This window comes from Plastoroseomonas hellenica (assembly GCF_018129085.1).
GTDB lineage: Bacteria > Pseudomonadota > Alphaproteobacteria > Acetobacterales > Acetobacteraceae > Plastoroseomonas > Plastoroseomonas hellenica.
This window is the reverse complement of sequence record NZ_JAAGBB010000019.1, coordinates 1-54,927: the sequence shown is the minus strand read 5'-3', so window position 1 is coordinate 54,927 and position 54,927 is coordinate 1. Positions and strand designations below refer to the sequence as shown.

Sequence of the window (54,927 nt, the reverse complement as noted above, 5' to 3'; positions counted from 1 at the left end):
CCATCAGCACCTGTGGATCCTCGGTGGCGCGGGCGATTCCGACCAAGTCATCGAGCTGCGTCGGCAACCGGTTGCGCAGCATGGTCAGCAGGTGGGTCTGGGTGATGAGCAGGATGGTGTGCCCGTCCCGCGGCTTGCTGGCGGCATAGGCGAGCGCCGCCGTGCCGCTGCCCGCGGTGCGGTTCACGACCGTCAGTTCCACGCCGAATTCGGCCGGCGCTTGCACCATCATCATGCGCGCGGTGATGTCGGTGCCGCCGCCGGCGCCGGAATGGGTCACCACCTCGATCGTGCGGGCGGGGAAGCGCTCCTGCGCGCGCAGGATGCCGGGGGCGGCGAGCAGCCCGAGGCTAGCGCCCGCGAGCAATGCGCGGCGCCCTGCGCCGCGGGGGATCTGGTGTCGGTCGTGCATGTCCTGGCTCTCCTCCGGTCGCCGCCTGTGGCGGTCCTTGGTCGTTCTCCACGGCCGGCGTGCTGGCGGCGAAGCGCCGCTTGCCGTTGCGGATATGGGTCTCTCCGACGCGGCGCGCTGCATCGGGGTCGCGGGATCGCAGCGCCGCGAGCATCGCCGCATGCTCGCGGTTGCTCTCGCGCATGTTCTCGGGTGCGACCAGTGCGCGGCGGCGGAACAGGTGCAGCTCATTGCCGAGGTCGGCATAGATCCGCTGTGCCCGCGGGCCGGCGCCGGCTTCCAGCAGCGCCGCGTGGAAATCGAGGTTGAGCCCGTAATAGCGCTGCGCGTCATCGGCCGTCGCGGCTTCCGCCATGGCGCCGGTCAGCGCCTTGAGCCGCGCGAGCGCGCCGGGCGGTGGGTTGGCGGCGATCGTGGCGCAGGCCTCCCCGGTGATCAGCGCGCGCAGGTCATAGAGCTCCAGCGCTTCCGCCGCGCTCACCTTGCGGACATAGGAGCCCTGGTTGATCACGGTGACGACCAGGCCGGACCGCTCGAGCCCGCGGATCGCCTCCCGCACCGGGCCGCGCGAGATGCCGAGGCGATCGGCCAGGGCCTGCTCGTTGATGCGGCTGCCGGCGGGGATCTCGCCGCCCAGGATCAGGCGCTCGATCTCCCGCCCCGCCACGGAGGCGAGGGAGTGGGTGCGCAGGATCTCGAGCGTGGAGGCTTCCGGTGGCGCCATGGCGGAACTGAAGCCGTTCGATCGTCGATCGTCAACAGTTTGCAGCGGCAATGGTTTGCGTCCCAGGAACCGGGCCCTAGGATCATTCCCGCTCCAAGAGGCCAATCATGACGACGTCCAAGCAAGAACAACGCCTGCAGCGACGCTACCTGTCGCTCGACGACTTCGAGGCGGCCGCGCGTCGCCGCCTGCCGCGCATCCTCTACGGCTATATCAGCGGTGGCGTGGAGACCGACGCCTCGCTCCGCGACAACAGAGACGCCTTTGCCGAATGGGGTTTCCTGCCGCGGGTGCTGAAGGATGTCGCACAGCGCAGCACCGCGACATCGCTGTTCGGGCAGGCGCATGCCCTGCCCTTCGGCATCGCGCCGATGGGTGCCAGCGCCATGAGCGGCTATCGCGCCGATCTGGTCTATGCGCGGGCGGCGAAGGAGCTCGGCATGCCGATGATCCTGAGCGGCGCTTCGCTGATCCGGCTGGAGGAGGTGCAGGCGGTCGGCGCCGCGTCCTGGTACCAGGCCTATCTGCCGGGCGATCCCGCAAAGATCGGGGCCCTGGTCGATCGCGTCGCGCGCGCCGGCTACGACACCTTCGTGCTGACCGTCGACGTGCAGGTGCCGGGCAACCGGGAGAACAATTTCCGCAACGGCTACCGCCTGCCGCTGCGGCCGGGGCCGCGCCTCGCCTGGCAGGGCCTGACCCATCCGCGCTGGCTGTTCGGCACCGGGCTGCGCACCCTGCTGCGCCATGGCGTGCCGCATTTCGAGAACATGGAGGCGACGCGCTCCGGCCCCGTGCTCTCGGCGCGCGGCAATCCCGCCGACTGGACCCGCGCGGACCTCACCTGGGCGCATGTCGCTGAGATCCGGGCGCGCTGGCAGGGCCGCTTCCTGCTGAAGGGCATCCTGGCGGCCGAGGATGCCCACATCGCGCGCGAGCACGGCGTCGACGGCGTCATCGTCTCCAACCATGGCGGGCGGCAGCTCGACGGCACCATCTCTCCGTTGCGGGCGCTGCCGGGGGTGGCGGCGGCGGCCGGCGACATGACGGTGATCTATGATGGCGGCATCCGGCGCGGTTCCGACCTGCTCAAGGCCTATGCTTTCGGCGCGCAATTCGTGTTCCTGGCGCGCCCCTTCCTCTATGCCGCGGCGGCCGAGGGCCTGGCCGGCGTGCGGCATGCCGCACGTCTGCTGCAGGCCGAGATCATGCGCAACATGGCCATGCTCGGCATCGTCAGGCCGGCCGAGATGACGCCGGCGCTGCTGATGCGCCTCGGGGGCCGTGACCCCGATCGCGCTTCCTTCGGCGCCGATCCTGTTCTAGTCGAGGGCGCCCGTGCGCCAGTGCGCGCGTATCCCTGAGGTTCATGCCATGTCCGATACGCTTCCCGACCGCCTCTCCAACGATCCCGCCAGCCCCTATTTCAACGAGGCGCTGCTGGCGCGCGGGGTCGGCATCCGCTTCAAGGGTCAGGAGAAGACCAATGTCGAGGAATACTGCGTCTCCGAAGGCTGGGTCCGCGTCAGCCTCGGCAAGGCGGTGGACCGGCGCGGCCGGCCGATGACCATGAAGCTGCAGGGCACGGTGGAGCCCTACCTTCGCGACCCGGGGACTGACTGATCGGCGCCGTTGTAGCCGCGCCCCGGTTGATGCAGGCTCGCAGCGCGATCAACCCGGCGGCGTCAGGGCAACGGAACGGCAGCGATGCGGCTCAGCTTCGACAGGCTGGCGAGCCTTCCGGCTGAATGGGCGCCAGGCATGCCGGTGGAGATCGAGGGCTGGCTGTACCGCTTCGGCCCCGAGGCGGCGGATGACTACCTGGCCCTGGTCGATGCGCCGCCCTGCTGCCTGGGCTGCCTGCCGCGCGAGGCCGAGCGGCGCATCGAGGTCTTCGCCGCCGGCGCCATCGCGGCCGGGCCCGGCCGCGTGCGGCTGGCGGGCACGCTGCACGAGCTGACCGATGACCCCGCGGGCTGGCGCTTCCAACTCCGCGAAGCCCGCGCCGTCGGTGCCCCGGGCGCGCCGCGCGGGGTGTTCGCGGGGCGTCGCGCGCTGATGGCGGCGCCGCTGCTATGCATGGCACTCGGCACCACCGGCGGCTGCGCGCAAACCACGCCGGCAGCGACGGATGCCGCGGCGCGGGACGCCCTGGCCGGCATCCCGACGGTGGACATCCATTCCCATGCCGGCCGGGTGATCGGCATCCAGCGCGTCGCGGAGCGCGCAGCCTTCACGCCGGTCGCGGGCCCGATGCGGGAGGGCGGCATGGCGGTGCTCTGCCTCGCGACCGTGCCCGATGCGCCGACGCATCAGGTCACCTCCGATGGCCGCATCCGTCCCTTCGGCGATCCCGCACCCGGCGAGCTCTACGCCTATGGCCAGACCTCCTTCCAGCGCATCCATGACCTGGCGCGCGAGCAGGGCTTGCGGATCATCGCAGACGCTGCGGCGCTGGCCGCCGCGCGCGGCGACCGCCCGTCGATCATCGTCAGCGCGGAGGGTGCCGATTTCCTGGAAGGCCAGATCGCGCGCGTCGCCGAGGCGCATGCGCGCTGGACGCTGCGCCACCTCCAGCTCACGCACTATCGCGTCAACGAGCTCGGCGACATTCAGACCGAGCCGCCGGTGCATGGCGGCCTGACGGCTTTCGGCGCCGAGGTCATCCGGCAGTGCAACCGGCTCGGCATCGTGGTCGACGTCGCGCACGGCACCTACGACCTGGTCCGGCAGGCGGCGGCGGTGACGACCAAGCCGCTGGTGCTGTCGCACACCTCGCTCACCAATGCGCCCGGGCCGCGCAGCCGGCAGATCTCGCGCGACCACGCGCGGATCATCGCCGGCACCGGCGGCGTCATCGGCATCTGGCCGCCGACCACCATCTTCGCGGACATGACCGCCTTCGCCGGCGGGATCGCACGCATGGTCGATGCGGCCGGCATCGACCATGTGGCGCTCGGCAGCGACATGGGTGGCCTGGTCGGCGGATCCGCCTTCGGCAGCTACCGGGCGCTGCCGACGCTGTCGGCGGCGCTGCTGGCGCGTGGCTTCCAGGCCACCGAGGTCCGCAAGCTGCTGGCCGAGAATTACCTGCGTGTCTTCACGCAGAGTCTTGCCTGATACCCGGCGGAGAAAGTCGTGACTTTCGGAGCCGGACAGCGCGCAGGGTTGGTGTGGCGGCTGCGCGCCAGACCAAAGACTCGCGCAGGGTTGGTGTGGCGGCTGCGCGCCCAAACAAAGACTCTCACTCGACCGCGAGCAGCTCCACCTCGAAGATCAATGTGGCATTGGGCGGGATGACGCCGCCGGCGCCGCGCGCGCCGTAGCCGAGCTCCGGCGGGATCACCAGGGTGCGTTCACCGCCGACCCGCATGCCGGCCACGCCCTGGTCCCAGCCCTGGATCACATAGCCGGCGCCGAGCTCGAAGCTGAACGGCTGGCCCCGATCCAGGGAGCTGTCGAACTTCATGCCCTTGTTGTCCGGCGAGAACTCGTCGAACAGCCAGCCGGTGTAGTGGACGGAAACCTGCCGCCCGGCGGTCGCTTCCTCGCCGGTGCCCAGCTTCGTATCGGTCATGATCGTCCTCCTCGAATGAAGGGGGCCGTTATGCACGCCAAGCGCCGCGATGGTCGAGGCTTGCCGAGTGCCGCGCCGCGCGGGACAGTCCGTACGCCAGTCGCAAGGAAACGGAGCGCCCCATGAAGCTCGCCTATTCGCCCGCCAGCCCCTATGTCCGCAAGGTCACCGCCTGCGCGATCGCGCGCGGCCTCGACGCCAAGATCGAGCGCTGGAAGGTGGCGACCACCGATCCGGCGCTGCCGCCGCTGAACCCGCTGTCGAAGGTGCCGACGCTGGTCACCGATGAAGGTGCGATGCTCTACGACAGCCCGGTGATCTGCGAATACCTCGACAGCCTGGGCGACGCGCCGAAGCTGTTCCCGGCTGCGGGCGCCGCCCGCTGGACGGCGCTGCGCCGCCAGGCGCTCGGCGACGGCATCATGGATGCGAGCCAGCCACGCCGGCGCGAGATCGCGCTGCCGCAGGACGAGGGCCGCGTCAGCTACATCGCGCTGCAGCGCGGCAAGGTGGAAGCCGCGCTGAACACGCTGGAGGCGGAGGCCGGCACACTCGACGGGCTGGCGACGATCGGCGAGATCACCATCGCCTGCGCGCTCGGCTATCTCGACTTCCGCTACGCCAATGAGCCCTGGCGGCCGGGCCGCCCCGAGCTCGAGGCCTGGTACGCCAAGGCCTCGGCGCTGCCGCCGATGGCGCTCACCGTGCCGGTGGGCTGAGTCTTCTTAGCCCTCAGACGCCGGGCGCGCGGCTTGGCTTCCGCGCCGTCGGGGCGGCATTGGTGGCGGCTGATGGTCGCGCGCGGGGCCGCATTCGCGGCCCCGGAGCATTCGTCCTCCGGAGCCTCGGCGAAGGAGGATCGGCTTCGCCTCGCTCCGCGGACACCGGGGGCGGCCTGCGGCCGCATGGCCCCGCCTTCTGTGCGCGGCACGAGCAGATTGCTCGTGCCACTGGTATCAGGACTCGCGCCCCATCAGCGCGAGCCCTTCGGCGACCGAGACGAACTCGCCGCCGGTGACGATGCGGGCGGCGCCGAAGCGCCGTTCGAATAAGGCCCGCACCGCCGGCACGAGGGAGGTGCCGCCGGTGAGGAAGACGCGGTCGATTTGCGCCGTGGGCAGGGCGGCATCCTCCAGCGCGGCATCGACCGCAGCGCCGATGCGCGCGAGCTCCGGCGCGATCCAGGCTTCGAAATCGCTGCGCCGCACTTCGGCGTCGATGCTGAAATCGGCGTGCTGGAACCGGAGCTGCGCGCGATCCTCCCGCGACAGCTCGGCCTTCACGCCGGAAACGGCGCGGTACATCGCATAGCCCGCCTCATCCTCGATCAGCCGGATCAGGTGGCGCAGCCGCTCCGGCTCGGCCGCGGTGCGCGCCACCTCCGCGATGTCGCGCAAGGTGCGGGGTGCCCGCATCAGCGACAGCAGGTGCCAGCGCGCGAAGCTGGTGAACCAGCCGACCGGGATTGGCAGCGCCTTGCCCCCCATGACCGTGTAGCTGCCGCCTTTGCCGAGCAGCGGCAGCACCAGCCGGTCGATGATGCGGTAGTCGAAGGCGTCGCCCGCGATGCCGACCCCGGCATGGCCGAGGGCCGCGACCCGGCGCGGCGGACCGGGATCGAAGCGGAGGACGGAGAAATCGCTGGTGCCGCCGCCGAAATCGCCGACCAGCACGGTCGCCGGCGCATCCAGCCCTTCGGCGAAGCGATGCCCGGCCGCTGCCGGCTCGAGCCCCGCCTCGACATCAGAAAAGCCGGCGCTGGCGAAGGCGGCGCGCAGGCGGCTTTCGCCGAGCGCGTCATCGGGCGCATCGCCCACGAAGCGCACCGGTCGGCCGACGACGATCCGCGCCCCCGCCAGACCGGTCGCGAAGGGCGCCAGCAATTCGCGCAGGAACAGGCCGATCAGGGCCTCCAGGCTCCAGCTCCGGCCGAAGATCCGGGTCTCGGAGAAACTGCGCTGCGCCAGGTAGCTCTTCATCGACATGATGAGCCGGCTGTCGAGCGGGTCTTCCAGATAGGCCTCGATCGCGTCGGGACCGGCGGCGTGCCGCAAGGTCCCGCCGGCCCCGCTCCAGAAGGCAAGGACCGAGCGGAATACCTCCCCGGTCGGACGGGTCAGGGCCGTGACGGCGCCGGTCGCATCCAGCGCCGCCACCACGCTGTTGGTGGTGCCGAAGTCGATACCGATGACAGGGCGCATGGGGGAGGAAGCCGCCGGACCGAGGGAGGGCGCGCTTTGAACGCCGTCGGCGCGGCTTTGGCAAGCCACCCGCCCGATCAGCCCGATCAGGAGATGGTGTCCACCGCCGGGTCGTTCGCGGCCGAGCGCAGGATATGGTCCCTGACCGCCGCCGCCAGCGCCCCGGCATCCCGGGCGTGGATCGCATCCAGGATCCGGCGATGCGACTCCACGCTGCGCCTGAGGGCGGCGGTGGAAGGCCAAAGCGCCACCGGCCAGAGCCGGGCGCGGTCGCGCATCTCCGTCACCAGCTCGCCCAGTGCCCGGTTCGGGGTGTGGCCATAGAGCCCGTCATGGAAAGCGACATTGGTGGCGCTCTGCTCGGCCCTCGTGCCCTCGGCGGCCGCCCGCTCGAAGGCGGCGGCGAGCCGCTCCAGCGCCTCGAGCGCCGCGGCATCGATCCGGGGCAGCGCGGTCACCGCCGCTTCCACCTCCAGCAGGGCCCGGATGTCCAGGAGCTGGCGCAGCCGCTCCCGGTCATGCTCGGCCACCCGGAAGCCGCGATTCGGCACATGCTCCACCGTCCCGCGGAGCGCGAGCTCGGCGAGCGCGGTCCGCACCTCGAAGCGATTGGCGCCAAGGCGCTGCTCCAGGTCGATCTGCCGCAGCCATTCGCCGGCGCGATACCCGCCGCCGCGGATGATCATCGCGAGCTCCAGCGCCAGGGGCCGCTTTTCGCGGGACGCAATCTTCATGGGCGATTCTTATCGAGAAAACGCCTTGCGGCGTCCGGGAATTGGCGCCAATTATTGCGCCAATCTGTTGGAGCGGCGCAAGCTGCTTCGCGCCGCTGTGAAAACGGCCATCCGCGATGATGGCGGCAAGGGAGGAACGAAGAGCATGACCATCATCCGGCGCCGTTCGGTGCTGACCCTGCCGCTGGCCGGCGCCCTGGGCGCGGCCATCCCCCCTGCCCTGTCGCGCCCGGCGATCGCGCAGGGCGCGCAGCCTTCCGCGCAGGGTGCGCCGGCCGGCTACCCCGCCGGCTACAACGAGATCGTGGCCGCGGCGCAGCGCGAAGGGTCCCTGCTGATCTATTCCATCATGTCGCCGGAGAACTGGCGCCCGGTGATCCAGGGCTTCAACCAGCGCTATCCGGGCATCCGCGTCGAGACGCTGGACCTGCCCAATACCCGCGACGTCTTCGAGCGCTACCTGGCGGAGCGCAGCACCAACAGCCGCACCGGCGACCTGCTGGCAACCGCCGAGCCCGCCGGCTGGATCCAGCTCCATCGCCGCGGCGAGGTGCTGGACTACAAATCACCCGAGGACGATGCCTGGCCGGCCTGGGCGAAGCCGCTGCCGGGCGTCTACACCTGCTCCTCCGACCCGCTGGTCTTCATCTACAACAAGATGCTGGTGCCGGACGCGCAGGCGCCCCGCAGCTTCGCCCAGTTCGTCGAGCGCGCGGTCGCCAACCAGCGGAGCTGGCGCGGCAAGATCACCAGCTACGGCGTGCACAACAGCGGCCTCGGCTATTCCGGCAACTACGCCTTCGCGCGCAAGCATGGCGACCAGGCCTGGCAATGGTTCCAGCAATTGGCGGAGCTGCAGCCACGCTGGGAGCGGTCCGGCGGCCCGATGACGGAGAAGGTGACCTCCGGCGAATACGTCATGGGCTGGTTCGTCTCCGCGATCACCTTCTGGCCGCGCCTCAATGATCCGGCGCGCGCCCGGGTGCTCGGCTGGAACTTCATCGGCGATGGGCAGCCGGTCGTGGTGCGCGGCGTCGCGGTGCCGAAGGGTGCCCGCAACGCCAATGCGGCGAAGCTGATGCTGGACTACATCGCCTCCGCCGATGGCCAGCGTGCCTTCGGCCGCGGCGGCCTGACGCCGGCGCGCCCGGACGTGATGCCCGGCGAGGGCATCCGCCACACCTTCAGCTCCATCACCCAGGAGATCGGCGGCGAGCAGAATATGTGCTTCATCGACTACGACCCGAAGATGATCGAGGACTACCAGTCCTTCTCGGACCGCTGGAAGAGCGTCTACGGCGTGCGTTGACGCGATGAGCACCACCACCTCGGAGACCGGGGCGCCAGCCGCCCCGGCCCGCTTCCCGCGCGAAACCCCGATCCAATACGCGACCACGCTGCTGGTCGTCGTGCTGGTGGCGGCACCTTTGCTGCCGGTGCTGTACCAGTCGCTGCTGGACGGCGCGCTCTACGATCACGACGCGCGGCTGACGCTCGGGAACTTCGTGCGCCTGGCGCAGAACGAGGGCTTCCCACGCATCCTGTGGAATACCTTCCTGCTGGCTGGGCTGACCACGGTGGTGGCGCAGCTCTTCGGCACGCTGGCGGCGATCCTGTTCGGTCGCACCGACCTGCCGGGTGCCCGGGTGCTGGGGGAGCTGTTCCTCTGGCCGCTCTATCTCTCGGCGCTGGTGCTCTCCTTCGGCTGGTACACGATCTACGGGCCGGCGGGCTATGTGACGCTGTTCTGGCAATCGCTGTTCGGCGATGCGCCCTGGAACCTCTATTCGCTCGGCGGCATGGCTGTCATCGCCGGCGTGTCGCAGGCGCCGCTCGCTTATCTCTATTGCCTCTCTTCCGCCGGCATGACCGATCCGACGCTCGAGGAAGCGGCAAGGGTCTCCGGCGCCGGCACCTTCCGCACGCTCTGGCGCGTGACCCTGCCGCTGATGATGCCGGCCATCGCCTACAGCGCGGTGCTGAACTTCACCATCGGGCTGGAACTGCTCTCGGTGCCGCTGATCTTCGGCGAACCCGCCGGCATCAATGTGCTGACCACCTTCCTGTTCAACATCAGCGCCACCTCCCCCCGCCCCGACCACGGCCTGGCGGCGACGGCGGCTGCGCTGATGCTGATCGTGATCTGCTTCCTGGTCTGGCTGCAGGGTCGGCTGCTCGGCAATACCAGGCGCTTCGTGACGCTCGGCGGCAAGGCGACGCGGCCGCGTCCCTTCCGGCTGGGCGGGCTGCGCTGGCCACTGTTTGCCGCGGCGCTGGTCTATGTGGTGATGACCGGGGTGGCGCCGATCGCCATGCTGATCCTGCGCGCCTTCACCTCCTTCCTCTCGCCCATGATCCCGCTGGCCGACGTGCTGACGCTCGACAACTTCGCGGCGCTGCTGAACGAGCCGGTCTATGCGCGGGCGGTGACGAATTCCTTCCTCGTCAGCCTGGTCGGCGCCGCGCTGGCGACCGCGCTGATCGGCATGGTCGCGCTGATCGTCCATCGCTCGGAATTCCGCTTTCGCGGCCCGCTGCACTACGTGGCGCTGTTCCCGCGTGCGGTCCCGGGCGTGGTCGCGGGCATCGGCTTCTTCTACGCCTTCGCCCTGATTCCCGGCATCGGCGGTATCCGCAACTCGATCTGGATCCTGGTGATCGCCTTCACCATGCGCTTCATCCCGGCCGGCCTCGGCGCCGTCGCGCCGATGCTGCTGCAGGTGAGCCCCGACCTCGACCGCGCCGCGCGCGTGCAGGGCGCGGATTGGTGGACCACCACGCGGCGCATCATGATGCCGCTGATGCGGCCGGCGCTGGTCGCCTGCTACACGATCCTCTTCATCTCCTTCTTCAAGGAATACTCTACCGCGATCTTCCTCTTCGCGCCGGGCAGCGAGGTGATCGGCACCGCGCTGCTGCAGACCTGGGTCCAGGGCGAAGTGGGTGTGGTCGCGGGCCTTGCCGCCATCCAGGTGGCCGTCATCGCGGTCTGCATCACCACGGCCCGCGCCATCTTCGGGGTGAAGCTCCATGGCTGATCTGCTGATCGAAGGGCTGGTCAAGCGCTTCGGCGACGTCCGCGCCGTCGACAATGTCTCGATCCATGTCGCGGACGGGGAATTCGTGACCCTGCTCGGTCCTTCCGGCTGCGGCAAATCCACGACGCTCGCCGCCGTCGCCGGGCTCGACCGGCCGGACGAGGGCCGCATCATCGTCGGCGGCAAGACCTATTTCGATGGCGCGCGCGGCACCTACCTGCCGCCGGAGGCGCGCGGTTGCGGCCTGGTCTTCCAGTCCTATGCGCTCTGGCCGCACATGACGGTGTTCGACAACGTCGTCTTCCCGCTGACGCTTCGCAAGGTGAATGCCGCCGAGCGCAAGCGCCGCGTCGCCGAGGTGCTGGCGCTGGTGGAGATGGAGCGCTTCGCCGACCGCTACCCGCACATGCTCTCGGGCGGGCAGCAACAGCGGGTCGCGCTGGCCCGCACCCTGGTCTACCAGCCGGCGATCCTGCTGCTGGACGAGCCGCTGTCCAACCTCGATGCCAAGCTCCGCGACCGGGCGCGGGTCTGGCTCGCGGAGCTGCGCACCCGGCTCGGCCTCACGACCATCTACGTCACCCACGACCAGATCGAGGCGCTGTCGCTCTCCGACCGCATCGTGGTGATGAATGGCGGCCGCATCGCCCAGCTCGGCACGCCGCAGGACATCTATGAGCGGCCGGCCGATCCCTTCGTCGCCGACTTCATCGGCACCACCAACTTCCTGCCCGCCAAGGTCGCCGAGCCCGGGGTCGGCACCGCGCTGCTCGAGCTCGGCAACGGACAGCGGATCGAAGTGGCGGCGGAGCGTGCCCAGACCCAGGGCGCCCGCGTCACCATCGCCTTCCGGCCCGAGCAGATGCGCGTCGCGACCGCCGGCGAGGTGACGAATGGCGAAGGATCGGTGGTCGACGCGCGCGTGCTGACGCGGTCCTATGTCGGTGGCCGCTGGCAGGTGGGCCTCGATCTCGGCGGCGGCCCGCTGCGCCTCGAGACCGAGACGCCGCCGGCCGGCGACGCGGTTCGGCTCTGGTTGCCGCGCCATGGCGGCATCGTGTTCCGGGAGAGTGGTCATGTCGCAGCCTGACGCACCGGCACTGCCGCGTGCGGATTATACGCCGGGCGTCCGCGGCCCCCTCACGGGCCTGCGCGTCGTCGATCTCTCCCGCCTGGTCGCCGGCAACCTGCTGACCCAGCATCTGGTCGATTTCGGTGCCGACGTGATCAAGGTGGAGCCGCGCGAGGGCGACACGCTGCGGCACTGGCGCATCAAGGGCGTGGAGACGACCTGGAAGATCCATAGCCGCGGCAAGCGCAGCCTCTGCATGGAATTCCGCCATCCGGGCGCCGTCGATCTGATCCGCCGCCTGATCCCGGGGGCCGCGATCTTCGTCGAGAGCTTCCGCACCGGCACCCTGGAGGCGATGGGCATCGGCCCGGAGGAGCTGCTGAAGATCGAGCCGAAGCTCGTCATCCTGCGCATCTCCGGCTGGGGCCAGGACGGCCCCTACAAGCGCCGCCCCGGCTTCGGCACGCTGGTCGAGGGCTTCGCCGGCTTCGCCAGCATGAACGGCTTCGCCGACCGGGAACCGGTGCTGCCGCCGATGTACCTGGCGGACAGCCTCGCCGGGCTGACCGGCGCCTTCGCCGCCATGGCGGCGCTGCGCGAAGTGGAGATGAATGGCGGCCAGGGGCAGGTGATCGACCTGCCGCTGCTCGACCCGCTCTACAATTCCCTCGGCCCGCAGGCGGCGAATTACCGGCTGACCGGCAAGGTCAAGCCACGCACCGGCAGCCGCAGCACCGGCGCCGCGCCGCGCAACGTCTACCGCACCAAGGACGACCGCTGGGTCTGCCTGTCCGCGTCCACCCAGGGCATGGCGATGCGCGTGCTGCAATCGATCGGCCGTGCCGACCTCTGTGACGATCCGCGCTTCCAGACCAACGAGCAGCGCGTCGCGCATGGCGTCGAGCTGGATGCCATCATCGGGGAGTTCATCGGGCAGCGGACCCAGGCGGAGAACGTCGCCTTCTTCGAAAAGGCAGAGGTCACCATCGGCCCGGTCTACGACATCACCGGCTTCATGCAGGACCCGCATGTGCATGCGCGCGGCCTCGTCGCCGATTACCCGGACGAGGACATGGGCAGCTTCCCCATGCATGCCATCACCACCCGCATGTCGGGCACGCCGGGGGCGATCCGCAGCCCCGCGCCGCGGCTCGGCCAGCACACCCGGGACATCCTCGCCGAGGCCGGTTTCTCCGCCGCCGAGATCGAGGACAGCATCACCGCAGGCCTTGCGAGGACCGAGACATGACCGCACCCGCCCATCCCGTCTGGCGTTCCGGCCTTTTCGTGCCGGTCAATGTCGAGCGCTTCGTGGCCAAGGCGTCCTCGCGCGGCGCCGATGTGCTGCAGCTCGACCTCGAGGACAGCATCGCGCCGGCCGACAAGGCCGATGCGCGCAAGCTTCTGCCATCCGTGGTGGAGCGGCTGGCCAAGGAAGGCAAGGCCGACCTGCTGGTGCGCATCAACCAGCCGTTGGAGCTCGCGGTGCGCGACCTGGAAGCGGCGGTGCTGCCGGGCGTGCAGGGCATCATGGTGACCAAGGCCGAAGGCCCGGACCATCTGCGCCTGCTGGATGAGCTGGTGTCGCGGCTGGAGGAGAAGCGCGGCATCCCCGACCGCACGCTGCGCTTTGTCATCCTGGTCGAAGCGCCGGGCCCGCTCGCGCAGGCGCATGAGATCGCGCGCGCCACGCCGCGCAACATCGCCATGACGCTCGGCGCCGAGGATTACGCGACCGCGGTCGGCGGCGTGCCGAATGGCGAAACCATGCTGATGCCGAAGCAGCAGATCCTGCAGGCGGCGCGCGCGCACGGGCTGATGCCGATGGGCACCATCGGCACGGTCGCCGACTACTCCGACCTCGAGGAGTACATGCGCGTGGTGCGGCTATCGGCCTCCTTCGGTTTCGTCGGCGCCTCGGCGATCCATCCGGCGCAGGTGCCGGTGTTGAATGCCGGCTTCAGCCCCGCCCCCGAAGCGGTCGCCTATGCGGAGAAGATCGTGGCCATGGACAAGGAAGCGGCGGCCTCCGGCCGCGGGTCCTGGTCGCTGGACGGCAAGATGATCGACATCCCGATCGTGCAGCGCGCCCAGGCGCTGCTGGTCCGCGCCCGCGCCATCGCGGCGCGGGAGGCCCGCAAGGCCGGCTGACGCCGGCTGGTATCCGCCCTACGCTCCCAGCAGGTCCCAGACCGCGAGGGCGTAGGTTTCGGCCACCACGGCGAGGTCGTCCACGAGCACGTATTCGTCCGCGCCGCCCATGCCGAAGGGCGTCGGGCCGTAGACCACCGTGGGCAGCCCCTCCGCGCGGAACAGCCGCGCGTCCGACCCGCCGACGCGCATGTTGACGGCAGGCGCGGTGCCCCGCACCTCGGCCGCAGCCTGCGCCACGCGACGGACGACCTCGTGCCCGGGATCGGTATGGCTTGGCTCGCTCCGCCGCAGCACCCGCCAGGCGATGCCGGGCAGCGCGTCGAGCGCCTGATGCAGGAGGCGCTCGGCCTCCGCGCAGGAGATGCCGACGGGCAGGCGGATATCGCCCCGCGCCCGGGCGGAAGCCGGCACCAGGTTCGGGGAGATCCCGGCCTCCATCATCCCGATATTGACGGTGATCGCGCGCAGGACCTGGCTCTCCCCAGCGCCTGCCAGCCGCTCGGAGATCGGGGCCGCGCGCGCGATGGCCTCGGCGATGGCGGGCGGGGTGGGGACGGCGATGTCGCGCAGGCCTGTGATGGCCGATAGCGCCGATACCAGCCGCTCCGCCGCGTTGACGCCGAGATGGACATGGGCGCCGTGGGCCGCCTTGCCGGCCGCCTCGACCTCGAACCACAGGAAGCCCTTCTCGCCGAAGCGGAGCACCTCCGGCGAGCCGACATCCGCGATCAGGATTGCATCGCCGCGAAGCTCCGGGCGGTTGTCGAGAAGCCAGCGCGTGCCGAGCGTGCCCATGCTCTCCTCGTCGCCGGCGAGGGCCAGGACCACCTCGCCGGCCCAGGTCTCCCGCAGTTCCGCGAGGGCCGCGAAAGCTGCCATGCTGGCGGCGATGCCACCCTTCATGTCGCAGGCACCGCGGCCGTAGAGGCGGCCATCGCGCAGCTCTCCGCCGAGAGGGTCCACGCTCCAGGGCAGGTCCTCCAGCACCGGATAGGTGTCGAGATGGCCGCTGAGCACGACGCGCCGCCCCGCCGCCCGGCCGCGGAGGAGCGCGACGAGGTTGGTCACGCCCTCGGCCAGCGCGATGACCTCGAGGCTGGCTGCCGGCACCGCCTCCCGCAGCAGCCGCGCCGCCTCGGCGGCAACCGCGCTGGTGTCGAGTGGCGGGTTTGGGGACGGCACCGCGATCAGGCGCCGCGCCGCCTCCACCATCCACGGCCGCCGCTCGACCACGCTGGACCGCAGCCTATCGCGATTGCTCATGCCGCCTTCCCCTGTTGCATCGACACTGCCTCTCCGTTCGCGCTCAGCGCCTGGCCGGAACGCGGGCGTTTCGGCCAGGCCAATGCCGGTCTAGGCTCCCGGAAAATTGGGGAGCCGTCACCATGCGCATCCGTGCCGCCGTCCTGGCCCTTGCCGGGTTGCTCGCGACCGCCGCACCCGGCATCGCCGAGGTCATCCGCCTCGAGGTGACGGCCCCACCGCAGCCGGCCTTCGGCGGCCGAGAGTTCGGAACGACCGGACGCTACGAGCGGCTGACCGCGCGCGCCACCCTCGCGCTCGATCCCAGCCTGCCGCAGAACGCCGTCATCGCCGACCTGGCGCTGGCGCCGCGCAACGCGCAGGGTCGGGTGGAGGCGATGACCGAAATCGTCATCCTGCGCCCGGCCGACGCGCAGCGCGGCAACCGGACGCTGTTCGTGGAAGCACCGAACCGCGGGCGGGAGCTGGCCGGGCAGCTCTACAATGACGGCGCCGCCAACGACCTGCTGCTCGGCCGCGATCCCGGCAACGGCTTCCTGCTGCGCCAGGGCTATACCCTGGTCTGGGTCGGCTGGCAGGCCGATATCCCGCCCGGTGAGGGCCGCGGCGCCGGGCTCAGGCTGGAGGCGCCGGTGGTGCCTGACGTCACCGGCCCCTCCCGCGAGGAGTTCCTGTTCGACAACCGGACCAGCCCGGTCACCGCGCCGCTGACCTATCCGGCGGCGACGCCGGAGGGGGCGACGCTCACCGTGCGCGCGCGCTTCGAGGATCAGCGGCAGACGCCGGCCGACCTACGATTCCGCTTCCTCGACCCACAGCGGATCGAGATCACGCGGCCGACGGGCTTCGATGCCGGCGCGCTCTATGAATTCATCTACACGGCGCGCGATCCGAAGGTGCAGGGCATCGCCTTCGCCGCGCTGCGCGACGTCGCGGCCTTCCTGCATCGGGAGGGCAGCGCCGCCAATCCGCTGGCGGCCGGCGGCCGCCCGACCACCGATCGCGCCATCCTGCACGGCGTCTCCCAATCTGGCCGCTTTGTGCGCGACTTCCTCTATCTCGGCTTCAACGAGGATGAGCGCGGCCGCATGGTCTATGATGCGATGCTGCCGCACATCCCGGGCACCCGTCGCACCTTCACCAATGCCCGCTTCGCGCAGCCCGGCCGCAACCCGACGCCGCATGGCGACCGCCTCTACCCCGCCGACCAGTTCCCTTTCACCTATGCGGTTATGGAGGATCACCTGACCGGCCGCCGCGACGGGCTGCTGCTGCGCTGCCGCACCAGCAACACCTGCCCGCGCATCATGCAGAGCGACAGCGAGTATGAATTCTGGGGCGCGCGCGCCTCGCTGCTGGTCACCGACACGCAGGGCCGCCATATCGACCTGCCGCCGGAGGTGCGGGCCTATGCGCTGACCGGCCATCCGCATTTCGCCGTGGCGACGGCAGTGGCGACGCGGATCGATCGCTGCGCCCTGCCGGTGAACCCGCTGCAGGGCGGCGCGCCGATGCGCGCCCTGCTGGTCGCGATGGAGGCCTGGCTGCGGGAGGGCGTGGAGCCGCCGGCCAGCCGCTATCCGATGCTGAGCCAGGGCACGCTGGTACCGGCGGAGGGGCTTTATGCAGGCCTGTCCATGCTGGGCTACCGCGGTGCCTATGGCCCGGCGCAGCTTGTCGACAATGCCGCGATGCCGCCGGCGGTGCGTGGCGAGTACGCGGTGCTGCTGCCGCGCGCCGATGCCGACGGCAACGCCATCGGCGGCCTGCGCGGCCCGGTGATCGAAGTGCCGCGCGCCACCTACACCGGCTGGAATCCACGCGCCGAAGGCTTCGCGCCGGGGGCGCTCTGCTACAATACCGGCGCCGTGCTGCCCTTCGCCGCGACCCGGGCCGAGCGCGAGGCAGCGCGCGATTCGCGCCCGTCGATCGAGGAGCGCTACGCGACGCCGGAGGCCTATGTGGCGGCGGTGCGGGCATCGGCCGAGCGGCTGGCGGCGGAGCGGCTGCTGCTGCCGGAGGATGTAGCGGCGATCACCGCCGCCGCCACCTCGGGCAGCCTGGCGCGGCTGCGCAGCGGGCCTTAACGCATGGCGACCTGAGCCGCGGCCCCCGCCGACAGCCGCAGGATCTTCGCGGCCGTGCCGTCCAGGATCATCGCGCGCTCCTCCTGCGTCAGGTCGAGCGCGTCCAGGACATCCAGCGGTCGCGCATAGCCCATGTCGAAGGTGTAGTCGCTGCCGAGCACGACCCGGTCGATCCCGACCTGGCTGATCAGCCAGCGCAGGATCTCCGGTGAGTGTGAAATGGTGTCGTAGGTGAAGCGGCGCAGATAGTCGCTGGGCGGGCGCGGCATATGAGCGCCTTCGCGGCGGACGCGCTGGCCGTGATCCAGCCGTCCCATCAGGATCGGCAAGGCGCCGCCGGCATGCGGCAGGCTCACCTCCAGCCTCGGGCACCGATCGAGCACGCCGCCGAAGATGAGATGCGCGGCCGCGACCGCCGCCTCGAAGGGATTGCCCAGCAGGTTGCCGAGGTAGAAGGGCTTCAGGCGCTGGCCGCCGAGCACGATCAGCGGGTGCAGGAAGACCGGCAGGCCGGCCGCCTCGATCGCCTGGAACACCGGCAGGAAGGCGGGATCGGACAGGTCCCGGCCATTGACATGGGTGCCCATGTAGACGCCGTGGATGCCGGGCAGGCTCCGCGCCCGCTCCAGCTCCCGGAGACTGCGATCGATGTCGGGCAGCGGCAGGGTGGCAAGGCCGATGAAGCGGTCCGGGTATTGGCGGTGCGCTTCGGCGCAGGCGTCGTTATAGGCGCGCGCCAACCGTTCGGAGAGATCGGGCGAGGCCCAATAAGTCATGGGCGCGGTGAGGGAGAGCACCTGCATGGTGATCCTCGTCGCCTCCATGTCGGCGATGCGCTCCTCCAGGTTCCAGTAGCGCGAGGAGAGCGGGCCGTTGCGAAAGCCGGCGGCCTGCACGATGAAGCCGTCCGGCGTCTCCGTGTATTCCGCGCCCTCGGCGGCGCCATCCCGGCCCAGCAGCTCCAGGAAGGGTTTGGGGAAGTAGTGAGTGTGGGTGTCGATCACCCGGCGCGGTCCGGTGGCGTTCATGGTTCCGTTCCCTCTCACTCCGCCGTCGCACCGGCACGCTCGGCCACCTCGCCCCAGCGCTGCGCCTCGGCGGCGATGTAGGCGCCGAATTCCTCGGGCGCACGGCTGACGACGGGCTCGACCCCGCCGGTGGCGTAGCGCTGGACGACCTCGGGCTGGCGCAGCGCCTCGCTGGTCACTGCATGGAGGCGCGCGATGATCTCGGGCGGGGTGCCGGCGGGAGCGAGCAAACCCTGCCAGGAGCCGGAGACGAAGCCGGGATAGCCGCTCTCCTCCATGGTCGGCACCTCCGGCAAAGCGGGGACGCGGCGCGCGGTGGTGACGGCCAGCCCCTTCAGCCGTCCGCCCTGCACATGGCCGAGGGCGCTGGACAAGGTGATGAAGCCGCCCGCGACAGCGCCGGTCAGCATATCGGTCGCCGCCTGCCCGGCGCCGGCAGCGTAGGGAACGTGGATCATCTCCAGCCCTTCGATCTGGCGCAGCCGCTCCATCTCCAGCCGGTTGAGGCTGCCGCTGCCGGGAGAGGCATAGGAGATGCGGCCCGGGTTTGCCTTCGCCCGGGCCACGAATTCCCTGACGCTGTCGACCGGCATGCCTGGGCCGACGATGAGGATGTCCGGCGTATCGGCGACCAGCGAAATAGGCGCGAAGTCGATCGTCGGCCTGACGCGTAGCGTGCGGCCGAACACGGTGGGGTTGATCGCCAGCGTGCCGACATTGCCGAGGAAGAGCGTGTAGCCATCCGGCGCCGCGCGCGCCGCGGCGTCCATGCCGATATTGCCGGCCGCGCCGGTGCGGTTCTCGATCACCACGGGCTGGCCGAGCGCCTCGCCGAGCTTCGGCTGCAGGATGCGTCCGACGAAGTCGGAGGCGCCGCCCGGGCCGAAGGGCACGATGACCCGGATGGGTCGGTTCGGATAGGCGGTGGCGCTGGTGACCGCGGGCAAAGCGAGGCCGCCGAGCAGCCCGGCCAGCAGCGAGCGGCGCCCGCAGGTGTTGGACATCGTCTTCTCCTCCCCGTGCCGGCCGCTCACCGCGGAGGCCGGCGCCCGCGGTGGATCAGGCGGCGCGCGCCACATCCGCCGCATCCAGCGGCAGGTGGATGGGTCGCTTCAGCTTCGCCGAGAGGTCGAGCGCCTTGGTCAGCATCAGCCGGTCATGCGCCTCCGCCGCGGTGGCGGCCTGCGTGGGCACGCCAAGGGAGACGCGGTCGAGCCAGGAGACCGTTTCCTCCCGCATCGGCCCACGCAGCTCACCCAGCGCCATGTCACCCGGCGGGTAGGAGCCGAGGAAATCCACCAGCCGCTGCTTGTCCGGCGCATAGCCTTCCGAAGTCGGCTTGCTGACGGCCAGCACGATGTCCCGGTGGGTGTCGTCGATCGTCAGCACACCCTCGGTGCCGTTGATGCCGACCTCCAGGCTGTAGACAGCGCCTGGCCAGCTCACCGGCAAGGCCCAGGAGATATTGAGGTGGTACAGGCTGCCATCCTCGAAGGTGATGAGGCCGGCGGTGGCATCGATGCCCTTCCATTCCGGGCCGAGCACCTTGTCGACGGAGCGCGCATAGACCTCGACCGGGCGCTTGGCCTCCATCATCCACATGACGATGTCGAGCGCATGCGTCCCGGAGATGACCATGGGCGAGATGGTCTCGGGCTTGTCCGTGCGGCGATAATTGTCGATGGCGACGAGGCGGTTCATGAAGGCCCGCGACGTCACCATCGTCACGTCGCCGAGCGAGCCGTTCGCCACCTTCTCCTTCGCCGCCAGCCAACGCCGGCGGAAGCGCTGGGTATAGCCGACCACCGCATCCACGCCGGATTTTTGGATAGCGTTCATCACGCGCACGGATTCGTTGAGGTCGGTCGCCAGCGGCTTCTCGATCAGCAGCGGCAAGCCGCGCTCCACCGCCGCCATGATCGGGCCGACATGCAGGTGCTCGTCGGTCGCGACGATCACTGCGTTCACCTCTGGCCGTGCGAGGAGCTCCTTGTAATCCGCGGTGACATAGTCGGCAGCGATCACCTCCCCCACCTGCTTGCCGCGTTCGGGCTTGATCTCGGCGATGCCGATCCAGTCGACCATGGGATGGCGTGCCGCCACGCCGCCGCGGAACAGCCCGACGCGGCCGGCACCGATGATGGCGAGGCCGAGGCGCTTCTTCTGTGTGGGCCGGATCACAGCACACCCTCCGTCAAGGTCAGCGACAGCCGCTCGGCCTGCGGGTTCCGCAGCAGCGGCAGGTGCACCACCTCCCCCGTCTCGATGGAGAGATCGGCGGCGGTGTAGACTTCCATCGCGAGCAGCGCCTGCTCGGGCGTGACCAGCGGCTCGCGGTCGCGGATCACCGCCTCGATGAAGGCATCCGTCTCGGGCGCCATGGCGCCGGCATAGACATGCCCGACATATTCACCAGGCATGGTCGAGAGCGGAAAGACCGAGCCGGGCTGGCTCATCCGCATCAGGGCGATATCCCGGTGCGTGTCATCCACCATCAGCGCGCCTTCGGATCCCACGAATTCGATCCAGGTGGAGGAGAAGTTCGGGTAGCCGGGCGGCAGGATCCAGCCGGCGCCGATCGTGACCACCACGCCGGTATCCATGGTGATCATGATCCAGTTGCAGTCCGGCGCGCCGTTCACCGGCGCCATCACCTTGCGCACCTCCTGCGCGTAGACCTTCACCGGGCGTGCCGGGGCAAGGCACCAGAGCACGAAGTCGATGTCGTGCGTCGCCTCCATCGCAGCAGGGGAGAGCTTCACGCGGCCGCTGATCTTCTTGCCGAGGCCACGGCCGATATGGCGGCTGATGAGGACGCTGACGGGATCGCCGAGCACGCCGTCCGCCACCTGCTTCTTCGCGTAGGCGTATTTGGGCGAGAAGCGCTGGGAGTAGCCGATGGTGAACTTCACGCCCTGGCGGCGGGCCAGCGCCACCAGCTCATCCCCCTCTTCCAGCGTCAGGGCCAGGGGCTTCTCCAGGAAGACGTGGCGGCCCTGCTCCAGGAACGCGCGCGCCATCGGGAAATGGTTCTGCTCGGGCGTCGCGCAGATGTAGACGGCCTCGATATCCGGGTTGTCCAGCAGTGTGCGCCAGTTGGTGGTGGCGGTGGCGGCGCCGGTCAGGGCTTCGACCTCGCGCAGCCGCTCCTCGCGGTTCTCCGCGATGTGCAGCTTGGAGACCAGCAGGTTGCGCGACAGGGCCTCCGCCCGGATGCCGCCGCACCAGCCGGTGCCGACGATCGCCGCTTCGATCTGTCTCACGCCGTTCCCTCTCCCGCCCGTTCTTGATGCCCGGATCCGCAATGCCGGGATGCTAGCGATGCGCGCGAAGGGCGCCCAATAAGGCTTCGCCATCCACCCCATAGGATTTCGGTATCCGCCCGGCCGGCCTGCCCCATCACGTTCCCTGATGCGGGACAGTCGAAAAGATTGGTTCCGGTGCTCCCGCGGCCTCGCCATGGTCCGGCCAGCGGCGATGTCCTGTCCGCCGGGGAGGCTGGCGCATGAGCGTCTCGACTATCGCAACACCGGCGACGCCGGTCCGCATCGACTGCACCGCGGCGCCCGAGCCGCGTGCCTTGCGGCAGGCGATGGGCCGCTTCGCGACGGGTGTCGCCATCATCACCACCCGCACCAGGACGGGCGAGCTGGAGGGGATGACAGTGAACTCCTTCTCCTCCGTCTCTCTCGATCCGCCGCTGGTGCTCTGGAGCCTGCGGCGGCAGGCGCGCGCGCTCACCGGCTTCGTGGATGCCGGCTGCTTCGCGGTGAACATTCTCTCCGCCACGCAGGGCGCGCTGTCGCGCCACTTCGCGACGCCGATGGCCGACAGGTTCGAGAGCCTGGCCTGGGAGCCCGGACATGGTGGCTGCCCGCTGCTGCCCGGATGCCTCGCCAGCTTCGAATGCGACACGCATGAGGTGGTCGGCGCCGGGGATCATCTGATTCTGATCGGCCGCATCCGCCACGTCACGCATCGCGACGGCGCGCCGCTGGTCTTCCATGGCGGCCAGTACGGCGTGCCCGTGGCGCTGACGGCCTGAGGGGCAAAGGGATGACGATCAAGGCGGCGGTGGCGGGGCTGGGTTGGTGGGGGCGTCAGATCACCCGCAGCCTGGCGGGTTCGGATGCGATCCGCGTGGTGCGGGCGGTGGAGCCCGCGGTCGCGGCCAACGCCGAATTCGCGCGCGAGTTCGGTCTGGCGATCTCCCCAAGCCTGGAGGAAGCCCTGGCCGATCCGGCGGTGGAGGCGGTCATCCTCTGCACGCCGCAAAACCTCCACACCGATCAGGTGCTGGCCGCCGCCGTCGCCGGCAAGCACGTCTTCTGCGAGAAGCCGCTGGCGATGCGCCGCGCCGATGCCGAGGCGTCCGTCGCCGCCTGCCGCGCCGCCGGCGTCGTGCTCGGCGTCGGCCATGAGCGCCGCTACGAGCCCGCCATGCGGCGCTTGCGCGGCCTGATCCGGGACGGCGCGCTCGGCACGCTTCTGCATGGCGAAGCGAATTTCAGCCATGACAAGCTCACCCATATCAAGCCGGGCGATTGGCGCGCCGATCCGCGCAACCCCGCCGCCATGACCGGCATGGGCATCCATCTCACCGACGCCTTCCTCGAGCTCTTCGGCCCGGCGATGGAGGTCTATGCCGCCGCCGCCGGCATCGTCTCGGACCGGCCGAATGGCGACATCGTCTCGGTGCAGATGCGCTTCGCCTCCGGCGCCACCGCCTTCGCCAGCGCCATCCTGGAGACGCCGCTGTTCATCGGTATCAGGGTCTTCGGCTCAGAGGGCTGGGCGGAGATCCGCAATGCCTCGCATCCCGATACCCCAGGCCCGGCAACACTGACGGTACAACCCAAGGGAGCCACGCGCTGGTCCGAGGAGCACGCCTGGGAGAATGCCGTGCTGCTGAACCTGCACGCCTTCGCCGCCGCCATCCGGGGCGAGGCCCCCTATCCCATCACCGACGCCGAGAAGATCGGCAACGTGGCCGTGCTGGAAGCGGTGCGCGATTCCGTCGCGCATGGCGCACCCGTCCGCCTCGCCGCCCTGGCGCGGACCATGGCCGACTAGAGGAGGAACAGACCTATGGAGCTCGGTTTCTTCACCATGCCGATCCACCCGCTGGGCAAGGACTGGCGGCAATCGCTCCGCGAGGACCAGGACGCCTTCGTACTGGCAGACCGGCTCGGCTATGCCGAGGCCTATGTCGGCGAGCATTCGACGGATGCGGCGGAGAACATCACATCCTGCATGATGTTCCTCTCGGCACTCGCGGGGCAGACGCAGCGCATCCGCCTCGGCACCGGTACGGTGAACCTGCCCAACATCCATCCGGCCGCGCTGGCCGCGCAAGCGGCGATGCTGGATCACATGCTGGACGGGCGCTTCATCCTCGGCATCAGCCCGGGCGGGCTGCTCTCCGATGCGGAAATCTTCGGCAATCTCGGCGCCGACCGCAATGCGATGTTCCTGGAATGCATCAACCAGGTGCTGGCGCTGTGGAGCACGGAACCGCCCTACAACCTCACCGGACAGTTCTGGACGGTCGGCACGCCCAAGACCTACCTGCCCGAGATCGGCCAGGGCATCATCCCCAAGCCGCTGCAGCGCCCGCACCCGCCGATCGTCGTCACGGCCGTCGCGCCTTTCTCCAAGGGCGTGACGGAGGCGGCCGCGCGTGGCTGGGATCCGATCTCCGCCAACTTCCTGATGCCGGCCTGGGTGCGGAGCCACTGGCCGAAATACGTGGAAGGCTGCGAGCGTGCCGGGCGACCGGCCAATCCCGCCCGCTGGCGCGTGGCCAAGAGCATCTTCGTCGCCGATGACGACGCGACCGCGCGCGACTACGCGACCGGCGCCGAGAGCCCCTACACCTATTACTACCGCTCCCTCCTGACCAAGCTGAAGCGCAACGGCCGCGCGGAGCTGTTCAAGGAGCGGCGCGACATGGTGGATGAAGAGGTGACGCTCGACTACGTCACGGACCGGCTGGTCTTCCACGGCTCGGTCAACAAGGTGGTCGACCAGATCCTCGCCTTCCGCGAGCAGGTGGGGGATTTCGGAACCCTGCTCTATGCCGGCAAGGACTGGCGGGACCCGGTGCTGGGCCGCCGATCGATGGAGCTGATGGCGGAGAAGGTGATGCCGGCGGTGAACGCTGCCATCGGAGGCAAAGCCGCGCGGGCCGCGGCGGAATAGGCGCCGGAATTCCGGCGCCTACCCCGTTCAGTCCAGGCCGAGGAACCCCGCCACGGCCGCCTCGAACCCGGCGGCGTTGTCGATGTTGGGCAGATGGCCGGAGCCCGGGACCACGGCTAGGCGGGCACCGGGCACCTTCTCCGCCATGGCCTGCATCACGGCGGGCGTCGAGCCGACATCCTGTTCGCCAACCACGAAGAGCGTCGGGCAGGCGATGCGGGAGAGATGGGGCAGCAGCGCCAGCGTCTTGATCGCTGCCGCGCAGGCCTGATAGCCGGCCACCGGCGTCGCGCGGATCATCGCTGCCACCTTTTTGGTGGCCGCCGGCTGCGCCGCGCGGAAGGTGGGCGAAAGCCAGCGCTCCACCGTACCAGCCACGATCGCGTCCATGCCACCCGAAGCCACGGCGGCGATGCGCTCATCCCACATCGCCTGCGCGGGCGCGGGAGTCTCCGCGAAGGCGTCACAGCAGACGAGGCGCTCGATTCGCTGCGGATGCGAGAGCGCGAGCTCCAGCGCCGTCATGCCGCCGAGCGACAGGCCCATGAAGGTGCAGGCCTCGATTCCGAAGGCGTCCATGACCACCACGGCATCGGCCGCGAGGTCCGGGATGCCGGTGCCGCCCGGCACCACCGCGCTGCGCCCATGGCCGCGCGTGTCGTAGCGCAGCACGCGGTAGCGTCGCGTCAGCAGCGGGACCTGCCCGTCCCACATGCGGAGGTCGGAGGCCAGGCTGTTGGACAGCATGATCCATGGCGCGTCTTCCCGCGCCTCGCCATCGGCCCGGGCGTGGATCGTGCCACCTGATGCCTGCACCTGCCGCTCGATCATCGCATGCGTCTCCCTTTGGTCGGACTGGACACTAGGCGAGGCCGCGGACAGTGGCGAAATCACCATTCCTGAGGCCCACCATCAGCGCGCGCGATGCGTGTCAGACGGCGGGGGCTTCCCTGTCCCAGCCCGCATTCAGGCGCACCGTCTCCTGCTCCAGCACCGCGAGAAAGGCGGCGGCGGGCGCTGAGAGGGAGCGGCGCAGCGGCTGGATCAGGACCAGCTCCAGCATCAGCGGCGGGTCGGCCAGGCGGGTGACGGTGAAGTGCCGCCGTTCCGCCTCGTTCGCCATCATGATGGCCGGCAGCACCGTCATCCAATGGCCGGTCGCCACCAGGTCGAGCGTGCCGAGCATGGCATCCAGCTCCACCAGGCGCTCCACCGCGACCGCGTTGGACGCGAAGTAGGTCTCCAGCGTCTGTCGGCGGGTGTTGCGCGGACTGGGGAGTGCCAAGCGGAGCGTGCCCAGATCGGCCAGGCGGATGCTGCCCATATGCGGCAGATCCGATCCGGCGGCGGAGACCAGCACTTCGGCCGTACGGAGGAAGGGCTGCACGCGCAGCCCGGTGGTGCCGCCGAAGGCCGGCACCACCGCGAAGTCGAGCTCACCCGTGCCGGTGAGCGGCGTGAGCATAGCGCTGTAGGCTTCGGTTATCCGCACGATGACGTTGGGCTGCTCGCGGATGAAGCGGTCGAGCGCCGGGGCGAGGGCGCAGCGCGTCATGGTGGGCATCAGCCCGACATGCACCTCGCCCTCCAGCGCGTGCCCGTAGGCACGCACGGCGCGTTCCGCCGCTTCCCGCGCGCGCAGGATCTCCACGGCGCGGCCGTAGAGGGCATCGCCGGCAGGGGTCGGGATGACCGGCCCCGTGCCGCGGGTGAAGAGCCGAACCCCTAGCCGGTCCTCCAGCTTGCGGATGTGCTGCGACACGCCAGGCTGGGTGGCGTTCTCGCGCAGGGCCGCTGCGGTGAAGGACCGCTCCTCGTAGGCGGCGACGAAGAGGGAGAGGTCCCGGAAGCTTTCCGACACGCCGGCAGTGTCAGAGAGCCGTCGGGCCATGGCAAGGCCGACCTGGCTTGCGTCAGCCCAGGTCGATCGCCGCCGCCTCCGTTGTCCGCCGCCAGAGGGTCAGTTCCGAGCGCAGCCAGTCCCGCGTCTGCTCCAGCGAGGTCTCGGGCATCGGGCGCATGCCCTGGCGGCGAAAGCCCTCCCGCACCGGCTCGGCGCGCAGGGCTTCATGGGCCGCGCGATGCAGCGTCAGCAGCACCTGCCGCGGGGTCTCCGCCGGCGCGAAGAGTGCCTGCCATGCGACGGTGCCGATCCCGGGGTAGCCGAGCTCTGCCATCGTCGGGAGATCCGGGAAGTCCGGCAGGCGGGCGTCCGACGCGACGGCGAGGGCACGGATGCGGCCGTCGCGCACCATGCCGGCCGCGGTCGCGACATTGAGGAAGCAAAGGTGGAGGTTGCCGTTCAGCAGCTCCGTGATCGTCGGCCCCGCGCCGCCAGGCATCGGGACATGCGTCATGTCGAGGCCTTCGCGCCTGCCCAGCATCACCGCATCGAACTGCTGGTAGCTGCCGACGCCGGAGCTGCAGTAGTTCACCCGGCCGGGGTTGCGACGGGCATAGTCGATCGCCTCCGCCAGGCTGCGCGCGGGAAAATTCGTGGTGGTGGCCAGCAGGAAGGCCGGCAGGTCCGCCAAGCGCGCGACCGGCACCACCTCCTTCTCGTAGTCGATGGACATGCGGCGCTGGAACAGCACGGGCGTGATTGCGTTCGTGGTCACGTTGCCGACCATCAGCGTGTAGCCGTCGGGCCTGGCGCGGGCCATCGTCTCGACGGCGAGGATCCCTGCGGCACCCGGCCTGTTCTCGACCATGAAGGGCTGGCCGAGAACGCGCCGCATCTCCTCGCCGACCATGCGGGCGACGATGTCCGTCGCGCCGCCAGGCGCATAGGGCACCAGCATGCGCACCGGGCGGGCCGGGTAGGCTTCCTGCGCCATGGCAGCCCAGGGTGCGGCGGCGAGACACGCCGCCGATGCCAGGACATCGCGTCGCGTAGCCATCTCTTCCTCCCATCGCCGGCTGCGCCGGTCCTTTTCATGCGCCGCGGAAGGGCGCGGGAGGAACGCTAAGGAGTGGGCCGGCAGCGCCAGAAATCATCATTTCTGGGCACGCCCATCACCCGCGGTAATGGGCTGGCGGCGCCTTCGCGGCACAAGCACCACGCGGCCGCAGGCCGCTCCTGAGATTCTGCGGAGCGAGCGCAGCGATGCTCCGGGGCCGCGAATGCGGCCCCGCGCGCGACCAACCGCCGCCGCCAGTGCGCACCCGACAGCGCGCAAGCCAAGCCGCCGGAGGCGGCGCCGGCGCCTGAGGCCAGATTAGAGTCTCAATCCCATGCGCCGGATCATCCGCCCTTCATCCTCGAGCTGCTGCCGCGCGAAGGCCGCATATTCGTCCGGGCCGAGATAGATGATCGGCATGTCGAAGCGGTCGAGAATGGCCGTGTGCTGCGGATCGTTCAGCGCTTCGCGGAAGGCGTCATGCAGGGCGCGTACCACGCCGCGGTCCATGCCCTTAGGGCCGGCGATGCCGTAGGGCGAGGTGGAGACGATGTCGATGCCGCTTTCCTTCAGGGTCGGGACATTGGGAAAGCGCTTGGCGCGTTCCGGCCCCCAGGTGACGAGCAGGCGGAGCCGCCCCTCCTCCACCAGCGGTCCCCAGCCGGAGCTGTCGGCCAGCGCATGGGTCTGGTCGCCGAGCAACGATTGCAGGTTCTCCGCGATGCCGCGGAACGGCACATGCGTCCAATCGATGCCGCGCTCGGTCGCGATCTGCTCCATCGTGATGTGCAGCGAGGTGGCGACGCCGGGCGAGCCGTAATTGATGCGGCCGGGATTCGCCTTCGCGTAGTCGAGGAACTGGCCGAAGCTCTGCCAGGGCGCATCCGCGCGCACGGCGACCCCGAACAGGTAGCCGGTCAGGTGGATGATGTAGGAAAAATCCTGGTTCGGGTCGAAGGGCGGCCGCGGCGCCATATGCGGGTAGCGGAAGACGCTGATCGGCATCTGCGCGACCGTGTAGCCGTCCGGCTGGCTGTTCAGCAGCGCGGCCGGGCCGAGCGTGCCGCCCGCGCCCGGGCGGTTGTCGGCGATCACCGGCTGGCCCAGGCGACGGGACGCGGCATCGCAGAGGGCGCGCATCTGCACATCAGTGGTGCCGCCCGGCGCCCAGGGGATGATCACGCGGATTGGCCGGCTCGGGAAACCGCTCTGCGCCAGGGCGGGGCGGGCCAGCGCCGCGGCGCCGAGGCCCATGAGCGCCGCGCGGCGCGTGGTGACGATACTCATGCGTTTCTCTCCCAGGCTTCGTTCCCGCGATTGGCAACAGATCGGCGCACCACGCAAGCCCCGCCGCCCAGGGGCTTGACCAACGCCTGAACGGAACGCGAACATGTGCGCATGGTCCTGGTCCTCGACGTCCCTGAGCGTACCCGGCGCGTCCGCCGCGCCGCCGCGCGCTTCTGCCTGGCGCGCGGCTGGTCGCCGCTGTCGGAGGTGACGCTGCCGAACGGCCGCCGCGCCGACATCCTGGCGCTGCTGCCGGACGGCGGCTTTCACATCATCGAAGTGAAATCCTGCGCGCGCGACTTCCAGACGGACCGCAAATGGCCGGAATACCGCGACTTCTGCGATGCCCTCACCTTCGCGGTCGACCCCGATTTCCCACAGATACTGCTGCCGGAAGATGTCGGGCTGCTGGTCGCCTGCGCACCGGACGACACCGCCCTGCTGCGGGAGGCGCCCCGGCACCCGCTGGCGCCGGCCCGGCGGCGTGCCTTGCTGCATCGCTACGCGATGCTGGCCGCCATCCGCCTTGCCGGCCTCGAGGATCCGGAGGCGCTGCTGGCCGAGCGCGTGGCGCTCCGCGTCGAATAGACGCCTTTCACCCGGCGCCGCCCGCCCCATCTTCCGGGCGTGCCGATCAACGGAAGGAGGCCCCGAATGCCAGTCGATGTGAAATACACCACCCGCGCCACCGCGACCGGCGGCCGCGACGGCAGCGCCCGCACCGAGGATGGCAGCTTCGAGGTGAAGCTCGCGGTGCCGAAGGAACTCGGCGGTCCCGGCGGCCCCGGTGCCAATCCCGAGATCCTGTTCGCCAGCGGCTATTCGGCCTGCTTCCTCGGCGCCATGAAGGCGGTCGCCGCCAAGGGCCCGACCAAAGTGCCGGCGGATACGACCGTGACCGCGACGGTCGGCATCGGCCCGCGCTCCGAAGGCGGCTTCGGCATCACCGCGGCGCTCGAGATCTCGCTGCCCGGCGTGCCTAAGGCAGATGCCGAGGCGCTGGTCGCGCAGGCGCATCAAGTCTGCCCCTATTCCAACGCGACCCGCGGCAACGTCGACGTCAAGCTGACGGTTGTTTAGTCCTCAGGCGCCGGCGCGCGCATCCGCGCGCTTGGCTTTCGCGCTGTCAGGGCGGCATTGGCGGCGGCGGTCGGTCGCGCGCGGGGCCGCATTCGCGGCCCCGGAGCATCGGCTTCGCCTCGCTCCGTAGAAAATAGTGGCGGCCTGCGGCCGGCGGTTCATTTCAGGCTCCCTCGACCGGGACCAGCCGCGTGATGCGCGGCGGGTTCTGTTCGCTGAGGTAGATGCAGCCATCCGGCGCGCGCCACATCCCGTGCGCGCCGTTCAGTACCGGGCGGCCGCGGCCGAGCAGTGCGCCATCGGCGCCGAGCAGCGAGAGGCTCGGCACCTGGTCCGTCACATAAAGCCCGCCGCCCGGCGCGCCATGCACCGACATCGGTTTGTGCAGGTTGCGCCAGTCCGCAAGCCAGGTGCCGTCCGGCGCGAAGACCTGGACGCGGTTGTTCTCCCGATCCGCGACCGCGACGCGCCCATCTTCCATCACCCAGACCGAATGCGGCGTGCTGAATTCGCCGGGCCCCTCGCCGGGCGTACCCCAGCCGCCCATCGGCGTGCCTTCCGCGCTGAAGCGGTGGATGCACGACGCGGCGTAGCCATCCGCCACATAGATCGTGCCGTCCGCGCCGAAGGCCACGTCGCAGGGCGCGTTGAAGGGCTCGCCCGGGGCATGCCGCTTCCCGATCCCGCCGAGGCGCTTGCCCGTCCGGTCGAAGATGATGATCTCCTGCGCGTCGCGGTCCACCACGAAGACCCGGCCGTCCGGATGGACGGAGAGCATATGCCCATCCGCGACCGCCTCCCCGCCCCAGGCATCGATGCGGCGCCCGTCCGGGGCCAGCACCACGACAGCCGGCCCGTCCTTGCCCGCATAGGGGTCCTGGCGGAGTTGCACATAGACGCGGCCTTCGGCGTCGCAGGCGACATCGCTCGGCGCGCCCACCCCGACCGGCACGTCGCCCCAGGGACGCTCGATCCGGTAGAGTTGCGCGCCGAGGCGCACGAACAGAACATGGCGCGTCATCGAAGCTCCTTCCGCGGGCGCTGGCCCGGCATTTGCCTGCACCTTGCGCGAACATCGCCCCCAGAGGAATCACCCCATGGCCGAATTCGACCTCGTCATCCGGAACGGCACCATCGGCACCGCCAGCGCCGTCTTTGAATCCGACATCGGTGTGAAGGACGGGCGCATCGCAGCCCTCGCCAAGGGCCTCGGCGCCGGTGCGCAGGAAGTGGACGCCAGCGGCCGCCTGGTGCTGCCGGGCGGCGTCGACACCCACACCCATATCGAGGAGCCGCGCGGCGGCCCCACCAAGAACGCCGACACCTTCGCAAGCGGCAGTGCCTCCGCCGCCGCCGGCGGCACCACCACCGTGATCAGCTTCGCCCGCCAGGGCCGTGGCGAGAGCCTGGCCGAACAGGTCGCGCTGCACCACGAACGCGGCAAGCGCAGCCGCATCGACTACAGCTTCCACATGATCATCACCGACCCGACGCCGCAGATGATCACCGAGGAGTTGCCCGCCCTGGTCGAGGCCGGGCATCGCAGCCTGAAGATCTTCCTCACCTATGAAGGCGCCCGCATCACCGATGCCGAGGCACTGCGCGTGCTCGCCGCCGGCCGCAAGCTCGGCGCGCTGGTCTGCATCCACGCCGAACACCACGAGATGATCCAGTTCTACACCGAGGCGCTGCTCGCCGCCGGGCTGACCCTGCCGAAGCATCATGCCTGGTCGAAGCCGATGGTGGTCGAGCGCGAATGCACCCACCGCGTCTGCGCCATGGCCGAAGCGCTCGACGTGCCGATCCAGGTCTTCCACGTCTCCGGCGCCGAAAGCGCCGAGGAGATCGAGCGCGCGCAGAAGCGGGGCCTCAAGGTTTGGGCCGAGACCTGCCCGCAATACCTGGTGCTGACCGCCGATGATCTCGACCGCCCCGGCTTCGAAGGCGCCAAGTTCATCTTCTCCCCCGCCGGCCGCACCAGGGCCGACCAGGACGCGCTCTGGGACGCCATCCGCCGCGGCGTGATCGGCAATGTCAGCTCCGACCATGCCCCGACACGCTATGCCGGCGCCGACGGCAAGCTCGCCTTCGGGGTCGATGCCCCCTTCACCAAGGTGCCGAACGGCATCCCCGGCCTCGCCACCCGCATGCCGATCCTGTTCAGCGAAGGCGTCGCCAAGGGCCGCATCGACCTGCAGACCTTCGTCGCCATCACCGCGACCAACCCCGCGCGCCTCTTCGGCCTCGATCCCCGCAAAGGCACCATCGCGATCGGTGCCGATGCCGACGTCGCGATCTGGAACCCCGAGAAGCGCGTCACCATCACCAACAGCCTGCTGCTGCACGACAACGACCATACCCCCTACGAAGGCCTGCAGGTCACCGGCTGGCCGGAAACCACCTTCGTCCGCGGCACCGCCATCGTCCGCGACGGCCAACTCCTCGCCCCGCCCGGCCACGGCCAGTTCCTGCCCCGTGCGCCCTACGCCCTGATCGCGCCGCGCGGCGTCTTCCCGGCCCCGTTCAACCCGGTGGACCGGGTGGCCTTGTGAAGGCAGCGCACCCCGAAGAGGGCGCTCTGCGGCCTGGTCCAGATCGATCTGCGCCAGGCCGAAGCTTCAGCTCAACCTGTCAAGCAGGTCCCCAGCCTGAACATCCGGGGACGCCCTACTCCGATTCGCGCGACAGGGCCTCGTAGGCCGCCGTGAAGCCGCGGAAGGACACTGCGACGCCGGCTTCCTGGCCGGCCGCATCGCGCCATTCCAGCCGCGCCGCGGCCTCTGCCGCGCGGCTGCGCAGGCGCTGCAGGATAGCGGCGTCGCGCAGTTCCAGCTCCGCGAAGCAGCCACGGGGCGTGCAGCTCTTGAAGGGCAGGGTCAGCGCGGGGTCGACGGTGATCTGGGCCGGCTGGCCGACGGTGACATTCACCGGCACCTGCGCCACCAGGCGCAACGGCTCGCCCCGCGCCGGGCGGCCGAGTGCGAGGACGGAAACCGGTTGCTGGCGCTGATCGGCGCTGGTCTGCGCCATCTCACAGCCGCGCCCGCCGGTGGGGCGCTGCTCACAGCGCACCACCCAGTCGCCGAAGGAGGCCAGCGTGCGTTCCGGCGTGGATGCCGCCGGCGGCGGCGTTGCCGGCGCTGGTGCGGGTGTCGCGGGCGGTGCCGGCGGGCGCGTCTGCGCCTGGGCCGGACCGGTGATCAGGGGCAGCAGGAGGAGGAGGCGCGATGCAGCTTGCATGCGCCGCAATTCAGCAGGTCTTGCGCAGTTGCACCAGAGTGAACAGGCCGGCCGGCGGGCAGCCTTCCACCGATTCGACCGCCGCCTCGGCAGGATCAAGCAGGTCGCGCAGCGCGAAATCCGGATGCCAGCCGAGCACGCGCGACAGCGGCGCCATGGTGCGCTCGATCCACCAGCGCGGGCCGCCCTCGGCGGCGAAGTGATTGACGAACAGGATGTGGCCACCGGGCCGCACCACGCGATTCATCTCGGCGAACAGCTTCTTCGCATCCGGCACCACGCTGGCGGTGAACATGGCGACGGCGATGTCGAAGCTGCCATCCGCGAAACTCATGGCCTCGGCATCCATCTCGATCAGCGCATCGACATGGCCCAGCCGGTCCTCGGCGACGCGCTGGCGCGCCTTGTCGAGCATCTCGCGCGAAAGATCGATGCCGGTGACCGTCAGCCCCTGTCGGTAGCGCGGCAGCGCGAGGCCGGTACCGACGCCGACCTCCAGCACCTTCGGACCCGGAAGACGATTGATGGCGGCCACCGCGCGACGGCGCCCGAAGGCGGAGACGCCGCCGAACACCGCGTCATAGACATTCGCCCAGCGGCGATAGGCATTGCGGACACTGTCGGCGTCGAGCGCGGCGCGGGGATGGGCCTTGCCACCCAATTCGTTCCTGAGTTGTTCGATATGCGCCATGGGCCACCCACTTTCCGAATGGGCTAGACCAGTGCGGACCGCCACGCAAGTGTAAGATACCTGCCTCAAACGCCGGGCCGCGCATCCGCGCGGCTTGGCTTGCGCGCTGTCAGGGCGGTATTGGCCGCGGCTGTCGGTCGCGCGCGGGGCCGCACCCTCCTTCGCGCTGCGCGCTTCGGAGGGGCTGTTCGCGGCCCCGGAGCACCTGTCCTCCGAAGCCTTGGCGAAGGAGGATCGGCTTCGCCTCGTTCCGCAGAAGCCAGTGGCGGCCTGCGGCCGCTTGGCTTTTCGCGGAATGTTAAGCGGCGCGCGCCGCATAGGCGCCGAAGAGGTCCAGTTCACGTTGCAGCCGCGGCGCGGTGAAGCCGGCTTCAGCGAGTGCCGCGAGGATGGTCTCTGGCGGCACGCAATGCTCGACCGTGTCCCAGTAGTAGCGCATCAGTGCCCGCGCCTCGCCGCCGCCGCGCCCGAGTGCCGCGATCCGCGACAGCGCCGGCACGCCGAGCCCGAACCAGCCATGCGCGCAGGCGCGCCACAGCCGGTGCCGCGGCCGCGTCTTTTCCAGCACCAACACGATACCGCCGGGGCGCAGCACGCGGCGGAACTCGGCGAAGAGCGGGCGCAGGTCCGCCATGTGCCGCAGCGCATAGCCGAGCGTCACCGCGTCGACGCTGGCATCGGCGATCGGCAGGTTCTCACCTTCGCCGCGCAGCAGCGGCATCCCGGGCCCGAGTGCGGCGCGGCAGGCAGCGAGCATCCCGGCGCTGGGATCGAGCCCGACCACGGCACCACCCGGCCCGACCAGCGCCATCACCTCGCGCGCCAGGATGCCGGTGCCGGTCGCGACATCCAGCACCCGCATCCCGGGGCCGATGCCCGCCCAGCGCAGCGCCCGGCGCCGGTAGGCGCGCCCGGTACCAAGGGACAGGATGCCGTTGATCCGGTCGTAATGCCGCGCCGTGCGGTCAAAGAGGGCACGCACCCAGGGGGCGCGCCGGGCCTCGGCGCCGTACCAGGCCGGCAGCGGCGGATGCGGGCGCAGCGGCTTCACGCGAAGCGGGCCCGGCGCAGCGTCACCATCGTCCCATCCTCCTGCCAGCGCCCGTTGCGGCGGCTGCGCATGACCGTGTGCGTGTGATTGCAGGGCGGTCGATCGGTGGCCCGGCCACCGGTCGTGCAGGTCAGATCGTGCTCCGGCGCCCGCGCGCCGTCCACCACGACGTCGCGGGGCAACGGCGGGAGCAGGGTGCAGGCCATCATGGCCAGGGACGGGCGCGGGTCATCGGATCGAGCCTAGAACATTCGCATCGCGACAGAACCCGCCTCCCGCAGCATCGGCGCCATTGTGATCGGACGCCCCCTGCTGGCCGGCAGGCCGGAGCGCTGTAGGATCGCAGCCATGCGCATGACGGAACCCCGCCCAGCCCCCCCCATAACCAGGCGACAGGTACCGTGATGATGCGGGCCTTCCTCGCGGCCATGTTGCTGGCGTTCGCCGGCTGCGTGGCGCCGCCGCCGGTGCGGGAGCCGCCACTCTCCTACCCGCCATCGGCGCGGGAGCGGATGATCCGTATCGCCATCGCGGAATGGGAGGATTGGGGGCGGCTGACGCCGGAGACGGTGCCGCCGCATGCTGAGGGCGAGCTCGCGAATTTCCCCCGCGTCATGGCTTATTGGCGGGCGCTCGACCCCGGCGCCGATGAAGGCGCGATCGCGCGCAACCGGGCGCGCTATGCGAACGGCGCCGCGAATGTCTGGGACGAGCCACCCTGGTCGGCCGCCTTCATCAGCTTCGTGCTGCGCGGGGCCGGCATCGATGCACGGGAATTCCCGCCTGCCGCCGCCCATTCCAGCTATGTCGACGCGATGATCGCGGATGCCCGGGACTTCCCGGCCCGCGCACCCTTCATCCCGCATGACCCCGCCGGGCGCGTGCCGGAACCCGGCGACCTCGTCTGCGCCGACCGGTCCCGCCGCCCGATCGCCGATTGGCGCGAGCGCGCGGCCGACGCCGGGCGCTTCCGCCCGATGCATTGCGACATCGTGGTCGCCGTGGGTCCGGAGGGCGTCCAGGCCATCGGCGGCAACCTGCGCGACGCGGTCACCCGCGTGACCCTGCCCGTCGATTCCGGCGGGCGGCTGATCCTTGCGCCCGGCGCAACCCCCCGCATCTTCGCGATATTCGAGAATCGGCTCGGCCGGCTGCCGCCCTGGCGCCCGGTGCCGCCGCCTTCGCAAGGGACCCCCGTCTCGTGACCCATCTCTTCGATCCGCTGACGCTGCGCGGCGTCACCTTCAGGAACCGCATCGGCGTGGCACCGATGTGCCAGTACTCGGCGGCCGAGGATGCCCGGCCCACCGAATGGCACCTGGCGCATCTGCTGCAGCGTTCCCTTGGCGGCGCCGGGCTGGTCTGCGTGGAGGCGACAGGGGTGCTGCCCGAGGGCCGCATCACGCCGACCTGCCTCGGCCTCTGGAACGATGCCCAGGAGAGTTCCCATGCGCGCCTGGCCCAGGCCATCGCGCGCGGCGGCGCGGTGCCGGGCATCCAGCTCGCCCATGCCGGCCGCAAGGCGAGCCGCCGCCCGACCTGGCAGCGGGGCCCCGCCGAGCCGGGCTGGGAAATCGTCGGCCCCAGCGCCGCCGCCTTCGGCGATTACGCGACGCCGCACGCCCTGACGCCCGAGGAGATCGAGGCCCTGCCGAAGGCCTTCGCCGACAGCGCCCGCCGGGCGGTCCGCGCCGGCTACGGCTTCGTCGAGCTGCATGGCGCGCATGGCTATCTGCTGCACCAATTCCTCTCGCCGCTGTCGAACATGCGCAACGACGCCTGGGGCGGGGATTTCGCCGGCCGCAGCCGGCTGGTCCTCGACACCTCCGATGCGATCCGCGCCGTGATTCCGGATCAGATGCCGCTATTCGTCCGCCTCTCCCACACCGACTGGGTCGCCGGTGGCTGGGACACCGAGGAGACGGTGGCGCTCTCCCGCCTGCTGAAGGCCAAGGGCGTGGATCTGATCAGCGTCACCTCCGGCGGGCTCGATCACCGGCAGAAGATCGATCTGGTGCCGCTCTACCAGGTGCCGGGCGCCGAGGCAGTCCGGCAGGGCGCAGAGATCCCGGTCGCGGCCGTCGGCCTGATCACCACGCCCGAGGAAGCGCAGGCCGTCGTCGCCGAAGGCCGCGCCGACATGGTGCTGCTGGCCCGCGCCGTGCTGCGCAACCCGTATTGGCCGGCGCAGGCGGCGATCGCGCTCGGACGGCCGGAGGCGCTGGTGCCGCCGCAATACGACCGTGGCTGGAACGACTGGGGCAAGCTGCCGGTCGAGCTCGCCGTCGCCGAGCCGATGCCGGCGCTCTGAAACGAAGGGCACCGGAGGACCAGTTCCGTCAGGAGGCCTGGCGAAAGGCCAGGCCCAGCGCCTGCACGATGTCCTGCGCCATCGCATCGCGCGGGGCGGGAAGGGGCAGGCGCGGCGGGCGCGGCGCGCCAACCGGACAGCCCATGTGCCGCAGCAGCGCCTTGGTTCCCGCCACGTAATACTGCCCGCCCACGAATTCGATCAGCGGCAGGTAGCGCAGGTAAAGCGACCGCGCCTCGCGGATCTTCTCCTCATTGGCCACCAGTTCGAAGAGCCGCGACAGCGGCCCCGGTGCGACATTGGAGGCGACAGCTACCCAGCCCTCTGCGCCCTCCACGAAGGATTCGAAGCCGAGGATGCCGCCGAACACCGTCATCCGATCCCCGCAGAGCCGGATGATGTCCCGCACGCGCGTCACCTCCAGCGTCGATTCCTTGATGTAGGTGCAGTTCGCGATGGTGGAGAGCCGCGCGACGATGGGCGGCGTCAGGTCCACATTCGCGGTGGCGGGGTTGTTGTAGACCATGATCGGAATGCCGATCGCATCGCCGATCGTCTTGTAGTGGTGGTAGAGCTCGTCCTCGGTCGGCGTCGAATAGAAGGGGGGGATGATCATCACCCCATCCGCGCCGAGGCGTTCGGCCCGCCGGCTGAGCCGCACCGCCTCCCGCGTATCCTCGGCGCCGGCGCCGACCAGCACGGGCACGCGCCCGGCGGCCTGGCGGATCACCGTCTCCGCCACCGCCACATGCTCCTCATCGGAGAGGGACAGGAATTCGCCCGTGGATCCCAGCGGGATCAGCCCGTGAATGCCCTCCGCGATCTGCCAGTCCACGAAGCGGCGGAGCGCCGGCAGGTCGAGCGCGCCCGTCTCCGTGAAGGGCGTGATCATCACCGTATAGGTGCCGCGGAAGCTCTTCATCGTCATGCCGCCATCTCACCGCCGGCCAGCAGGCCGGATGCCACCAGCGCCCGCCGGATCTCCGCCCGCTCCCCCTCCGTGATGGGCAGCAGCGGCGCGCGCGGCGCCGGGTTGGGCAGGAGGCCCATCAGGTTCAGCGCCGTCTTCATGCGATTGTGCATGTCGAGCGACGGGCGGCGGTAGAACACCCGCACCAGTGGCCGCAGCCGGTCATTCGCGCGCCGCGCCGCCGCGAGATCCCCGCGCGCTGCCGCATCGTGCATCTCCGCGAGGATGCCCGGCGCCACGCTGCCGATGCCGGAGAGGATGCCGTCCCCGCCGAAGGCCAGCGAGGCCAGCAGCCAGGTGTTGTTGCTGGTCAGCATACTCACCTGGCGCCCGCAATCGCGCAGCACCAGCAGGTTGTCCTCATAGGCGGCGGGGATCTCGCTGCCCTCCTTCACCGCGATGATGCTGGGCACCTCGCGCAGCAGCCGCGCCAGCAGTTCCGGCGCATAGCCGAGGCCGGAGGCGCGGGAGAGCTGGAACAGCACGATGGGCAGCGGCGCCGCCTCGGCCACCGCCGCGAAGAAGCGCAGCACCATCTCCGGCCGCGCTTCCGCCCCGCCGGCGAAGAGCAGGGGCGGGAAGAGCAGCAGCGCGTCCGCGCCGGCCTCCCGCGCGTCCCGCGCCAGGGCTGAGGCCGCCCGCGGATCCTCGGCGACGATGCCCGCCACCACGCCCGTGGCCGCGCCCGCCACCGCGCGCGCAATCCGCACGACCTGCTGCCGCTCCGCGCGGTCGAGCGCGCTGGTCTCGCCGGCATGGCCGTTCACCACCAGGGCGCGCACGCCCGGCGCCGCGGCCAGATGGCCGAGATGCGCCGTGAGCGCCGCCTCGTCGACCGCCCCGTCCCGGTCGAAGGGGGTGAGGGAGGCGGGCCAGATGCCGCCGATGCCGGTCAGGTCCAAGGCACGACCCCTTCGCAGATTGCCGAAAACGTTTGCGAATGCATTAGAAGCCGTCATTGCCTGTCAGGTCAAATTTGATTTGCTGATTGGGAGCCCAAGATCGGACTTGCTTCCGCAAACGATTACAGGACATCGTTCCCGCATGCAGAGCACAGTGACGCTCCGGGACGTCGCGCAGGCCGCCAAGGTGTCGATCGCCACGGCCTCCCGCGCCCTGGCCGGCGAGGGGCTGACCAGCAGGAGCACCGAGGCGCGGCTCCGGCGCATCGCGGCCGAGCTGGGCTACCGCCCCAACGCCCTCGCCCGCGGGCTGAAGACGCGCACCACACGCCTCGTCGGCCTGGTGGTGCACAACCTTACCAACGCCTCCTTCCGCGTGCTGGCGGAGGTGGTGCAGCGCCGCCTGCGCGCCGAGGGCTACCAGACCATCCTCTGCATCACCGCCGACGACCCGGAGCAGGAGGCGGAGATTATCGCCACCCTGGCCGACCAACGCGTGGACGGCCTCATCATCTGCCCGACCGGCCATAACGGCGCGCGGCTCGCGGCCCTCGACAGCAACGGCACGCCCGTCACCTGCGTGGTCCGCCGTGACGAGATGGTGGAGATGGAAACCGTCCTCGCCGCGGATCCGGAGGGCGCCTATGCCGGCACCCGCCACCTGCTGGAGCTTGGCCACCGCCGGATCGGCCTGATCGTCGGCCGGCGGGAGACCACCTCGGGCCGCGAGCGCCTCTCCGGCTATCGCCGGGCGCTGGAGGAGGCGGGCATCGCCTTCGACCCGTCGCTCGTCCATGCCGGCCCCTATGAGCCCGAAACCGGCCTCGCCGGCTGCCGGCAGCTCCTCGACCGCGCGGACCGCCCGACCGCCCTCTTCGTCGCCAACCATGAATCCGCACTCGGCGTGTTGCGCGGCCTGGCGGAGCGCGACCTGCTGGTCCCCGACGACATCTCCCTCCTCTGCTACGAGGACATGCCCGGCTTCGCCTGGCAGCGCCCGGCCATCAGCGTCGTGGACAGCGGCGCCACCGCCATGGCCGACCTGGCCGCCGACCGTCTTCTGCAGCGCCTGCGCCCCAATGCCGCGCCGCCCGCCGAGACCGCGCGCGAGTACCGGATCGGCGCCCGGCTGATCCAGCGCCATTCCTGCCGCCCGGTGGCCCCCTGATGCCCTATGTCGAGATCCTCGCCCCGCCGCTTCCGGCCGAGCGCCGCCAGCAGGCGGCCACCGCCGTCACGGAGGGCATCTGCCGCGCCTTCTCCGTCGGGCCGGAGACGGTGACCCTCTACTTCCTGGACATCGCGCCGGGCGCCTACGCCCATGCCGGCGTCGTGGGCGGCTTGCCGGAGGAGCAGCGCATCTTCGTCAAGGTGCATGCCTATCGCCGCGGCATCGCGGAGCGCCGCAACGCCGCCGCTGCCGTGACCGCCCCGCTCGCCAGCCTCTACGGCACCACGCCCAAGGCCCTTGCCGTCTATTTCCTCGATCGCGCCACGGACGAGGTGGCCCATGCCGGCCGCCTCGCCGCCGACGCCGAACCAGGCTGAGGCCCCGATGCAACGCTTCTTCACCGAGGACCAGACCGCGCTGCGCGACACCGCCCGCCGCTTCGCCGAGCGGGAGATCCTGCCGCGCGCCGCCGCCATCGACCGCGAGGACCGCTTCGACCGTGCCCTCTACAAGGGCATGGCGGCGCTCGGCCTGTTCGGCGTGGCGCTGCGCGAGGGCGCAGGCGGCGCCGGCATGGGCGCGACCGGCGCCTGCATCGCGATGGAGGAGCTGGCGCGCTGCTCCGGCGCCGTCGCCAACGCTTTCGCGATCCCGGTGGAGGCCGCCCTCTTCCTCGACCAGCACGGCAACGACCGCCACCGCGCACTGATCCCCGGCATCCTCGCCGGCGACATCATCCCGGCGACAGCCGTCACCGAGCCCGACCACGGTTCGGATGTCGCGGGCCTGCGCACCACCGCGCGGCGGGATGGCGAGGGCTGGGTGCTGGACGGCACCAAGGCCTGGGTCACGCTCGGCGGCGTCGTGGATGCGCTGATGGTCTTCGCCCGCAGCGGCAGCGAGAACGGCCACAAGGCCATCTCCTGCTTCCTGCTGGATGGCCACGCCCCCGGCATCCTCCGCGGCAAGGAGGAGGAGCTGCTGGGCATGCATGGCCTCGCGGACTGCATGATCACGCTGGATGGCGTGCGTGCCCCCGCCGATGCCGTGATCGGCCCCGAGAACGGCGCCTTCAAGATGGCCATGGGCAACTTCAACTTCAGCCGCCTGATGATGTCCGCCATGGCCCTCGGCATCGCCCAGGCGGCATTCGAGGATGCGGTGGCCTATGCCAAGACCCGCCAGCAGTTCGGCGGCCCGATCATCAACTTCCAGGCCGTGCAGTTCATGCTGGCCGACATGTCGACGGACATCGCGGCCGCGCGGATGCTGATCCATCACGCCGCCCGCCTCTACGACCACGGCATGCCGATCGCGAAGGAGGCGGCGCAGGCCAAGCTCTTCACCACGGACATGGCGACGAAGCACGTCTCCAATGCGCTGCAGATCCATGGCGGCAACGGCTATTCCCGCGCCTACCGCGTGGAGCGCCTGTTCCGCGACGTGCGCCTCGCGCAGATCTACGAAGGCACCAACCAGATCCAGCGCCTGATCATCGCCCGCCAGATCGAGAAGGAGATGGCCTGATGGCGGCGACCGTACCGCGCTGCATCACGGCCGAGGCGGCCGCCGCCCTGATCCAGGACGGCGACTTCGTCATCATCGGCGGCAATGGCGGCACCGGCACGCCGGAAGCGCTGATCGAGGCGGTGGAGCGCCGCTTCCTGGCGGGGCAGGGACCGCATGACCTGACGCTGTTCCACGTCACCGGCATCGGGGCCGTGCACGAGCACGGCCTCTGCCACTTCGGCCACCAGGGCCTGGTGAAGCGCGTCATCGGTGGCCATTACGGCCTGCAGGTGCCCTTCATGGCGCTGATCGATGGCAATCACATCGAGGCCTACAACTTTCCCCAGGGCGTGATGACCGGGCTCTGCCGAGCCATGGCCTCCGGCCAGCCCGGCATCCTCACCCATGTCGGGCTCGGGACCTACATGGACCCGCGCCAGGAGGGGCCCGGGAGCGGTGGCCGCATGAATGCGCGCACCACCGAGACACTGGTGGACCACGTCCGACTCATGGATCGCGACTGGCTCTTCTACCGCGTCCCCGGCGCCCCGCGCGTCGCCCTGATCCGCGGCACCACCGCGGATGAGGATGGCTACGTCACCATGGAGCATGAGGCGACGACCCGGGAGGATCTCTCCATCGCCCAGGCCGTGCACAATGCGGGCGGCATCGTCATCTGCCAGGTCAAGCGCATAGCGCGCCGCGGCAGTCTCAACCCGCAGATGGTGAAGATCCCGGGCTTCCTGATCGACCACATCGTGGTCGAGCCGGAGCAGATGCAGACCTTCGGCACGCAATACGACCCGAGCCGCAGCGGCGAGACGCGAATCCCGACCTCCTCCATCCTGCCGGACCCGATGAGCGAACGCCGCATCATGGCCCGCCGCGCCGCGCTGGAGCTCTGCCCGGGCGATGTGGTCAACCTCGGCGTCGGCGTCTCCGCCATGATCCCGAATGTGGCGGCGGAGGAGGGGATCGAGGATCTGATCACCCTGACCGTCGAAGCCGGCGTCATCGGCGGCGTGCCCGGCCATGCCCGCGAATTCGGCACCGCGGTCAATCCGCGGGCGATCATCGACCAGGGCTACCAGTTCGACTTCTACGACGGCGGCGGCCTCTCCTGCGCCTTCCTCTCCTTCGCGGAGGTGGATCCGGAGGGCAACGTCAACGTCACCAAGTTCGGCAACCGCTTCGCCGGCGCCGGCGGCTTCATCGACATCACCCAGAACACGCGGCGCCTGGTCTTCAGCGGGACGCTCACCGGCGGCGGCCTCGATATCGGCCTGACGGAAGGCGGCATCGCCATCCGGAGCGAGGGCCGGATGCAGAAGTTCGTGCCCGCCGTCGAGCAGGTCAGCTTCAGCGGTCGCCTGGCGCGCCAGAAGGGCCAGGAGGTCACCTTCGTCACCGAGCGCGCCGTCTTCGAGCTGGAGCCGGATGGCCTGGTGCTGACGGAGATCGCGCCCGGCGCCCGGCTGCAGGAGGACGTGCTGGATCAGATGGGCTTCCGGCCGCTGGTCAGCCCCGCGCTGCAGCCGATGGACGCGCGCCTCTTCCGCCCTGGTCCCATGGCGCTCCGCGAGGCGTTCCTGGCGCAGGCGGCGCGGCCGAGGCCCGCCCGATGACCGCATCCCCGCCCGCCGCCGCCAGCCTCTTTCTCGAGGACGTCATCCTCGGCGAGGAATGGCGCACCGGCACCCATACCGTCACGGCCGGGCAGATCGCCGCCTTCGCCGAGCTGACGCGGGACCACCACCCGCTGCACACGGATGCGGCCTATTGCCGCAGTCGCGGCTTCCCGGCCGTCATCGCTCATGGCCTGTTCGGCCTCTCCCTCATGGAGGGGCTGAAGACCGAGCTGCGCCTTTACGACAGCACCTCCATCGCATCCCTCGGCTGGGACAAGGTGCGCTTCCGCGCGCCCGTCCTCGCCGGCGACAAGCTGCATCTGCGCATGCGCTTCACCGCGAAGCGTCCCAGTCGCAACCCCGACCGCGGCGTCGTCACCGAGTTCCTGGAGCTGGTGAATGCGCGCGGCGAGGTGGTGATCGACGCCGAGCACGCCTCCCTCATCCTCACCCGGAACGCCGGACACGCCTGAGGCAAGCCTCAGGCACGTTTATTGCGAGGCATCCTGTTCCGTTTGAGGTGACCGCCTGCCGCTCGGCTGCGGTCGGGCAACCTTCGCAACGGGAACCGTACGATGCATACGCGACGTCTCCTCCTCGGCTTCGCCGGCGCCGCCCTCTCCGGCGGTGCCGTCATGGCCCAGACCTGCTCGCCGCGCGTGGCCGCGGGCAGCCTGCTCGAAGCGGGCAAATGGACCATGTCCATCAATCCCACCCTGCCGCCGCAGCAATTCGTCGACAGCCGTGGCGAGCTGCAAGGCCTGAACGTGGAGCTGGCCCGCGCCGCAGCGGCGAAGATGTGCCTGGAGCCGGTCTTCATGCGCATGGATTTCCCGCCGATGATCCCGGGCCTGCGCTCGGGCCGGTTCGACACCATCAACACCGGCCTGTTCTGGACCGAGGAGCGCTCCAGGCTCTTCTACATGGTGCCCTACGCCCAGCAGGCGATCAGCATCTACACCCTGCCGAACAGCACGCTGCAGCTCGCCGGGTTCGATGCGCTCGCGGGCCGCACCGTCGGCGTCGAGACCGGCACCTACAACGAGCGCAAATCGCGCGAGGCGAATACGGAGATGGTCGCGCGCGGCCTGCGCCCGATCAACTTCCGCACCTTCTCGACCGCCAGCGAGACCGTCGCCGCACTTCGCGCGGGCCAGCTCGAGGCCGCGATCAACATCGACGAGACGGCGAACGAGATGGTGAGCCGCGGCATCGCGCGGATCCATGTCCGCAGCCTGTTCGGCACGGACATCACCTTCGCCTTCCGCGACAAGGCGCTGGCCGAAGCCTTCGCCGATGCGCTGAACGCGCTGAAGGCGGATGGCACCTATGACCGGCTCTTCGACCGCTTCGGCATGACGCGCCTGGCCGGCGACGGCTTCGCTATCCGCGGCCCCGGCCCGGGCTGAGCGCCCGAGCCCGCTCAAATCTCAGACGATCACGCTCCAGCACTGTGTTGGATCGCGTGATTCAGACTTTCGGCGATTCCGCCTCAAGCCATCACGCTCCAACCACGAAGGGTCGGGCCGATGTTCGATCTCCAGGCCTTCCTGTCCTACCTGACCAACGCCTACCTACTGGAAGGCGTGCTGGTGACGATCGGCCTGACCATCGTGACCATGCTCATCGGCCTGATCTTCGGCACCGTGCTCGCGCTGATGCGCATGTCGAGGAGCGCGGCACTCTCCGGCAGCGCGGGATTCTACGTCTGGGTCTTCCGGGGCACGCCGCTGCTGGTGCAGCTCGTCCTCATCTACACCGGCCTGCCGCAGCTCGGCATCCGGCTCGGCGTGCTGCCCTCGGCACTCCTCGCCCTCAGCCTCAACGAGGCGGCCTATCTCTCGGAGACGATCCGCGGTGGCTTCAACGGCATTCCCAAGGGCCAGATGGAGGCGGCCAAGGCCCTCGGCCTCTCCCGCTGGCGCACGCTGCGCCTGGTGCTGATGCCCCAGGTCGCGCGCCTGATCATCCCGCCCCTCGGCAATTCGCTGAACGGGTTGCTCAAGGCCACCTCGCTCGCCTCCGTCATCTCGCTGGAGGAGTTGATGCGCCGCAGCCAGGTGCTGATGCAGGAGAGATTCGAGGTGCTGGAGCTCTACTGCGTCGCCGCCGTCTACTACCTGGTGCTGACCACCCTCTGGAACCGCGTCCAGGTCCGGCTCGAAGAGCACTACGGCCGTGGCTACGCCGAGACCGGCCGCACGGCGGCACCGGTCCAGATACGCACGGCGGAGGCACATTGACGTTCTGTTCTGGGAGCCTCTCCACCCGTTCCAGCGACCCCACTGGATCGGGGAGCTGCTCTACCGGCCGGTGAGGATGCGCTCGACGAGCTGCTTCACCGTCGGGATGAAGCCGTTCGAATAGAAGGGGTCGCTCGCGAAGCGGTAGGCATTGTGGCCGGCGAACATCAGGTTGTGTTCGGTCGTGCCGTCATGGGCGATCTCCTGCAGCGTCTTCTGGATGCAGAAGCTGCGCGGATCGGCCTTCTTGCCGTTGCTGTAGTCGGGCTCGTGCTGCGCCCAGTTGGAGAAGCGGCACTGGCTGAGGCAGCCCATGCAGTCCACCTGGTCCTTCACGATCGCCTTCGACGTCTCGGGCGTCACGAAGATCAGCGTGTTGTCCGGGGTGCGCATGGCCTCGGTGAAGCCTTCCGCCTCCCACTGATTCACGCGCGCCAGGTCGTGCGGCGTCAGCCAGACCGGGCGCTTGCGCGGCCCGACGCCGTATTCGGCCATGTGTTCGCCGATCGGCTCACTGGTGTAGGCCACCTGGCGCTCGTTCCGCTCCTCCAGCTCGATCAGGAAATCGTTGCGGACCGCGGAGGAATAGAAGCCGGTCGGGCTGAAGGGCTGCAGCGACACGTCGCCCTTCTTCAGGTTCAGCAGCCGCTGCTTCCAGGTATCCGGGATCGGGCTTTCGCGGGTCAGCAGCGGGCGGGTGCCGAACTGGAAGGCGATCGGGCCGAGGTCCGGATTGTCGATCCAGTCCTCCCACTCCTCCAGCCACCAGACGCCGCCGGCCATGATGATCGGCACGTCGCCGAGGCCGAATTCGCGCATCTGCTGGCGCAGCTTCAACACCCGGGCATAGGGCGCTTCCGGCTTCTTCGGATCCTCGCTGTTCGACAGGCCGTTATGGCCGCCGGCCAGCCAGGGATCCTCGTAGACCACGCCGCCGAGCCATTCCCGCGTCTTGTTGTAGGCGCGCTTCCACAGCGCGTTGAAGGCACGGGCGGAAGAGACGATCGGGTAGTAGTGGACGCCGAAGTCGCGCGCGATGTCGGCCAGGCGATAGGGCATGCCGGCACCGCAGGTGATGCCGTTGATCAGCCCCCTGGCGCCTTCCAGCATGCCGCGCGCCACGCGCTCGGCGCCGCCCATCTCCCAGAGGATATTGGCGTGGATGCGGCCCTTGCCGCCGGCGCGTTCGAAAGCTTCCCGCGCCTGGGCGATGGCGCCCCGGATGCCGTATTGCACCAGCTCCTCATGCCGCTCCCGCCGGGTCTTGCCCGAATAGGTCTGCGGGATGCGGTTGCCCTGCGCGTCATAGCTGTCCGCATTGACCGCCGAGAAGGTGCCGACGCCGCCCGCCGCCGACCAGGCCCCGCAGGAGGACCCGTTGGAGACGGACACGCCCTTCCCGCCCTCGACCAGGGGCAGAACGTCGACGCCGCCCATGCGGATGGGGTTGATGACCTTCAAGGACGCAGGCTCCACGGATTTTAACACGCTTGTCACGGGGACTTATGGCGAAACGCCCCGCGAGGTCCAGCGGATATGGCGCGGCGGGGGGGCTGGTTCGAGCCCCCCCGGCCGCCCTTTCTCACTCCGCCGCGTCGCGCGGGCCGCGATCCCGCCGCTCGCCGCGGTCCCGCCGCTCACCACGCTCGGGACGGTCGCCTTCGCCATCGGCGCGCGGCCGCTTGGCACCCACCTGCTCGGTGATGTCGGCGCCGGTCGCCTGATCGACCACCCGCATCGACAGCTTCACCTTGCCGCGCTCGTCGAAGCCGATGACCTTGACCTTCACCTGGTCGCCGTCCTTGACCACGTCGGAGGTCTTGTTCACCCGCTCATTCGCGAGCTCGGAGATGTGGACCAGGCCGTCCTTGGCGCCGAGGAAGTTCACGAAGGCGCCGAACTCGGCGGTCTTCACGACCTTGCCATTGTAGATCACGCCGATCTCCGGCTCGGCCACGATGCCGCGGATCCAGTCGATCGCCTTCTGCGCCTGCTCGACGCTGGTGGCGGCGACCTTGATGGTGCCGTCATCCTCGATGTCGATCTTGCAGCCGGTCTGCTCGGTGATCTCACGGATCACCTTGCCGCCGGAGCCGATGACGTCGCGGATCTTGTCCTTCGGCACATTGATCACGGTGATGCGCGGCGCGGTCTCGGCCACGTCGGTGCGGGCGCCGGACAGGCCCTTCGCCATCTCGCCCAGGATGTGCAGGCGGCCATCCTTCGCCTGGGCGAGCGCCACCTGCATGATCTCGAAGGTGATCGAGGTGATCTTGATGTCCATCTGGAGAGAGGTGATTCCCTTCTCCGTGCCGGCCACCTTGAAGTCCATGTCGCCGAGATGGTCCTCGTCGCCCAGGATGTCGGACAGCACCGCGAAGCCGCGGTCTTCCTTGATCAGGCCCATGGCGATGCCGGCGCAGGGGCGCTTCAGCGGCACGCCCGCATCCATCAACGAGAGCGAGGTGCCGCAGACCGTCGCCATGGAGGAGGAGCCGTTGCTCTCCGTGATCTCCGACACCACGCGGATGGTGTAGGGGAACTTCTCCTTCTCCGGCAGCAGCGGGTGGATGGCGCGCCAGGCGAGCTTGCCGTGGCCCACTTCGCGGCGTCCCGGCGAGCCCATGCGGCCGGTCTCGTTCACGCTGTAGGGCGGGAAGTTGTAGTGCAGCATGAAGTCCTCGCGGTACTCGCCCGCGAGGGCGTCGATGATCTGCTCATCCTGGCCGGTGCCGAGGGTCGCCACGCAGAAGGCCTGGGTCTCGCCACGGGTGAAGAGCGCCGAGCCATGGGCGCGCGGCAGAACGCCGACTTCGGCTACGATCGGGCGCACGGTCTTGGTGTCGCGGCCGTCGATGCGGAGCCCAGTGTCGAGGATGGCGTTGCGGACCACGTCCGCCTCCAGCTCCTTCAGCAGGCCCTTGGCGGCGGCGGCGTCATGGCCTTCCTCGGTGAGCTTGGCGGCGATCGCCTTCTTCACCGCGCCGACCTTCTCCTGCCGCAGCAGCTTCTGGGTCTCAGTGTAGGCCTGCTTCATGTCGGCGGTGCCGAGCTCGGCGATGCGCGTCTTCAGCGCGACCTCGGCCTCGGAAGGCTCGGCCACCGGCCAGGGCTCCTTGGCGGCGACCTCGGCCAGCTCGATGATGCCCTGGATGACGGCCTGGAAGCCGTCATGCCCGAACTTCAGGGCGCCGAGCATGACATCCTCGCCCAGCTCATGCGCCTCGGACTCGACCATCAGCACGCCTTCGGCGGTGCCGGCCATCACCAGGTCCAGCACGCTCTGCTTGCGCTGGTCGATCGTCGGGTTCAGCACGTACTGGCCATCGATGTAGCCGATGCGGGCACCGGCCACCGGGCCGAAGAACGGGATGCCGGAGAGCGTCAGGGCGGCGGAGCAGCCGACCAGCGCCACCATGTCGGGGTCGTTCTCCATGTCGTGACTGAGCACGGTGGCGACGACCTGGATCTCGTTGCGGAATCCGTCCGGGAATAGCGGGCGGATCGGCCGGTCGATGAGGCGGGAGACCAGGGTCTCGTTCTCCGACGGACGTCCCTCGCGCTTGAAGAAGCCGCCCGGGATCTTGCCGGCGGCGAAGGCCTTCTCCTGGTAGTTCACGGTGAGCGGGAAGAAGTCCTGCCCCGGCTTCACCGAACGGGCGCCGACCGCCGTGCAGAGCACGATGGTGTCACCGAGGCGGGCCATCACGGCGCCATCGGCCTGACGGGCGACCTTGCCGGTCTCGAGCGTCAGGGTCTTGCCGCCCCAGTTGATGTCCTTGCGGAAATACTTGTCGAACATGCGTCGTCCTTGCGTCTTGCGGGGCCGTCGCGGCCCCCGGATGGGCAAGCGCGGAACAGGCCGGTGACGATGGCGGGAACCGGGAATTGGAAAAGCACAGCGTCTCGGGCGGCATGGGGAGGGCCCGGCGCGAACGCCGGAAAAGCTGCCCATGTGGCCGGAAACGCCGCGATGCTCCTCTCCGGGATCCCGCGGCGCCGAAATCCGGCCCACCGCGGTTGCAGCGATCGATCGAGCCTAAGCGGCCGCGATCGGGCCCCATATGGCTCGGATGCCGGCAAAGCGCCATCGGAAATTGTATTGCGGCGCCGGGCTGTTTCATTTGACGGCAGGCGATCCGGCTCGCGAAGCTGCCGCATGCGCCGTTTCCTGCTGCTGCCGATCCTGATCCTCGCCGCCTGCGCCGCCACTCCGCATCAGCCCGCGGCGGCGCCGCGCTGGCACACCGTGCTGGTCGCCGGCGACGACAGCCTGCCGGTCTGGGACAATGCGACGCAGCGAATGATGACGCTGCTCGGGCCACAGGCATCGGTGCGCCGCTTCTCGGACCGGGGCCGCGGCGCGGAGCGGGCCGACCCCGGCGGCGTGCTGCGCGCCATCGCAGGGCTGCGGCCGGGTCCGGGCGAGGGCTGCCTGGTGTTCATGACCATGCACGGTGCGCCCGGCCAGGGGCTGATCTTCGCCCCGGCCGGGTTGGGCCTGCCGCCCGCCCTGCTGGACCGCGCCCTCAGCACCGGCTGCGGGGACGCGCCGACGGTCGCCATCCTCTCCGGCTGTTACACCGGCATCTATGCCGCGGCGCCGGTGGCGCGCCCGAACCGGATCATCCTGACCGCCGCCCGGCCCGACCGGCCAAGCTTCGGCTGCGGCGCGGGCGAGGTGCTGACCGTCTATGACGAATGCCTGCTGCAAGCGCTTGGATCGGATGCGCTGGGCCAGGCGGCGCTATGGCGGAAGGTTGCCTCGGTGACCAATGCCTGCGTCAGCCGGCGCGAGCAGGCGCTGCGTGTCCAGCCCAGCGAGCCGCAAGCGAGCTTCGGCGACCAGGTGGGTTCCTTGGCGGTTAGATAGGCCTCAATCCGCGGCCGCAGGCCGCTACCCGTGCCTGCGGAGCGAGGCGAAGCCGATGCTCTGGGGCCGCGAAGCGGCCCCGCGCGCGACCGACCGTTGTCGCCAATGCCGCCCTGACGGCGCGGAAGCCAAGGCCGCGGATGCGGCCGCCGGCGTCTGAGGCCATAAAAAAAGCCGGTCTGACGACCGGCTTTTTTTTCAGCGGCGAAGCTTCAGGCGCTCGATCAGGCTCTGGTAACGGGCCTGGTCCTTCTTCTTCACGTAATCGAGCAGGCCACGGCGCTGACCGACCAGCATCAGCAGGCCGCGACGGCTGTGGAAGTCCTTCGCGTGGCTCTTCAGGTGCTCGGTCAGGTTGACGATGCGCTCGGAGAGCAGGGCGACCTGCACTTCCGGGCTGCCGGTGTCGCCGGCCTTGGTCGCATATTCGGCAATGAGCGCCGTGCGGCGCTCTGCGGTGATCGACATCGTGTGCTCCATCGAAAGGGGTTTCAGCCCTGGCCGTCCCCGATCCACCTCTCCGGCCGGCAAAGCCCGGCGTCGAGGCGGCAGAGGCCGATCAGGCGCCCCCCCGCCATCGCGCGCACCAGGCCCCCATCGGGGTTGGCGCCGGACGGAACCCGGCCCATCAGCTCCACCAGCGAGATCGCCTGGCCCTGATGCAGCCGGACGGCTTCCGGCTCATGGACGGCCAGCGCCGGGATGTCGTCCAGCGCGGTCGCCACGGGCCTCAGAAGATCCGGGGAAGGGGGCGGCGTATCGCCGGAAACGGCGATCCTGTCCAGCGGAATCGCATCGGCCTCGTGGAAAGGCCCGACGCGATGCCGGCGGAGCGCCGCGATATGGCCGACCGTGCCGACCGCCCGGGCCAGGTCGCGGGCCAGGCTGCGCATGTAGACGCCCTTGCCGGAGACCACGCGGAAGATCGCGGTATCGGCATCCGGCCGCTCCACCAAATCGAATTCATCGACCCGCGCCGGGCGCGGCGCCAGCTCCGGCACCTGCCCGTCCCGTGCCAGGTCATAGGCGCGTTCGCCCGCGACCTTGATGGCCGAGAAGATCGGCGGGACCTGCATGATCTCGCCGCGGAAGGCCGGCAGCGCGGCGCGGATCGCGTCATCGGTCGGCCTGATATCGCTGGTCGCGATGGTCTTGCCGTCGGAATCGTCGGAATCGCGGGCGTCGCCGAAGCGCAGCGTGAAGGAATAGACCTTCGTGCCGTCCATCACATAGGGCACGGTCTTGGTGGCGGCACCGAAGGCCACCGGCAGCACGCCGGTCGCCAGCGGATCGAGCGTGCCGCCATGGCCCGCCTTCTGCGCATCGAGGGCGCGTTTGACCCTGGTCACCACATCGGTGCTGCCGATGCCGCTTGGCTTGTCCACGATGAGCCAGCCATCGAGGGCCTGTCCGCGGGGTTTTCTGTGGCGTTGGCGGGTCATGGACACTCTGGGTCGTTGCGAAATCGGCCGCATGCCGTCGACATGCGGGGTGGCGGATGACACGGACACGGAGGCAAGGGAATACCTGCTTTGCGCAGGCTTGCCGGCAGCGGCGCGCTGCCGGCGGCGCGCTTCAGGCCTCCGGATCCACCGGCCGCGGCTTTCCGGCCATGTCCAGCGCCACGAAGGTGAAGACCGCCTCGGTCACCTTGCTGGCCTGTTCGGAAGCGCGGTCGCGGCGCCAGGCTTCGACGCAGACGCGGATCGAGGTGCGGCCGGTGCCGATCAGCATGCCATAGAGGCTCACCTCGTCGCCGACCTTGACCGGGCGGTGGAACTTCATGCCCTCGACCGCGACGGTCGCGACCCGGCCGCGCGCCAGGCGCAGCGCGACGCTGGCACCCGCCTGGTCCATATGCGCCATCAGCCAGCCGCCGAAGATGTCGCCGGCCGGGTTGGTGTCGGCCGGCATGGCGATGACGCGGATCTCCGGCGCCTGGTCGGGTGGCGCCTCGCTCACGGGGTGTCGTCCTCGGTCTTCGGGGCGGCCAGGTCCCGCGCGACCTCGGGCTGGTTCAGGGCGCGGGCGATGGTGAAGGCATAGTCGAGCGCCGTGTCGGTCTGGAAGTGCAGATCCGGTGCGTGGCGCAGCCGCACCGACTTCGCGATCTGGGCACGGAGAAAGGGCGCCGCACGCTTCAGCGCCGCGAACTGCGCCGGCGGCAGGTCCTTGCCCAGCCCGCTCACGAAGGCCGTCATGTGCTTGAGATCGGGCGAGGCCCGCACCTCGGTCACCGTGACACGCACATCGGCCAGGTCCGGGTCCCGGAAGTCGCCGCGGGCGAAAACGGCCGACAGCGCGTGCCGGATCTCCTCCGCCACACGGAGCTGGCGCTGGGTCGGGCCCTCGGCGCCGCCGCGCTTATGCTGTTGCTTGGCCATCCGGGCCTCCTCAAAACACGAGGGCGCGGCGCATGTGGCGCCGCGCCCTCGTCCATGCCTACCGGGCCATCAGGCCGCGGCGACGGTCTCCACCTCGTAGCACTCGATCTGGTCGTCGACGCGGAGGTCATTGTAGTTCGCGAAGGACATGCCGCACTCGTAGCCGTTGGTCACTTCCTTCACGTCATCCTTGAAGCGGCGGAGCGTGCTGAGATCGCCCTGGTGGATGACCACGCCATCGCGCAGCAGGCGCACGCCGGCGCCGCGGCGGACCACGCCTTCGGTCACGCGGCAGCCGGCGATCTTGCCGATCCGCTTCGATTCGAAGACCTGCAGGATCTGCGCATAACCCAGGAACTTCTCGCGCTGGACCGGGGCGAGCTTGCCCTTCACCAGCTTCTCGATGTCGTCAGCCACTTCGTAGATGATCGAGTAGTAGCGGATCTCGACGCCTTCGGCCTTCGCCAGGTCGCGCGCCTGGTTGGTGGCGCGGACGTTGAAGGCGACGACCACGGCGTTCGACGCCTTGGCGAGCTGGATGTCGCTCTCGGTGATCTGGCCGACGCCGCTGTGCAGCATCCGCACCCGCACCTCGTCATTGCCGAGCTTGCCGAGCACCACGCCGATCGCCTCGGCGCTGCCCTGCACATCGGCCTTGGTGACGACCGCGACTTCCTTCTGCTCGCCCGCCTGGATGCGGGCCAGCATGTCGGTCAGGCTGCCGCGGCCGGCATTGACCGCCGCCGCCGCCTTCTCCCGCGCGCGGCGCTGGCGGAACTCGCTGATCTCGCGCGCCCGGCCCTCATCCTCGACCGCGACGAAGTTCTCGCCGGCGCCGGGGACACCGGACAGGCCCAGGATCTCGACCGGCAGCGACGGACCGGCTTCCTTGATCTGGCGCCCCTTGTCGTCGACCACCGCGCGCACCCGGCCCCATTCGGCGCCGGCCACCACGATGTCACCCTGGCGCAGCGTGCCCTTCTGGACCAGCACAGTGGCGACGGGGCCACGGCCGCGATCGAGCTTGCTCTCGATCACGGTGCCTTCGGCGGCACGCTCCGGGTTCGCCTTCAGGTCGAGCAGCTCGGCCTGCAGCGAGATCCCCTCCAGCAGCTTGTCGAGGTTGATCTTCTGAGTGGCGGAAACCTCGATCTCCTGGGTCTCGCCGCCGAGGCTTTCGACCACGATCTCGTGCTGCAGCAGTTCCTGCTTCACGCGCTCGGGCCGTACGCCCGGCTTGTCGATCTTGTTGACCGCCACGATGATCGGGACGCCGGCCGCCTTGGCATGGCCGATCGCCTCGATCGTCTGCGGCATCACGCCGTCATCGGCGGCAACCACCAGCACGACGATGTCGGTCACGCTGGCACCGCGCGCCCGCATCGCCGTGAAGGCGGCGTGGCCTGGCGTGTCGATGAAGGTGACGCGGTTGCCGTCCGGCGTCGTCACCTGATAGGCGCCGATGTGCTGGGTGATCCCGCCCGCCTCGTGCGAGGCGATATCGGTCTGGCGCAGCGCGTCGAGCAGGCTGGTCTTGCCGTGGTCGACATGGCCCATGATGGTCACGACCGGCGGACGCTGGGTCAGCTCGGCATCGGTGTCGACCTCACCTTCGAGGCCGATCTCGACATCGCTCTCCGACACTCGCTTCGAACGGTGCCCGAATTCCTGCACCACCAGCTCGGCGGTGTCGGCGTCGATGGTCTGGGTCAGCGTCGCCATCACGCCCATGCGGAACAGCCGCTTCACCACCTCGCCGCCGCGCTCGGCCATGCGGTTGGCCAGCTCCTGCACGGTGATGGCTTCGGGGATGACGACGTCGCGCAAGGCCTTGGTGGCGTTCTTGCGGATATCCTCGAGCTGCTGGCGCTGCTTCTCACGCTCGCGCGCCCGCCGCATCGAGGCGAGGGAGCGGCTGCGGTCGTCGTCGCCCTCGATCGCGGCCTGCACGTCGATGCGGCCGCCACGGCGGTCGGCGCCGACCAGGGTCTTCTTGACCGTGGTGAGCACCGGCTTCTTGGCCGGCAGGGCGGAGGCCCCCGGGCGGCGCACCGCGGCGCGGCGACGGCTGTCATCCTCCTCCTCCGCGGTCGGCTGGCGCGGCTTCAGCGACAGGCGATCGGCAGGGGTCGCGGACGGCGCATCGGGACGGCGCGCGGCCGGGGCGCCAGTCGGGCGGGCGGCCGCGGGGCGCGG

General features: G+C 70.1%; 54 protein-coding genes (1 of these 54 only partly in view). 26 read left to right on the top strand and 28 right to left on the bottom strand.

All coding sequences use genetic code 11. The features are described 5' to 3' along the window. Together GXW71_RS16590 and GXW71_RS16585 are read right to left on the bottom strand one after the other, a co-directional pair. Positions 1–412: the start of a tripartite tricarboxylate transporter substrate binding protein gene (locus GXW71_RS16590; RefSeq protein ID WP_211853653.1), read on the bottom strand. Its footprint begins 578 nt before the window's first position; 412 of the gene's 990 nt are visible here — the first part of the coding sequence; it begins with the start codon at positions 410–412; its stop codon lies beyond the left edge, outside the window. Next, positions 351–1,136: a GntR family transcriptional regulator gene (locus GXW71_RS16585; RefSeq protein WP_211853652.1), complete on the bottom strand. Its 786-nt coding sequence runs from the start codon at positions 1,134–1,136 to the stop codon at positions 351–353. Before GXW71_RS16585 ends, GXW71_RS16590 begins: the two co-directional genes overlap by 62 nt. Before the next feature lie 107 nt (positions 1,137–1,243). Between GXW71_RS16585 and GXW71_RS16580 the strand changes: the two genes are divergently transcribed. The 3 genes from GXW71_RS16580 (at position 1,244) to GXW71_RS16570 (ending at position 4,256) form a co-directional block, all read left to right on the top strand. Next, on the top strand, positions 1,244–2,500 hold the full coding sequence (locus GXW71_RS16580; RefSeq protein ID WP_211853651.1) for an alpha-hydroxy acid oxidase: 1,257 nt from the start codon (positions 1,244–1,246) through the stop codon (positions 2,498–2,500). Between the two features lie 10 nt (positions 2,501–2,510). Next, positions 2,511–2,759 (top strand): DUF3297 family protein, encoded by a 249-nt coding sequence (locus GXW71_RS16575; RefSeq protein ID WP_211853650.1) that lies wholly within the window; start codon positions 2,511–2,513, stop codon positions 2,757–2,759. Between the two features lie 84 nt (positions 2,760–2,843). Next, on the top strand, positions 2,844–4,256 hold the full coding sequence (locus tag GXW71_RS16570) for a dipeptidase (RefSeq protein ID WP_211853649.1): 1,413 nt from the start codon (positions 2,844–2,846) through the stop codon (positions 4,254–4,256). A gap of 124 nt (positions 4,257–4,380) precedes the next feature. Here GXW71_RS16570 and GXW71_RS16565 read toward each other — a convergent pair whose 3' ends face one another. Further along, positions 4,381–4,713, bottom strand: a complete 333-nt coding sequence (locus GXW71_RS16565) for an FKBP-type peptidyl-prolyl cis-trans isomerase (protein WP_211853648.1) — start codon at positions 4,711–4,713, stop codon at positions 4,381–4,383. 122 nt (positions 4,714–4,835) lie between these two features. Between GXW71_RS16565 and GXW71_RS16560 the strand changes: the two genes are divergently transcribed. Beyond that, on the top strand, positions 4,836–5,432 hold the full coding sequence (locus GXW71_RS16560; protein WP_211853647.1) for a glutathione S-transferase N-terminal domain-containing protein: 597 nt from the start codon (positions 4,836–4,838) through the stop codon (positions 5,430–5,432). 237 nt (positions 5,433–5,669) lie between these two features. Here the strand turns inward: GXW71_RS16560 and GXW71_RS16555 are convergent, their stop codons facing one another. Both GXW71_RS16555 and GXW71_RS16550 read right to left on the bottom strand, forming a co-directional pair. Continuing rightward, a complete protein-coding gene (locus tag GXW71_RS16555) occupies positions 5,670–6,914 on the bottom strand; it encodes an Hsp70 family protein (RefSeq protein ID WP_211853646.1) in 1,245 nt (414 codons plus the stop codon). An 86-nt stretch (positions 6,915–7,000) separates the two neighbouring features. Beyond that, positions 7,001–7,648, bottom strand: a complete 648-nt coding sequence (locus GXW71_RS16550) for a GntR family transcriptional regulator (RefSeq protein WP_211853645.1) — start codon at positions 7,646–7,648, stop codon at positions 7,001–7,003. 145 nt (positions 7,649–7,793) lie between these two features. Here GXW71_RS16550 and GXW71_RS16545 point away from each other — a divergent pair, with 145 nt between their 5' ends. From GXW71_RS16545 to GXW71_RS16525, 5 genes are read left to right on the top strand one after another with little or no spacing between them, the layout of a single operon-like run. Further along, positions 7,794–8,957, top strand: coding sequence for an ABC transporter substrate-binding protein (locus GXW71_RS16545; RefSeq protein WP_211853644.1), 1,164 nt, complete (start codon positions 7,794–7,796; stop codon positions 8,955–8,957). 4 nt (positions 8,958–8,961) lie between these two features. After that, positions 8,962–10,686 (top strand): ABC transporter permease, encoded by a 1,725-nt coding sequence (locus GXW71_RS16540; RefSeq protein ID WP_211853643.1) that lies wholly within the window; start codon positions 8,962–8,964, stop codon positions 10,684–10,686. After that, complete coding sequence (locus GXW71_RS16535) at positions 10,679–11,776, top strand: ABC transporter ATP-binding protein (protein WP_211853642.1); 1,098 nt, start codon at positions 10,679–10,681, stop codon at positions 11,774–11,776. Before GXW71_RS16540 ends, GXW71_RS16535 begins: the two co-directional genes overlap by 8 nt. Then, the gene (locus tag GXW71_RS16530) at positions 11,763–13,007 is read left to right on the top strand and encodes a CaiB/BaiF CoA transferase family protein (RefSeq protein ID WP_211853641.1); all 1,245 of its coding nucleotides are present in this window, start codon (positions 11,763–11,765) and stop codon (positions 13,005–13,007) included. The genes GXW71_RS16535 and GXW71_RS16530 overlap by 14 nt, the downstream gene beginning before the upstream one ends. Continuing rightward, positions 13,004–13,909 carry an HpcH/HpaI aldolase/citrate lyase family protein gene (locus GXW71_RS16525; protein WP_211853640.1) on the top strand — a complete coding sequence of 302 codons (906 nt, stop codon included), beginning with the start codon at positions 13,004–13,006 and terminating at the stop codon, positions 13,907–13,909. Before GXW71_RS16530 ends, GXW71_RS16525 begins: the two co-directional genes overlap by 4 nt. A gap of 18 nt (positions 13,910–13,927) precedes the next feature. On the opposite strand, the gene GXW71_RS16520 is transcribed toward GXW71_RS16525, so the two are convergent. Beyond that, complete coding sequence (locus GXW71_RS16520) at positions 13,928–15,175, bottom strand: M20/M25/M40 family metallo-hydrolase (RefSeq protein WP_246526636.1); 1,248 nt, start codon at positions 15,173–15,175, stop codon at positions 13,928–13,930. 122 nt (positions 15,176–15,297) lie between these two features. Between GXW71_RS16520 and GXW71_RS16515 the strand changes: the two genes are divergently transcribed. Continuing rightward, entirely contained in the window at positions 15,298–17,262 is a 1,965-nt protein-coding gene (locus GXW71_RS16515; RefSeq protein ID WP_211853639.1) for an alpha/beta hydrolase domain-containing protein, read from the top strand. On the opposite strand, the gene GXW71_RS16510 is transcribed toward GXW71_RS16515, so the two are convergent. From GXW71_RS16510 to GXW71_RS16495, 4 genes are read right to left on the bottom strand one after another with little or no spacing between them, the layout of a single operon-like run. Further along, positions 17,259–18,290: an amidohydrolase family protein gene (locus GXW71_RS16510; protein WP_211853638.1), complete on the bottom strand. Its 1,032-nt coding sequence runs from the start codon at positions 18,288–18,290 to the stop codon at positions 17,259–17,261. The genes GXW71_RS16515 and GXW71_RS16510 overlap by 4 nt on opposite strands. A gap of 14 nt (positions 18,291–18,304) precedes the next feature. After that, positions 18,305–19,294 carry a Bug family tripartite tricarboxylate transporter substrate binding protein gene (locus tag GXW71_RS16505; protein WP_211853637.1) on the bottom strand — a complete coding sequence of 330 codons (990 nt, stop codon included), beginning with the start codon at positions 19,292–19,294 and terminating at the stop codon, positions 18,305–18,307. Positions 19,295–19,349: 55 nt separating this feature from the next. Then, entirely contained in the window at positions 19,350–20,471 is a 1,122-nt protein-coding gene (locus tag GXW71_RS35475) for a Gfo/Idh/MocA family protein (RefSeq protein ID WP_211853636.1), read from the bottom strand. Beyond that, complete coding sequence (locus GXW71_RS16495; protein WP_211853635.1) at positions 20,468–21,553, bottom strand: Gfo/Idh/MocA family protein; 1,086 nt, start codon at positions 21,551–21,553, stop codon at positions 20,468–20,470. Before GXW71_RS16495 ends, GXW71_RS35475 begins: the two co-directional genes overlap by 4 nt. 242 nt (positions 21,554–21,795) lie before the next feature. Between GXW71_RS16495 and GXW71_RS16490 the strand changes: the two genes are divergently transcribed. Genes GXW71_RS16490 through GXW71_RS16480 form a run of 3 tightly spaced genes read left to right on the top strand, consistent with a single transcriptional unit; the run spans position 21,796 to position 24,491 of the window. Continuing rightward, a complete protein-coding gene (locus GXW71_RS16490; RefSeq protein WP_211853634.1) occupies positions 21,796–22,335 on the top strand; it encodes a flavin reductase family protein in 540 nt (179 codons plus the stop codon). Between the two features lie 11 nt (positions 22,336–22,346). Next, positions 22,347–23,363, top strand: a complete 1,017-nt coding sequence (locus GXW71_RS16485) for a Gfo/Idh/MocA family protein (RefSeq protein WP_211853633.1) — start codon at positions 22,347–22,349, stop codon at positions 23,361–23,363. A 15-nt stretch (positions 23,364–23,378) separates the two neighbouring features. Then, the gene (locus GXW71_RS16480) at positions 23,379–24,491 is read left to right on the top strand and encodes an LLM class flavin-dependent oxidoreductase (RefSeq protein WP_211853632.1); all 1,113 of its coding nucleotides are present in this window, start codon (positions 23,379–23,381) and stop codon (positions 24,489–24,491) included. Between the two features lie 27 nt (positions 24,492–24,518). On the opposite strand, the gene GXW71_RS16475 is transcribed toward GXW71_RS16480, so the two are convergent. The 4 genes from GXW71_RS16475 to GXW71_RS16460 all read right to left on the bottom strand — a co-directional run bounded on the left by GXW71_RS16475 (position 24,519) and on the right by GXW71_RS16460 (position 28,678). Then, positions 24,519–25,322: an alpha/beta fold hydrolase gene (locus tag GXW71_RS16475; RefSeq protein WP_211853631.1), complete on the bottom strand. Its 804-nt coding sequence runs from the start codon at positions 25,320–25,322 to the stop codon at positions 24,519–24,521. 100 nt (positions 25,323–25,422) lie between these two features. After that, a complete protein-coding gene (locus GXW71_RS16470; RefSeq protein WP_211853630.1) occupies positions 25,423–26,382 on the bottom strand; it encodes a LysR family transcriptional regulator in 960 nt (319 codons plus the stop codon). A 22-nt stretch (positions 26,383–26,404) separates the two neighbouring features. After that, positions 26,405–27,391, bottom strand: a complete 987-nt coding sequence (locus tag GXW71_RS16465) for a Bug family tripartite tricarboxylate transporter substrate binding protein (RefSeq protein ID WP_211853629.1) — start codon at positions 27,389–27,391, stop codon at positions 26,405–26,407. Between the two features lie 318 nt (positions 27,392–27,709). Further along, on the bottom strand, positions 27,710–28,678 hold the full coding sequence (locus GXW71_RS16460; protein WP_211853628.1) for a tripartite tricarboxylate transporter substrate binding protein: 969 nt from the start codon (positions 28,676–28,678) through the stop codon (positions 27,710–27,712). 111 nt (positions 28,679–28,789) lie between these two features. Between GXW71_RS16460 and GXW71_RS16455 the strand changes: the two genes are divergently transcribed. Together GXW71_RS16455 and GXW71_RS16450 are read left to right on the top strand one after the other, a co-directional pair. Continuing rightward, on the top strand, positions 28,790–29,266 hold the full coding sequence (locus tag GXW71_RS16455; RefSeq protein WP_211853720.1) for an MmcB family DNA repair protein: 477 nt from the start codon (positions 28,790–28,792) through the stop codon (positions 29,264–29,266). Between the two features lie 66 nt (positions 29,267–29,332). Continuing rightward, positions 29,333–29,758, top strand: coding sequence for an organic hydroperoxide resistance protein (locus GXW71_RS16450; protein WP_211853627.1), 426 nt, complete (start codon positions 29,333–29,335; stop codon positions 29,756–29,758). A gap of 163 nt (positions 29,759–29,921) precedes the next feature. Here the strand turns inward: GXW71_RS16450 and GXW71_RS16445 are convergent, their stop codons facing one another. After that, a complete protein-coding gene (locus tag GXW71_RS16445) occupies positions 29,922–30,779 on the bottom strand; it encodes an NHL repeat-containing protein (RefSeq protein ID WP_211853626.1) in 858 nt (285 codons plus the stop codon). 76 nt (positions 30,780–30,855) lie between these two features. On the opposite strand from GXW71_RS16445, the gene hydA reads away from it, so the two are divergent. Then, the gene (gene hydA / locus GXW71_RS16440; protein WP_211853625.1) at positions 30,856–32,310 is read left to right on the top strand and encodes a dihydropyrimidinase; all 1,455 of its coding nucleotides are present in this window, start codon (positions 30,856–30,858) and stop codon (positions 32,308–32,310) included. Between the two features lie 115 nt (positions 32,311–32,425). Here hydA and GXW71_RS16435 read toward each other — a convergent pair whose 3' ends face one another. The 4 genes from GXW71_RS16435 to GXW71_RS16420 all read right to left on the bottom strand — a co-directional run bounded on the left by GXW71_RS16435 (position 32,426) and on the right by GXW71_RS16420 (position 34,922). Continuing rightward, entirely contained in the window at positions 32,426–32,998 is a 573-nt protein-coding gene (locus tag GXW71_RS16435; RefSeq protein ID WP_211853624.1) for an invasion associated locus B family protein, read from the bottom strand. Between the two features lie 10 nt (positions 32,999–33,008). Beyond that, complete coding sequence (locus GXW71_RS16430) at positions 33,009–33,689, bottom strand: class I SAM-dependent methyltransferase (RefSeq protein ID WP_211853623.1); 681 nt, start codon at positions 33,687–33,689, stop codon at positions 33,009–33,011. 298 nt (positions 33,690–33,987) lie between these two features. Next, positions 33,988–34,740, bottom strand: coding sequence for a class I SAM-dependent methyltransferase (locus tag GXW71_RS16425; protein WP_211853622.1), 753 nt, complete (start codon positions 34,738–34,740; stop codon positions 33,988–33,990). Continuing rightward, the gene (locus GXW71_RS16420; protein ID WP_211853621.1) at positions 34,737–34,922 is read right to left on the bottom strand and encodes a hypothetical protein; all 186 of its coding nucleotides are present in this window, start codon (positions 34,920–34,922) and stop codon (positions 34,737–34,739) included. The genes GXW71_RS16425 and GXW71_RS16420 overlap by 4 nt, the downstream gene beginning before the upstream one ends. 222 nt (positions 34,923–35,144) lie before the next feature. Between GXW71_RS16420 and GXW71_RS16415 the strand changes: the two genes are divergently transcribed. Continuing rightward, entirely contained in the window at positions 35,145–35,945 is an 801-nt protein-coding gene (locus tag GXW71_RS16415; RefSeq protein WP_246526643.1) for a DUF2272 domain-containing protein, read from the top strand. Further along, complete coding sequence (locus tag GXW71_RS16410; protein ID WP_211853620.1) at positions 35,942–37,051, top strand: NADH:flavin oxidoreductase/NADH oxidase; 1,110 nt, start codon at positions 35,942–35,944, stop codon at positions 37,049–37,051. The genes GXW71_RS16415 and GXW71_RS16410 overlap by 4 nt, the downstream gene beginning before the upstream one ends. A 28-nt stretch (positions 37,052–37,079) precedes the next feature. Here the strand turns inward: GXW71_RS16410 and GXW71_RS16405 are convergent, their stop codons facing one another. Beyond that, positions 37,080–37,979, bottom strand: a complete 900-nt coding sequence (locus GXW71_RS16405; RefSeq protein WP_211853619.1) for a dihydrodipicolinate synthase family protein — start codon at positions 37,977–37,979, stop codon at positions 37,080–37,082. After that, positions 37,976–38,923 carry a dihydrodipicolinate synthase family protein gene (locus GXW71_RS16400; RefSeq protein WP_211853618.1) on the bottom strand — a complete coding sequence of 316 codons (948 nt, stop codon included), beginning with the start codon at positions 38,921–38,923 and terminating at the stop codon, positions 37,976–37,978. The genes GXW71_RS16405 and GXW71_RS16400 overlap by 4 nt, the downstream gene beginning before the upstream one ends. A 142-nt stretch (positions 38,924–39,065) precedes the next feature. Between GXW71_RS16400 and GXW71_RS16395 the strand changes: the two genes are divergently transcribed. From GXW71_RS16395 to GXW71_RS16365, 7 genes are all read left to right on the top strand, one after another. Next, positions 39,066–40,091 (top strand): LacI family DNA-binding transcriptional regulator, encoded by a 1,026-nt coding sequence (locus tag GXW71_RS16395; protein WP_211853617.1) that lies wholly within the window; start codon positions 39,066–39,068, stop codon positions 40,089–40,091. Next, a complete protein-coding gene (locus GXW71_RS16390; protein ID WP_211853616.1) occupies positions 40,091–40,471 on the top strand; it encodes a tautomerase family protein in 381 nt (126 codons plus the stop codon). The genes GXW71_RS16395 and GXW71_RS16390 overlap by 1 nt, the downstream gene beginning before the upstream one ends. Before the next feature lie 7 nt (positions 40,472–40,478). Continuing rightward, positions 40,479–41,621 carry an acyl-CoA dehydrogenase family protein gene (locus tag GXW71_RS16385; protein WP_211853615.1) on the top strand — a complete coding sequence of 381 codons (1,143 nt, stop codon included), beginning with the start codon at positions 40,479–40,481 and terminating at the stop codon, positions 41,619–41,621. Next, complete coding sequence (locus GXW71_RS16380) at positions 41,621–43,228, top strand: acyl CoA:acetate/3-ketoacid CoA transferase (RefSeq protein ID WP_211853614.1); 1,608 nt, start codon at positions 41,621–41,623, stop codon at positions 43,226–43,228. Before GXW71_RS16385 ends, GXW71_RS16380 begins: the two co-directional genes overlap by 1 nt. Continuing rightward, positions 43,225–43,704: a MaoC family dehydratase gene (locus GXW71_RS16375; RefSeq protein WP_211853613.1), complete on the top strand. Its 480-nt coding sequence runs from the start codon at positions 43,225–43,227 to the stop codon at positions 43,702–43,704. Before GXW71_RS16380 ends, GXW71_RS16375 begins: the two co-directional genes overlap by 4 nt. Before the next feature lie 102 nt (positions 43,705–43,806). Next, a complete protein-coding gene (locus tag GXW71_RS16370; RefSeq protein ID WP_211853612.1) occupies positions 43,807–44,640 on the top strand; it encodes an ABC transporter substrate-binding protein in 834 nt (277 codons plus the stop codon). A gap of 120 nt (positions 44,641–44,760) precedes the next feature. Further along, entirely contained in the window at positions 44,761–45,474 is a 714-nt protein-coding gene (locus GXW71_RS16365) for an amino acid ABC transporter permease (RefSeq protein WP_211853611.1), read from the top strand. 60 nt (positions 45,475–45,534) lie between these two features. Here the strand turns inward: GXW71_RS16365 and GXW71_RS16360 are convergent, their stop codons facing one another. Both GXW71_RS16360 and pnp read right to left on the bottom strand, forming a co-directional pair. Next, positions 45,535–46,935 carry an NAD(P)H-dependent flavin oxidoreductase gene (locus GXW71_RS16360; RefSeq protein WP_211853610.1) on the bottom strand — a complete coding sequence of 467 codons (1,401 nt, stop codon included), beginning with the start codon at positions 46,933–46,935 and terminating at the stop codon, positions 45,535–45,537. A 121-nt stretch (positions 46,936–47,056) separates the two neighbouring features. After that, entirely contained in the window at positions 47,057–49,276 is a 2,220-nt protein-coding gene (gene pnp, locus GXW71_RS16355; RefSeq protein WP_211853609.1) for a polyribonucleotide nucleotidyltransferase, read from the bottom strand. Positions 49,277–49,633: 357 nt separating this feature from the next. On the opposite strand from pnp, the gene GXW71_RS16350 reads away from it, so the two are divergent. Further along, positions 49,634–50,347, top strand: coding sequence for a C13 family peptidase (locus tag GXW71_RS16350; RefSeq protein ID WP_211853608.1), 714 nt, complete (start codon positions 49,634–49,636; stop codon positions 50,345–50,347). A 198-nt stretch (positions 50,348–50,545) separates the two neighbouring features. On the opposite strand, the gene rpsO is transcribed toward GXW71_RS16350, so the two are convergent. The 5 genes from rpsO to infB form a co-directional block, all read right to left on the bottom strand. Next, positions 50,546–50,815: a 30S ribosomal protein S15 gene (gene rpsO, locus GXW71_RS16345; protein ID WP_211853607.1), complete on the bottom strand. Its 270-nt coding sequence runs from the start codon at positions 50,813–50,815 to the stop codon at positions 50,546–50,548. Positions 50,816–50,838: 23 nt separating this feature from the next. Next, the gene (gene truB, locus GXW71_RS16340; RefSeq protein ID WP_211853606.1) at positions 50,839–51,789 is read right to left on the bottom strand and encodes a tRNA pseudouridine(55) synthase TruB; all 951 of its coding nucleotides are present in this window, start codon (positions 51,787–51,789) and stop codon (positions 50,839–50,841) included. Between the two features lie 133 nt (positions 51,790–51,922). After that, complete coding sequence (locus tag GXW71_RS16335; RefSeq protein ID WP_211853718.1) at positions 51,923–52,261, bottom strand: acyl-CoA thioesterase; 339 nt, start codon at positions 52,259–52,261, stop codon at positions 51,923–51,925. A 44-nt stretch (positions 52,262–52,305) separates the two neighbouring features. Next, positions 52,306–52,731, bottom strand: coding sequence for a 30S ribosome-binding factor RbfA (gene rbfA, locus GXW71_RS16330; RefSeq protein ID WP_211853605.1), 426 nt, complete (start codon positions 52,729–52,731; stop codon positions 52,306–52,308). Between the two features lie 69 nt (positions 52,732–52,800). Then, on the bottom strand, positions 52,801–54,927 hold a 2,127-nt coding region (gene infB, locus GXW71_RS16325), incomplete at its 5' end, for a translation initiation factor IF-2 (RefSeq protein ID WP_211853604.1).

Excerpts from the sequence above, each read along its gene's own strand:
- GXW71_RS16540 (WP_211853643.1), top strand. The coding sequence starts at position 8,962 with ATGAGCACCACCACCTCGGAGACCGGGGCGCCAGCCGCCCCGGCCCGC.
- GXW71_RS16405 (WP_211853619.1), bottom strand. The coding sequence starts at position 37,979 with ATGACGATGAAGAGCTTCCGCGGCACCTATACGGTGATGATCACGCCC.
- GXW71_RS16555 (WP_211853646.1), bottom strand. The coding sequence starts at position 6,914 with ATGCGCCCTGTCATCGGTATCGACTTCGGCACCACCAACAGCGTGGTG.
- pnp (WP_211853609.1), bottom strand. The coding sequence starts at position 49,276 with ATGTTCGACAAGTATTTCCGCAAGGACATCAACTGGGGCGGCAAGACC.
- GXW71_RS16505 (WP_211853637.1), bottom strand. The coding sequence starts at position 19,294 with ATGTCCAACACCTGCGGGCGCCGCTCGCTGCTGGCCGGGCTGCTCGGC.
- GXW71_RS16535 (WP_211853642.1), top strand. The coding sequence starts at position 10,679 with ATGGCTGATCTGCTGATCGAAGGGCTGGTCAAGCGCTTCGGCGACGTC.
- GXW71_RS16570 (WP_211853649.1), top strand. The coding sequence starts at position 2,844 with ATGCGGCTCAGCTTCGACAGGCTGGCGAGCCTTCCGGCTGAATGGGCG.
- GXW71_RS16490 (WP_211853634.1), top strand. The coding sequence starts at position 21,796 with ATGAGCGTCTCGACTATCGCAACACCGGCGACGCCGGTCCGCATCGAC.
- GXW71_RS16375 (WP_211853613.1), top strand. The coding sequence starts at position 43,225 with ATGACCGCATCCCCGCCCGCCGCCGCCAGCCTCTTTCTCGAGGACGTC.
- GXW71_RS16450 (WP_211853627.1), top strand. The coding sequence starts at position 29,333 with ATGCCAGTCGATGTGAAATACACCACCCGCGCCACCGCGACCGGCGGC.
- GXW71_RS16365 (WP_211853611.1), top strand. The coding sequence starts at position 44,761 with ATGTTCGATCTCCAGGCCTTCCTGTCCTACCTGACCAACGCCTACCTA.
- GXW71_RS16445 (WP_211853626.1), bottom strand. The coding sequence starts at position 30,779 with ATGACGCGCCATGTTCTGTTCGTGCGCCTCGGCGCGCAACTCTACCGG.
- GXW71_RS16515 (WP_211853639.1), top strand. The coding sequence starts at position 15,298 with ATGCGCATCCGTGCCGCCGTCCTGGCCCTTGCCGGGTTGCTCGCGACC.
- GXW71_RS16390 (WP_211853616.1), top strand. The coding sequence starts at position 40,091 with ATGCCCTATGTCGAGATCCTCGCCCCGCCGCTTCCGGCCGAGCGCCGC.
- GXW71_RS16585 (WP_211853652.1), bottom strand. The coding sequence starts at position 1,136 with ATGGCGCCACCGGAAGCCTCCACGCTCGAGATCCTGCGCACCCACTCC.
- GXW71_RS16455 (WP_211853720.1), top strand. The coding sequence starts at position 28,790 with ATGGTCCTGGTCCTCGACGTCCCTGAGCGTACCCGGCGCGTCCGCCGC.
- rbfA (WP_211853605.1), bottom strand. The coding sequence starts at position 52,731 with ATGGCCAAGCAACAGCATAAGCGCGGCGGCGCCGAGGGCCCGACCCAG.
- GXW71_RS16545 (WP_211853644.1), top strand. The coding sequence starts at position 7,794 with ATGACCATCATCCGGCGCCGTTCGGTGCTGACCCTGCCGCTGGCCGGC.
- GXW71_RS16550 (WP_211853645.1), bottom strand. The coding sequence starts at position 7,648 with ATGAAGATTGCGTCCCGCGAAAAGCGGCCCCTGGCGCTGGAGCTCGCG.
- truB (WP_211853606.1), bottom strand. The coding sequence starts at position 51,789 with ATGACCCGCCAACGCCACAGAAAACCCCGCGGACAGGCCCTCGATGGC.
- GXW71_RS16525 (WP_211853640.1), top strand. The coding sequence starts at position 13,004 with ATGACCGCACCCGCCCATCCCGTCTGGCGTTCCGGCCTTTTCGTGCCG.
- GXW71_RS16335 (WP_211853718.1), bottom strand. The coding sequence starts at position 52,261 with ATGCCGGCCGACACCAACCCGGCCGGCGACATCTTCGGCGGCTGGCTG.
- GXW71_RS16475 (WP_211853631.1), bottom strand. The coding sequence starts at position 25,322 with ATGATCGAGCGGCAGGTGCAGGCATCAGGTGGCACGATCCACGCCCGG.
- hydA (WP_211853625.1), top strand. The coding sequence starts at position 30,856 with ATGGCCGAATTCGACCTCGTCATCCGGAACGGCACCATCGGCACCGCC.
- GXW71_RS16380 (WP_211853614.1), top strand. The coding sequence starts at position 41,621 with ATGGCGGCGACCGTACCGCGCTGCATCACGGCCGAGGCGGCCGCCGCC.
- GXW71_RS16430 (WP_211853623.1), bottom strand. The coding sequence starts at position 33,689 with ATGGCGCATATCGAACAACTCAGGAACGAATTGGGTGGCAAGGCCCAT.
- GXW71_RS16565 (WP_211853648.1), bottom strand. The coding sequence starts at position 4,713 with ATGACCGATACGAAGCTGGGCACCGGCGAGGAAGCGACCGCCGGGCGG.
- GXW71_RS16470 (WP_211853630.1), bottom strand. The coding sequence starts at position 26,382 with ATGGCCCGACGGCTCTCTGACACTGCCGGCGTGTCGGAAAGCTTCCGG.
- GXW71_RS16485 (WP_211853633.1), top strand. The coding sequence starts at position 22,347 with ATGACGATCAAGGCGGCGGTGGCGGGGCTGGGTTGGTGGGGGCGTCAG.
- GXW71_RS16465 (WP_211853629.1), bottom strand. The coding sequence starts at position 27,391 with ATGGCTACGCGACGCGATGTCCTGGCATCGGCGGCGTGTCTCGCCGCC.
- GXW71_RS16350 (WP_211853608.1), top strand. The coding sequence starts at position 49,634 with ATGCGCCGTTTCCTGCTGCTGCCGATCCTGATCCTCGCCGCCTGCGCC.
- GXW71_RS16435 (WP_211853624.1), bottom strand. The coding sequence starts at position 32,998 with ATGCAAGCTGCATCGCGCCTCCTCCTCCTGCTGCCCCTGATCACCGGT.
- GXW71_RS16580 (WP_211853651.1), top strand. The coding sequence starts at position 1,244 with ATGACGACGTCCAAGCAAGAACAACGCCTGCAGCGACGCTACCTGTCG.
- GXW71_RS16510 (WP_211853638.1), bottom strand. The coding sequence starts at position 18,290 with ATGAACGCCACCGGACCGCGCCGGGTGATCGACACCCACACTCACTAC.
- GXW71_RS16370 (WP_211853612.1), top strand. The coding sequence starts at position 43,807 with ATGCATACGCGACGTCTCCTCCTCGGCTTCGCCGGCGCCGCCCTCTCC.
- GXW71_RS16560 (WP_211853647.1), top strand. The coding sequence starts at position 4,836 with ATGAAGCTCGCCTATTCGCCCGCCAGCCCCTATGTCCGCAAGGTCACC.
- GXW71_RS16385 (WP_211853615.1), top strand. The coding sequence starts at position 40,479 with ATGCAACGCTTCTTCACCGAGGACCAGACCGCGCTGCGCGACACCGCC.
- GXW71_RS16480 (WP_211853632.1), top strand. The coding sequence starts at position 23,379 with ATGGAGCTCGGTTTCTTCACCATGCCGATCCACCCGCTGGGCAAGGAC.
- GXW71_RS16530 (WP_211853641.1), top strand. The coding sequence starts at position 11,763 with ATGTCGCAGCCTGACGCACCGGCACTGCCGCGTGCGGATTATACGCCG.
- GXW71_RS16395 (WP_211853617.1), top strand. The coding sequence starts at position 39,066 with ATGCAGAGCACAGTGACGCTCCGGGACGTCGCGCAGGCCGCCAAGGTG.
- GXW71_RS16415 (WP_246526643.1), top strand. The coding sequence starts at position 35,145 with ATGATGCGGGCCTTCCTCGCGGCCATGTTGCTGGCGTTCGCCGGCTGC.
- GXW71_RS16575 (WP_211853650.1), top strand. The coding sequence starts at position 2,511 with ATGTCCGATACGCTTCCCGACCGCCTCTCCAACGATCCCGCCAGCCCC.
- GXW71_RS16460 (WP_211853628.1), bottom strand. The coding sequence starts at position 28,678 with ATGAGTATCGTCACCACGCGCCGCGCGGCGCTCATGGGCCTCGGCGCC.
- rpsO (WP_211853607.1), bottom strand. The coding sequence starts at position 50,815 with ATGTCGATCACCGCAGAGCGCCGCACGGCGCTCATTGCCGAATATGCG.
- GXW71_RS16520 (WP_246526636.1), bottom strand. The coding sequence starts at position 15,175 with ATGAGCAATCGCGATAGGCTGCGGTCCAGCGTGGTCGAGCGGCGGCCG.